This window comes from Globicatella sp. HMSC072A10, from assembly GCF_001811625.1.
GTDB lineage: Bacteria > Bacillota > Bacilli > Lactobacillales > Aerococcaceae > Globicatella > Globicatella sanguinis.
In genome coordinates, this window is record NZ_KV805698.1 from 1 (window position 1) to 50,408 (window position 50,408).

At 36.2% G+C, this 50,408-nt stretch carries 38 protein-coding genes, 1 pseudogene and 1 riboswitch; of the genes and pseudogenes, 32 read left to right on the plus strand and 7 right to left on the minus strand.

Translation table 11 applies throughout. The annotated features are described in order from the left end of the window. The first annotated feature begins 67 nt into the window (after positions 1 to 67). Complete coding sequence (locus HMPREF2811_RS04325) at positions 68 to 937, plus strand: PPK2 family polyphosphate kinase (RefSeq protein ID WP_071408250.1); 870 nt, start codon at positions 68 to 70, stop codon at positions 935 to 937. 231 nt (positions 938 to 1,168) lie between these two features. On the opposite strand, the gene HMPREF2811_RS04330 is transcribed toward HMPREF2811_RS04325, so the two are convergent. Beyond that, positions 1,169 to 2,368, minus strand: a complete 1,200-nt coding sequence (locus tag HMPREF2811_RS04330; protein ID WP_071408251.1) for a cation:proton antiporter — start codon at positions 2,366 to 2,368, stop codon at positions 1,169 to 1,171. A 114-nt stretch (positions 2,369 to 2,482) separates the two neighbouring features. Next, positions 2,483 to 2,559: riboswitch (Fluoride riboswitch) on the minus strand. 298 nt (positions 2,560 to 2,857) lie between these two features. Here HMPREF2811_RS04330 and HMPREF2811_RS04335 point away from each other — a divergent pair. Beyond that, on the plus strand, positions 2,858 to 3,841 hold the full coding sequence (locus HMPREF2811_RS04335; RefSeq protein WP_071408252.1) for a YhdH/YhfP family quinone oxidoreductase: 984 nt from the start codon (positions 2,858 to 2,860) through the stop codon (positions 3,839 to 3,841). A 406-nt stretch (positions 3,842 to 4,247) separates the two neighbouring features. After that, a complete protein-coding gene (locus tag HMPREF2811_RS04340) occupies positions 4,248 to 4,769 on the plus strand; it encodes a methylated-DNA--[protein]-cysteine S-methyltransferase (RefSeq protein ID WP_071408253.1) in 522 nt (173 codons plus the stop codon). Between the two features lie 70 nt (positions 4,770 to 4,839). Here HMPREF2811_RS04340 and HMPREF2811_RS11055 read toward each other — a convergent pair. The 3 genes and pseudogenes from HMPREF2811_RS11055 to HMPREF2811_RS04350 all read right to left on the minus strand — a co-directional run. Then, positions 4,840 to 4,989, minus strand: a pseudogene (locus tag HMPREF2811_RS11055) (substrate-binding domain-containing protein); the annotation flags it as partial. A 53-nt stretch (positions 4,990 to 5,042) separates the two neighbouring features. Next, positions 5,043 to 6,017, minus strand: a complete 975-nt coding sequence (gene guaC / locus HMPREF2811_RS04345; protein ID WP_066123565.1) for a GMP reductase — start codon at positions 6,015 to 6,017, stop codon at positions 5,043 to 5,045. Positions 6,018 to 6,053: 36 nt separating this feature from the next. Beyond that, the gene (locus tag HMPREF2811_RS04350; protein WP_071408254.1) at positions 6,054 to 7,685 is read right to left on the minus strand and encodes an ABC-F family ATP-binding cassette domain-containing protein; all 1,632 of its coding nucleotides are present in this window, start codon (positions 7,683 to 7,685) and stop codon (positions 6,054 to 6,056) included. Between the two features lie 185 nt (positions 7,686 to 7,870). Here HMPREF2811_RS04350 and HMPREF2811_RS04355 point away from each other — a divergent pair, with 185 nt between their 5' ends. Next, complete coding sequence (locus HMPREF2811_RS04355; RefSeq protein ID WP_071408255.1) at positions 7,871 to 9,610, plus strand: LPXTG cell wall anchor domain-containing protein; 1,740 nt, start codon at positions 7,871 to 7,873, stop codon at positions 9,608 to 9,610. Between the two features lie 395 nt (positions 9,611 to 10,005). Beyond that, positions 10,006 to 11,028, plus strand: a complete 1,023-nt coding sequence (locus tag HMPREF2811_RS04360; protein WP_210386543.1) for a glycosyltransferase family 4 protein — start codon at positions 10,006 to 10,008, stop codon at positions 11,026 to 11,028. Positions 11,029 to 11,209: 181 nt separating this feature from the next. Here HMPREF2811_RS04360 and HMPREF2811_RS04365 read toward each other — a convergent pair whose 3' ends face one another. The 3 genes from HMPREF2811_RS04365 to HMPREF2811_RS04375 are packed head-to-tail and all read right to left on the minus strand — an operon-like array spanning position 11,210 to position 14,400. Next, positions 11,210 to 13,699, minus strand: coding sequence for a heavy metal translocating P-type ATPase (locus HMPREF2811_RS04365; RefSeq protein WP_071408257.1), 2,490 nt, complete (start codon positions 13,697 to 13,699; stop codon positions 11,210 to 11,212). Between the two features lie 32 nt (positions 13,700 to 13,731). After that, positions 13,732 to 13,938, minus strand: coding sequence for a heavy-metal-associated domain-containing protein (locus HMPREF2811_RS04370; protein WP_071408258.1), 207 nt, complete (start codon positions 13,936 to 13,938; stop codon positions 13,732 to 13,734). Positions 13,939 to 13,956: 18 nt separating this feature from the next. Beyond that, positions 13,957 to 14,400: a BlaI/MecI/CopY family transcriptional regulator gene (locus HMPREF2811_RS04375; RefSeq protein WP_071408259.1), complete on the minus strand. Its 444-nt coding sequence runs from the start codon at positions 14,398 to 14,400 to the stop codon at positions 13,957 to 13,959. 162 nt (positions 14,401 to 14,562) lie between these two features. Here HMPREF2811_RS04375 and HMPREF2811_RS04380 point away from each other — a divergent pair, with 162 nt between their 5' ends. The 27 genes from HMPREF2811_RS04380 to eno all read left to right on the plus strand — a co-directional run bounded on the left by HMPREF2811_RS04380 (position 14,563) and on the right by eno (position 50,267). Further along, on the plus strand, positions 14,563 to 15,024 hold the full coding sequence (locus HMPREF2811_RS04380) for an NUDIX domain-containing protein (protein WP_071408260.1): 462 nt from the start codon (positions 14,563 to 14,565) through the stop codon (positions 15,022 to 15,024). Between the two features lie 98 nt (positions 15,025 to 15,122). Next, positions 15,123 to 15,506: a class Ib ribonucleoside-diphosphate reductase assembly flavoprotein NrdI gene (gene nrdI / locus HMPREF2811_RS04385; RefSeq protein WP_071408261.1), complete on the plus strand. Its 384-nt coding sequence runs from the start codon at positions 15,123 to 15,125 to the stop codon at positions 15,504 to 15,506. Continuing rightward, entirely contained in the window at positions 15,466 to 17,658 is a 2,193-nt protein-coding gene (nrdE, locus tag HMPREF2811_RS04390) for a class 1b ribonucleoside-diphosphate reductase subunit alpha (RefSeq protein ID WP_071408262.1), read from the plus strand. Before nrdI ends, nrdE begins: the two co-directional genes overlap by 41 nt. A 100-nt stretch (positions 17,659 to 17,758) precedes the next feature. Next, positions 17,759 to 18,730, plus strand: coding sequence for a class 1b ribonucleoside-diphosphate reductase subunit beta (gene nrdF / locus HMPREF2811_RS04395; RefSeq protein WP_071408263.1), 972 nt, complete (start codon positions 17,759 to 17,761; stop codon positions 18,728 to 18,730). A 409-nt stretch (positions 18,731 to 19,139) separates the two neighbouring features. Further along, a complete protein-coding gene (locus tag HMPREF2811_RS04400; protein ID WP_071408264.1) occupies positions 19,140 to 20,288 on the plus strand; it encodes a glycosyltransferase family 4 protein in 1,149 nt (382 codons plus the stop codon). A gap of 234 nt (positions 20,289 to 20,522) precedes the next feature. Then, positions 20,523 to 21,218 carry an alpha/beta hydrolase gene (locus HMPREF2811_RS04405; RefSeq protein ID WP_071408265.1) on the plus strand — a complete coding sequence of 232 codons (696 nt, stop codon included), beginning with the start codon at positions 20,523 to 20,525 and terminating at the stop codon, positions 21,216 to 21,218. 934 nt (positions 21,219 to 22,152) lie between these two features. Beyond that, positions 22,153 to 23,136: a LysM peptidoglycan-binding domain-containing protein gene (locus tag HMPREF2811_RS04410; protein ID WP_071408266.1), complete on the plus strand. Its 984-nt coding sequence runs from the start codon at positions 22,153 to 22,155 to the stop codon at positions 23,134 to 23,136. 155 nt (positions 23,137 to 23,291) lie between these two features. Next, a complete protein-coding gene (locus tag HMPREF2811_RS04415; RefSeq protein ID WP_071408267.1) occupies positions 23,292 to 26,183 on the plus strand; it encodes an insulinase family protein in 2,892 nt (963 codons plus the stop codon). A gap of 236 nt (positions 26,184 to 26,419) precedes the next feature. Continuing rightward, complete coding sequence (locus tag HMPREF2811_RS04420; protein WP_071408268.1) at positions 26,420 to 27,550, plus strand: AI-2E family transporter; 1,131 nt, start codon at positions 26,420 to 26,422, stop codon at positions 27,548 to 27,550. A 159-nt stretch (positions 27,551 to 27,709) separates the two neighbouring features. Further along, the gene (locus HMPREF2811_RS04425; RefSeq protein ID WP_071408269.1) at positions 27,710 to 29,017 is read left to right on the plus strand and encodes an HdeD family acid-resistance protein; all 1,308 of its coding nucleotides are present in this window, start codon (positions 27,710 to 27,712) and stop codon (positions 29,015 to 29,017) included. Between the two features lie 526 nt (positions 29,018 to 29,543). After that, complete coding sequence (locus HMPREF2811_RS04430) at positions 29,544 to 30,269, plus strand: hypothetical protein (protein ID WP_071408270.1); 726 nt, start codon at positions 29,544 to 29,546, stop codon at positions 30,267 to 30,269. Between the two features lie 614 nt (positions 30,270 to 30,883). Next, positions 30,884 to 31,372, plus strand: a complete 489-nt coding sequence (locus tag HMPREF2811_RS04435; protein ID WP_246829810.1) for an Lrp/AsnC family transcriptional regulator — start codon at positions 30,884 to 30,886, stop codon at positions 31,370 to 31,372. Continuing rightward, positions 31,369 to 32,547: a pyridoxal phosphate-dependent aminotransferase gene (locus tag HMPREF2811_RS04440; RefSeq protein ID WP_071408272.1), complete on the plus strand. Its 1,179-nt coding sequence runs from the start codon at positions 31,369 to 31,371 to the stop codon at positions 32,545 to 32,547. The genes HMPREF2811_RS04435 and HMPREF2811_RS04440 overlap by 4 nt, the downstream gene beginning before the upstream one ends. Further along, on the plus strand, positions 32,544 to 34,349 hold the full coding sequence (pepF, locus tag HMPREF2811_RS04445) for an oligoendopeptidase F (RefSeq protein WP_066126957.1): 1,806 nt from the start codon (positions 32,544 to 32,546) through the stop codon (positions 34,347 to 34,349). The genes HMPREF2811_RS04440 and pepF overlap by 4 nt, the downstream gene beginning before the upstream one ends. Positions 34,350 to 34,925: 576 nt before the next feature. Next, complete coding sequence (locus tag HMPREF2811_RS04450) at positions 34,926 to 36,269, plus strand: MBL fold metallo-hydrolase (RefSeq protein ID WP_071408273.1); 1,344 nt, start codon at positions 34,926 to 34,928, stop codon at positions 36,267 to 36,269. Beyond that, positions 36,256 to 37,836, plus strand: coding sequence for a bifunctional metallophosphatase/5'-nucleotidase (locus HMPREF2811_RS04455; protein ID WP_071408274.1), 1,581 nt, complete (start codon positions 36,256 to 36,258; stop codon positions 37,834 to 37,836). Before HMPREF2811_RS04450 ends, HMPREF2811_RS04455 begins: the two co-directional genes overlap by 14 nt. Before the next feature lie 2 nt (positions 37,837 to 37,838). Further along, positions 37,839 to 38,873 (plus strand): ABC transporter ATP-binding protein, encoded by a 1,035-nt coding sequence (locus tag HMPREF2811_RS04460; protein WP_071408275.1) that lies wholly within the window; start codon positions 37,839 to 37,841, stop codon positions 38,871 to 38,873. Then, on the plus strand, positions 38,863 to 39,762 hold the full coding sequence (locus HMPREF2811_RS04465) for a carbohydrate ABC transporter permease (RefSeq protein ID WP_071408276.1): 900 nt from the start codon (positions 38,863 to 38,865) through the stop codon (positions 39,760 to 39,762). The genes HMPREF2811_RS04460 and HMPREF2811_RS04465 overlap by 11 nt, the downstream gene beginning before the upstream one ends. 2 nt (positions 39,763 to 39,764) lie before the next feature. After that, entirely contained in the window at positions 39,765 to 40,586 is an 822-nt protein-coding gene (locus tag HMPREF2811_RS04470; protein WP_071408277.1) for a carbohydrate ABC transporter permease, read from the plus strand. A gap of 36 nt (positions 40,587 to 40,622) precedes the next feature. Beyond that, positions 40,623 to 41,888: an ABC transporter substrate-binding protein gene (locus tag HMPREF2811_RS04475; RefSeq protein ID WP_071408278.1), complete on the plus strand. Its 1,266-nt coding sequence runs from the start codon at positions 40,623 to 40,625 to the stop codon at positions 41,886 to 41,888. Positions 41,889 to 42,198: 310 nt separating this feature from the next. Then, the gene (clpP, locus tag HMPREF2811_RS04480; protein WP_071408284.1) at positions 42,199 to 42,792 is read left to right on the plus strand and encodes an ATP-dependent Clp endopeptidase proteolytic subunit ClpP; all 594 of its coding nucleotides are present in this window, start codon (positions 42,199 to 42,201) and stop codon (positions 42,790 to 42,792) included. Between the two features lie 326 nt (positions 42,793 to 43,118). After that, positions 43,119 to 44,159 (plus strand): sugar-binding transcriptional regulator, encoded by a 1,041-nt coding sequence (locus HMPREF2811_RS04485; protein WP_071408279.1) that lies wholly within the window; start codon positions 43,119 to 43,121, stop codon positions 44,157 to 44,159. Between the two features lie 30 nt (positions 44,160 to 44,189). Beyond that, positions 44,190 to 45,191 (plus strand): type I glyceraldehyde-3-phosphate dehydrogenase, encoded by a 1,002-nt coding sequence (gene gap / locus HMPREF2811_RS04490; RefSeq protein WP_071408280.1) that lies wholly within the window; start codon positions 44,190 to 44,192, stop codon positions 45,189 to 45,191. 103 nt (positions 45,192 to 45,294) lie between these two features. Next, a complete protein-coding gene (gene pgk / locus HMPREF2811_RS04495; RefSeq protein WP_071408281.1) occupies positions 45,295 to 46,485 on the plus strand; it encodes a phosphoglycerate kinase in 1,191 nt (396 codons plus the stop codon). Between the two features lie 77 nt (positions 46,486 to 46,562). Further along, positions 46,563 to 47,321 carry a triose-phosphate isomerase gene (tpiA, locus tag HMPREF2811_RS04500; protein ID WP_071408282.1) on the plus strand — a complete coding sequence of 253 codons (759 nt, stop codon included), beginning with the start codon at positions 46,563 to 46,565 and terminating at the stop codon, positions 47,319 to 47,321. Further along, positions 47,321 to 48,850, plus strand: a complete 1,530-nt coding sequence (gene gpmI, locus HMPREF2811_RS04505; RefSeq protein WP_071408283.1) for a 2,3-bisphosphoglycerate-independent phosphoglycerate mutase — start codon at positions 47,321 to 47,323, stop codon at positions 48,848 to 48,850. Before tpiA ends, gpmI begins: the two co-directional genes overlap by 1 nt. Positions 48,851 to 48,962: 112 nt before the next feature. Next, positions 48,963 to 50,267, plus strand: coding sequence for a phosphopyruvate hydratase (eno, locus tag HMPREF2811_RS04510; RefSeq protein WP_066125952.1), 1,305 nt, complete (start codon positions 48,963 to 48,965; stop codon positions 50,265 to 50,267). Positions 50,268 to 50,408: the final 141 nt, after the last annotated feature.

Below are 50,408 nucleotides of genomic sequence, written 5' to 3' on the forward strand. Positions count from 1 at the left end.
TTTTTGTTAATAGTCTCAAATATATTTATAATAAAAGGTAGTACATTAATACAGAGGAGAATCTAAGATGCTAAAACAATATAAGTTTGACGGAAGCGAAAAATTAAATATAAAAAAGATTCCAACCAATGCGAAAGAGGATAAAGTAGAACGCGAAGAAATTGAGACGAAATTTTCCGAAAATTTATTGAAAATGGAAGAACTTCAAGAGAAATTGTATGCGGATGGCCGTGAAGGCGTCATTGTGGTGATCCAGGCTTTAGACGCTGCCGGTAAAGATTCAACCATTAAACATGTGATGACGGGGTTTAACCCACAAGGCGTTTACGTGGAAAGTTTTAAAGTTCCGAGTGAAGAAGAAGCAGCTCATGATTTCTTATGGCGTATTCACCGACATGTACCGGAGCGTGGCGATATTGTAATCTTCAATCGAAGCCATTATGAAGAGGTCTTAACCGTTCAAATTAATGATATTCATAAAGGCTATCGTTTAGCTGAACGGGTGAAAAATGATAGTGATCAGGAATTCTTCAAAAAACGTTATCGTCAAATTCGAGATTTTGAAGAATATTTATATGAAAATAGCTATCGCATCGTCAAAATTTACTTAAATGTGTCAAAAGCAGAGCAAAAAGAACGCTTTTTAGAACGGATTGAACGACAAGAGAAGAACTGGAAGTTTAATGCAGGGGATTTAGATGTGCGTGATCAATTTGATACTTATTTAGAAACTTATGAAAAGGTGATAAATGAAACGGCTACGAAACATAGCCCATGGTATGTTATTCCTGCAGATCAAAAGTGGTATACGCGTTACCTAGTGTCTGAAATTATGCTTGATTTATTAAAAGAAATCGATCCACAATTTCCAGAGGTGTCAAAAGAACAAATTGAAGCCATGGAAGAAAGTAAAAAACGTTTATTAGAAGAAAAATAAAGAGAATAATTTTTACCCAAAATATAAGAGGGGTAGGTATAGGAAGTGAAAATCATGGGTTTTCTTCTTCTTACCTATCCCTCTTATTTTTCGTATCAAAAATCGTACTGGTGGGAGTTTTGCTAATAAGATTAATCATTATACCATTAGGATGAACGAGCTATAATGTGGATGAATGGATCAATTTTTAACCCACTCGCCAATTATTTGAGAAAGCATTGATTAACCCAATTAAAAATCAGTTTTTTCTAATAATGAATGTTGCGTACGATCAATTAATAAAGCCCCAAGAGGTGCGGTAATGGTGATACCGATGACCGCCACTGATAAGATAAGTGGCCCTGTATTTAAGCCAACGGCTAAAGGAATAGCACCAATTGCTGCTTGCACCGTTGCTTTTGGTAAATAGGCAAAAATACAAAACAGTTTTTCTTTAGCTGACAGTTTAGTACCGAGTAAACTAAGGTAAACGCCTAAACTTCTAAAGATTAAGGCTAATAAAATAGTGAGTACAGCTTTAAAACCAGCAATACTTAAATAGCGAATATCAACGGCTGCTCCCACTAACACAAATAACAATAATTCTGAAGCAATCCATATATTACCAAATTGTTTAGATAACTTTGTTGATTGAGGTATCGGACCACGCATTTTTATTACGCTCGCCATACTCATGACGGCTAGAAGACCCGAAATCGCAATGGTATTAGCTAGCCATTTTTCAATCGCTACGAGTATAAATGAAATAGCAAGCATTATAATGACTTTTTGAATCTCAGTTAAGCCAATGTGTGCATGAGCCCATTTGAAGAAAAGAAGTAACAGCCAACCCGTTAAAACACCTAAGCCAACGCCGGCAATAATTGAGATAGGAATATTAAAGAAATCTTGATAATGGATAGCACCGCCTTGTGCCATGCTTAAAAAAGCAGTAAATAATATAATCACTACAATGTCATCGCATGAAGCCCCCGCTAAAATTAGTTGAGGAATTTTATGATTTGTACCGATTTTCTGTTCAATCAGATGAATCATTCTAGGTACGACCACAGCAGGGGATACAGCCGCCATGACAGCACCCATGACAGCAGCATTAATAAGAGAAATACCTAATAGCCAAGGTGCTATCAGTAAATAGCCAATAATTTCAATTGTTGCAGGCAAGAAACTCATCAGAACGGCAGGACGTCCGACTTGTTTTAAATCCGATAAATCTAAAGTGAGCCCAGCTTTCAGTAAAATAATGATTAACGCCATCTTTCTTAAATCTGCTGAATTATCGAGCAAAGCGGGTTCAAAGGCGTTCAATAGATGGGGGCCGAGTAAAACTCCAGCAAGCAACATACCAATAATACGTGGCAAACCAATTTTTTCAGCGATCGTTGCCATTAATAAGCCACCTAGAAAGACAAACGCTAAAGATGTTAACATAAATTTCTCTCCTCGTAATATATATATTTAGAAGGATATTTCACACCCTTCATTTATTAATTTGTTTCACGAAGGTATCCATAAAAAAGATGACCCCCGTGACATGCCAAATAAAGCGTCACAGAAGTCATCAGCAAATAACTGCGGTTTAGGTAAACTTACCTAGGGAGAACCTCATTCCCTTTCGTTAATTAAGTATAGCAAAATCACGGTGGATGTCAATATCAGGTATTGTATAAACATTAACCGAGTTATTGTCAACCAATAGTCATGAAATGTAATTATAAAAGTTAGGCGTTGATAGTGGAAAAACAAGCTTTAAGCGAACTGAAGTATATCAGGTAGCTTTTTGAAAGGAGGAATAGGTAACATTTCTTAAAAATAGAAAGCTAAATATTATAACACTATTTATTGTAAGGGATTACACTTGCTATTATATTAGGGATTTGATATCTTTTTCTTGAATGGAAAACTATAGGGAGGTTTATCATGGAAAAGTTTAAAGCATATGTGGTTAGAGAAACAAATGGCGAGGTTACCTATAAAGTAGAGGAAGTGAACCGTCAGTTTTTATATAAAGGCAATACCTTAATTAAGGCAGAATATTCTTCATTAAATTATAAGGATATGTTGGGGTTTAAAACTAAGGGTGGCGTTATTCGGCATTATCCAATGATTCCTGGGATAGATGTAGCGGGTGAAATAGTCGAAGATCAATCGGGGAAATATCAAAAAGGTGATAAAGTCATCGTGATGGGCAGTAATATGGGAGTATCGACGACCGGTGGTTATTCAGAATATGTATCAGTTGATAGTGATTGGGCGGTGAAAGTGCCAGAGGGCATGACGACTAAAGAGGCCATGATTTATGGAACAGCTGGCTTTACTGCTGCTTATGCCTTGTTGTCACTGATTAACCATGGGATGGATGTGAATAAACAACCCCATATTTTAGTCACGGGAGCGACAGGCGGAGTGGGCTCCGTTTCTTTAGCAATCTTGAGAAAATTAGGTTTTGACAAGATAACAGCTCTAGTAAGGAAAGATTATCAAGAAGAAATCGCCTTAAAATTAGGAGCCACTGAAGTAATTTGGCCAGAAGATTTAGGAACTGTTAAACCTTTAGCTTCAGCAAAATGGCATTATGTTGTAGATAATGTAGGGGGTGAACCGGCAGCAATTGCTTTAACTCAAATTGCCAATAATGGTGCGATGTCGATGTGTGGCAATGCGGCAGGTATTCAATTTAACACATCTGTTTTACCGATGATTTTAAGAGGAATAACGATATTTGGAATTGATTCACTAGCAAGACCGTTGGCATTACGTAATCAAATTTGGGAGTTGTTAGCGAATGAATGGAATGTCATTGACTCATTATTAGTAAATGAAGTGCCGTTTGATAAGTTAGACGAACCTTTATCGAAAATACGTGAGGGACAGCATTTAGGACGAACCTTAATTGCGTTTTAAAACTTAGGAAAAGGACTCATAGCTTTCGCTTTCCATAACGATACGTACTTAAAAGGTAGGTTAAAGTATAGGTCATAGAAAAATTTTGTTGTCGAAGCTATAGGTTTCAAAGGGTGTTTGATAAAATTCCATATAGCCTCTACTTTTTAGATAGACAATATACGGAGCAATGGGAGTGGGCAAGAAGTGAAAATTGAATAATTTTCGCTTCGTCTGCCCACCCCCGCACAGTTGAGTAGGCCTTAAACAAGTCTTTAAGACGCAGGTTGAGACCACTCAACCACTGCGCTTAAGACGCAGATTGAGACCACTCAACCACTGCGCTATTGATTAAGAAACAATAATCTTAATTAAATTTATCAAGTTTATGCCCAACGTCTCATTATTTTAGACAGGATGATCGTAAATGTGTTATTTATATAAAAATACCTTTGAGACGCCCATTGGTACCATGACCAGTTTGGTGGCAGAGGAGGGAATTTATCTTTTGCAGTTCGATGATAGCCTGACAACAAAACAAATTGAACGAGTTCGAAAGCTGTATCAACGGAAGATTATTGAAAAAGAACATGCGATGAATTTGAAAGTGAAAAAAGAGTTATGCGAATACCTAGAAGGAACAAGAACTGAGTTTACAATTCCGACAATTATGAACGGTACTACTTTTCAAGCAAAGGTATGGCAAGCGTTAAAAAATATTCCTTACGGTACAACCATAGATTATCAAGGGTTAGGTAAGGAAATTGGCTATCCAAATGCTAGCAGAGCCATTGGTAATGCCAATAGTAGTAACCTAATTATGATTCTCATTCCTTGCCATCGTGTCATTAGATCTGATGGCACAATAGGCGGCTATGCCGGTGGAGTGAGTAGGAAACAATATTTATTAACTTTAGAAGGAAACGATATCGTATCAAAGAATCATTAAATATTATAGGGTAGATATAATAAAGAGGACAATAGTAACACCTGCTGGTGATTGACTATTGTTCTTTTAACTATGTTTTTGGGACAAAACTTTTGCGAATGATTAATTCAGAGTTGAGTAAAACGGTTTTAGTTGTTTTACGGTTATAAACAATTTGATCAACTAACATATCAATGGTAGTCTTTGCTATCTCTTCAGCATCAATTCTGATAGTAGTAAAAAGTGGGCGCGTAGCATCTCAAATGATTTACTACTCGCCCACCTGTTAATATATTATCTGTCTCCGTTATATACAGTATTACGAACAATCACATAATCCACTTTACGGATAGAATCTAAATCTTTACCACCAGCGTAAGAGATAGAAGATTGTAAGTCTTGTTGCATTTCAATTAAGGTGTCAGATAAGTGTCCACGCGTTGGGATTAATTCAATTTTTCCTTCGACGTTTTTACGTTCACCTTTTTGGAATTCAGAAGCACTTCCAAAATATTCTTTAAAGATTTTACCATCGATTTTACGAGTTAAACCAGGACTTTCTTCGTGAGCGGCTAATAACGAGCCAATCATTACCATGCTTGCACCGAAACGTACTGATTTAGCAATATCACCATTATGACGAATGCCACCATCAGCAATAATAGGTTTGCGCGCTGCTTTAGCACATAAACGAATTGCTGCTAATTGCCAACCACCAGTTCCAAATCCTGTTTTTAATTTAGTAATACATACGCGTCCAGGACCTACACCAACTTTAGTAGCATCGGCACCTGCTAATTCTAATTCACGAACACCTTCTGGCGTTGCGACATTACCTGCAATTAAGAATGTATCAGGCATTTCTTTTTTGATGAATTGAATCATTTTAATGACATCGTCAGAATGCCCATGAGCAACGTCGATAGTAGTATATTCTGGAATTAAGTTTTCAGCAACTAATTCGCGTACGAAATCATACTCATATGGTTTAATACCAACACTGATAGAAGCAAATAAGCCCTTATCTTGCATCATTTTGATAAAAGGTTTACGACCTTCTTCATCAAAACGGTGCATGATGTAGAAATAATCATTTTCAGCAAACCAAATCGCTAATTCTTCATTGATTACGGTTTGCATATTAGCAGGAACTACAGGGATTTTGAATGTGCGCGGTCCAAATTTTATGGAGGTATCACATTCTGAACGGCTACTTACAATACATCTATTAGGGATTAACTGAATATCTTCGTAGTCAAAAACTTCCATTTTATCTAAATAACTCCTTTTAATTTAATCTTACGATTATTTTGTTGGGTACATTGCTGCGACACGTTGTTGTAAATCTTTATCTTCAACGTATTCTTCGTATTTTGTATTAATACGGTCAAAGGCACCAGTTGGTGTTAATTCAATTACTCGGTTACAAGTCGTATTCAATACTTCATAGTCATGAGAGGCAATTAAAATTGCGCCTTTAAATTTAATTAGACCTTCGTTTAATGCGGTAATAGATTCTAAGTCTAAGTGATTCGTCGGTTGGTCCATAACTAAAACATTTGCTTTAGATAACATCATTTTCGATAATAAACAACGAACTTTCTCACCACCAGAAAGCACATTAACAGGTTTCATTACGTCTTCCCCTGAGAAAAGCATACGGCCTAAGAAACTACGTAAGAAGGTATTATCTTGTTCTTCTTTAGCAGCATACTGTCTTAACCAGTCTACAATATTTAGATTGACTCCGTCAAATTCATCTCCAGAATTACGAGGTAAATATGTTTGAGAAGTGGTGACACCCCATTCAAATGTACCGGAATCGGGTTCATCAACCCCCATAAGAATATTGAAGAATGCAGTGACAGCATTATCATTACGACTTACAAAGGCTACTTTATCATCACGTTGAAGTGTAAAAGTGACGTTATCTAATACTTTCTCACCATCAATTGTTTTTGTTAATCCTTCGACACGTAGTAAATCATTACCAATTTCACGTTCAGGGGTAAATCCAACAAAAGGATAGCGACGTGAAGAAGGTTGAATATCATCTAAGGTAATTTTATCTAATAATTTTTTACGCGATGTGGCTTGTTTTGATTTAGAGGCGTTCGCAGAGAAGCGCGCTATAAATGCTTGTAATTCTTTGATTTGTTCTTCTTTTTTCGCGTTTTGGTCTGCAGCCATTTTTGCAGCTAATTGACTTGATTGTAACCAGAAATCATAGTTACCCACATAAATTTTAATCTTACCAAAGTCCACATCAGCCATATGGGTACAAACTGTATTTAAGAAATGGCGGTCGTGAGAAACGACAATCACGGTATTCGGGAAATCAAGGATAAAATTACTCAACCAATCAATAGCTTGAGCATCTAAACCGTTGGTCGGCTCGTCTAAAAGTAAATTATCAGGTTTGCCGAATAAAGCTTGAGCTAGTAAGACTTTAATTTTATCTGCTTCAATTAACTCACTCATTTTTGAGTAATGCATTTCAGTGGGGATACCTAGACCTTGAAGCATATTGCTAGCTTCAGATTCAGCTTCCCATCCACCCATTTCAGCAAATAAACCCTCTAGTTCACCTGCTCTAATACCATCTTCATCAGAAAAATCTTCTTTCATATAGATAGCATCTTTTTCTTTCATTACATCATAGAGCTCTTTGTGTCCCATCATCACTGTTTCAATGACATTATATTCTTCGAAACCATAGTGGTTTTGGCTTAAGACCGCTAAACGCTCATTAGGATCCATCGTAACAGAACCTGTCGTCGGTGTAACCTCACCAGATAAAATTTTTAAAAAAGTTGATTTTCCAGCACCATTTGCACCGATAACACCATAGCAGTTGCCAGGGTTAAATGTAATGTTTACTTCATCAAACAATTTACGATCTGGAAATTGTAAGCTGACATTAGAAACATTGATCATTCAGATATTTCCTCCTTTATGGTTCATGTGTTTTGAGCAAACCCAAAACATCCAAAGATATCATACCATAAATTATTCATAAAGCGAGTAAAAGAAACTAAAACTTTATACAATTTAGCTTGATTTTTTCTCAGAAACTTCACAAATATTTTTTATACTTAAAATACTAAGAGGAGGGATTTTAAATGAAACTGAAAAAAATGGTAATAGTATCATTAAGTACAATGGTTTTTGGTAGTTTTTTTCCTAGTTTTGTAAATGTCATTGGCCATACCGACAATGTGTATAGTGTATTCGCACAAGAGGATAAATTAGCCCTATTAGCTAAGATAAAAACAAGCCTCTTAACACAAGAACCCATCGTAGAGACACAGTTAGCAAAAGTAGATAATGAAGATCTTTTAAAATTTTATGAATCGGCGTCTAATGCAACTCCATGTCAAGATATTTATCATTCCATTGCAAGTCACTATTCGCAATTAGGATTGATTTCAGATTCAGCAGAAATAGCAAAATTTAAGAGCATATTAGCGGAAATTATCAGTACGACTGGAAAGTCAGCAGAGGAGTTAAAAAATGTTGATCCAAAAGCATTAATTTCTGAGTATGATAGTGCGAAACAAGCCTATTCAGATGATGCGACAAAAGCCATACAAGAGGTTTTGGCAAATGTGGATCTTAATTATGGAAAATTATCAGAGGGTGAACGCGCTGCAGTCAAATCGGCTGAAAATGCCTTGGTAGAAACCACGACGGTTGCACCAGAAACAACAGTAACTGAAGCTGAAACAACACCAACAACCGAAGTCGAAAACATAGCGGATACAAACATGGAAGATCCAGAGACAACCTTATCCGAGGATATATCCGACGAATCATCTGAAACGACCACCGTGGAAAATTCTTCAATTGAAGCAACAGAAGAAACGGTAACGGAACCAACTACTGTCGAAATGAGTCAAGAAAGTACAACAGAAGAGACAGAAGGCACAACCGTTGAAGAGACTATTAGCGATATGAGTTCCGTCGAAACATCTGAAGAAAGTGTAGTGGATGAAACAACCGTCGAAGAAACGGTAGCTGAAGAAACAACTACAATTGAAACAACTTTAACATCAGAAACTACCTCAGATTCCCAAGAAATCGAAGAAGAACAGTTTAGACAAAAGCTACTTGAAAGAACCGATATTTCAGCCGAACAACTATCAAGTATTACGTCACAAGAATTAAGTAAGATTAGTGAAATTACAGGATTGCCACTCACTGCTACCGATGATAATTATCTAAAAGTATTCAGAAGAGCGTTAGTGACTTATTATCCTGAAAGATTCACTACCCAACAAATTTTCGATGTGGCGAATACATTACGTGAATTTGCGATTACCCATACACCGATGACCCAAGCTATTGCAAGTCAAATACCAGATGAAGACTACCTTCAATGGAGTCGAGAAGCTTATTTACAAGGTAATGATGTCACATACCCGTTTAAACAAGCGTATAAAAATTATCCTCGATTATTTGATCCATTGCTCGAGAGTACTATGAATAATTTAACCACTAAGACCTCTTTGACACTCGCCCAATTAAAAAATATTGATCCTTTACTGATGATGTTATTAAATTGGGAAGCAGCAGCCAATGTCACGACATATGAAGCAATTGAAAAAACACTATTGGAAAATTACCAAAGCAATCAAACGGATACCACGACCGTTCAGAGTGACACCACCACCAAAACAACGCATGAAATGTCAACAGCGTCAGAACCAACCACTACTCAAGCTTTACAAGTGAGTAAAACAAAACAAGTTCAAAAAGGATTATTACCACAAACGGGTGAACAAGGCTCTTTATGGATCGTTATCGTAGCGCTCATATTAGCCGGAGGAGGATTTATTCTATTAAAGAATAAGCGTAAATAGACATTAAACGATTTTGGTGTTTGAGATAGAGGTTTCCTCTGTTGAAAATTAAATCTATAAGCTTTTTGCTATCATATTACGTTAGTTTGAGATATAGACTTTCTCTGTAGCAAAGTAAATCTTTGTCGACTTGTTCGTTATAATATGGCTCATTTTTAATTAAAACCAAAATAATAAGATGGGACTCAAACGGCATTTAATGACTCAGTTAGGACCTAATAAAATTTTTGGAGTGGGCAGACGAAGCGGAAATCAATCGATTTTCTACTTCCTGCGCACTCCTTATTCATTTTTTAAGTTTAATCATAATTTAATATTAACTAACTCTACAAAACGGGAAAAATTTTGTATAATTGAATTTAGTAAAGAGAACTCAAGCAAAGGAGTCGTATAGATTGATAATAAACATGATCTCTAAAGGAGAGGAAGTCAAAGGGCAAGGTGTCGGAAGTGCCTACTTTGAGTTAATCAAACTAATTGAATTAAAATTATCCGATAAAATAAAGCTAACTTATAATAATGCGAAAGAGGCTGATTTTAATCATATTCATACGATTCATCCCAAATGTTTCTGGCAAATGAAAACATCGAAAAAGCCATCATGCATGCATGTCCATTTTTTACCTGAAACAGTAGAAGGTAGCATCAAATTGCCTAAAATTGTTCAATCTTTTTTTTATCATTACTTCATTCATTTTTACAAAACTGCAGAAGAATTAATCGTGGTGAATCCTATTTTTATCGAACCTTTAAAGCAATATGGTATCGATAAAGAGCGAATAACATATATCCCCAATGTAGTAGCGACGAAAGATTTCTATCCCAAACAGATTAATGAACCGAGTGAGCTCTTTAAAAAACACCATTTATCATTAGATAAATTTACGGTCATAAGTGTAGGGCAAGTACAAACCCGTAAAGGAGTACTTGACTTTATTGAAATAGCTAAACAGTTACCTGAAGTGCAGTTTATTTGGGCAGGTGGTTTTAGTTTTGGAAAGATTACCGACGGCTATGATCAATTAACGGCTGTTATTAAAAATCCGCCTTCCAATGTAAAATTTGTCGGGATTGTAGACCGTGAGCAAATGAATGAGTTATACAATGCATGTGATCTTTTACTAACGACATCTTATAATGAACTGTTTCCCGTCTCAATTTTAGAAGCGGTCAATAGCGGATTGCCGATTTTAGTAAGAGATTTAGATTTGTATGAAAAAATTTATTTTACTGATTATTTAAGAGCGAATAATAATGAAGCATTTGTTGACTATATTAAAGAATTGATGACCAGTCCTGAAACAATGGCTAAAGCGAAAGCATCATCAAATAAAATAGCTACTGATTATTCTGAAGAGAATGTAGCACAACTTTGGGATGACTATTACACTCGATTTTATCAACGTTGGGTAAAATAATTTAAAGCATAATAAAAGGAATCTGCAGGATTAAGTGTGTTAATCACGTCTTAAATGCAGATTCCTATTTTTATTTATGATTGAATGATGTTGGTCCACTTCAATGTGACTTGGTGTAGCAGACGAAGCGAAAAACTCTTATCTTCTACGGCTGGCCCAGACTCGTAAGTGCTGTCGTTTTTTATTTATCAGGCTGATAAAAGCGTAAACGTAAAGCATTTAATAGGACAGTAATCGAACTAAAACTCATTGCTAAAGCTGCGACCATTGGGTTGAGTAAAGGACCATTAAAGAGTCCAAAAATAATTCCCATTGCGATTGGAATGCCAATGACATTGTATGCGAATGCCCAGAAAAGATTTTGTTTAATATTACGGAGGGTTTTGTGACTTAAATCGATAGCGGTAATCACGTCACTTAATTCGTTGTTCATTAAGATAGTGTCGGCTGATTCAATAGCGATATCTGTTCCAGAACCAATCGCTATCCCAATATCAGCAATGGCTAAAGCAGGTGCATCATTGATTCCATCACCTACCATAATAACTTTATGATTTTTCGCTTGAATTTTCTTCACGACATTACTTTTATCTTCGGGAAGCACTTCGCTAAACACTTGTTCAATTCCGACTTGTTGCGCAATGGCATTAGCTGTATGCTGATTATCTCCGGTTACCATATAGACTTGTAAGTTCATATCTTGTAATTGTTTAATCGCTTGATGGCTATATTTTTTAATTGGGTCCGCGACAGCGATAATCCCAGCATATTGTTGATCGATAGCGACATACATCGGTGTACGACCTTGTGAAGCCATCTTTTGGGCTTGTTGTAAAGCTTCTTGAGGGATTTCAATCTTGCCCTCGAACAAACTTTGATTTCCAATTAACACTACTTGCTGATCAACGGTGGCTTTGACACCTTGTCCAGTGAAGCTATTGAAGTCAGAAACTTTTAGATTAGTATGGAGGTTATGATCTTTTGCATAACGAACAATTGCCTCTCCTAAGGGATGTTCTGAACTAGCTTCAACGGCTGAAACCAGTTGGATAAAGTGTTCTGCATTAATAGTATCGGTGGTTACAATATCGGTTACAGTTGGGATACCTTCAGTAATGGTTCCCGTTTTATCTAATAAAATGGCGTCTGCTTTGTGCAATGATTCTAAAGCCGCACCGTTTTTAAATAAAATGCCATTTTGAGCCGCTTTTCCTGTTCCTACCATAATGGCAGTTGGTGTTGCTAAACCAAGCGCACACGGACAAGCGATGATCAGCACGCTAATAAAAATTTTAAGAGCAAAATCAAGACTTGAACCTAAGGCGAAATACCACGTTAAGCCACTTAATATGGCAATTAAGATAACGGTTGGTACAAAATAAAGCGAGATGGTATCGGCTAAACGAGCAATTTCTGCTTTAGAACCTTGAGCTTCTTGTACGAGACGGACAATTTGTGAGATTAAGGTATCTTGTCCGATTTTAGTGACTTCATAGGTGAAGGAACCATTTTTGTTGATGCTTCCTCCTGTTACAGTATCACCAACCTTTTTATTGATGGGGATACTTTCTCCGGTAATCATCGATTCATCAACTGCTGATTCGCCTTTAATAATGTGACCGTCTACTCCTAAACTTTCACCTGGACGCACGAGTAAGTGATCACCGATTTTGACCATTGAAAGTGGGATGGTTTCGATTTGTCCATCTGATTTTATACGACGCGCTTCTTCTGGAGCTAAATCCATTAAGCTTTTAACTGCCGCACTCGTTTTTCCTTTGGCGATGTCTTCAAGATATTTTCCAAGTGTCATTAACGTTAGGATAACCGCGGCCGATTCGAAGTAAAGCTCTAAATGACCTTCGCTGTGAAGGCGGTTGGTTAATATAAGAAAAGTCATGACAACCCCTTGGATAAAAGCCGCACTCGTTCCGACGGCAATTAAGGAATCCATATTAGGGGCTAAATGCCATAATGCTTTGAAACCACGAATAAGGATATGACGTCCTAACCATAAAACCGGTGTAGTTAACAACAACTGAGTGATAACATTGGCATTAGGGTGTTGGTGAGCTTCTAAAAAAGCTGGAATAGGCATCCCAACCATCGGCGCCATTGTCAAATAAAAGAGTGGCAGGGTAAATAGCGACATCTGAATTAAGAGTCGTTTCTTCTGTTTCATTTCGGCTTCTTTTTTGGCTAAATTTTCTAAATATTGGTCTTCTGCGGATAAAATAGGTTCTGCTGAGTAGCCAAGATTATTTATTGTGTTTTTAATTAAGGATTCGTTAAACTGATCTTTCCAAATGACGGTCATTTGTTCAGTCGTTAAATTAACGCTGGCTTCTTGTACTTCATCCAATTGATTAATTTTTCTTTCAATCTTACTAGCACATGCCGCGCAAGTCATCCCGTTAATTTGATAGTTTTGAACGTTTGAATGGTTAGGGACTGTACCAGTGGTGTTTTGGTAGAGTTCATATCCTAAGTCCGCGACGCTTTTTTGCATGGTGTCAAAATCAATTTTTTGTTCGTCAAAGTCAACAGATGCTTTTTCGGTCACTAAATTGACAACAGCTTCATGCACACCATCTAACTTATTGAGTTTTCTTTCAATTTTACTAGCGCAAGCAGCACAAGTCATTCCATTTATACTATAAGTAGCTTTCATGTCTTCCTCCTTTTTCTTTGGCTGTTTAGTACTTAGAGAATTAAATCATATCCCGCTTCGTCAACAGTCCTTTGCAAATCTTTTTCAGTCAGTAAACTTTTATCGTATTCAATGATTGCATTGTTTTTTTCAAGTGATACATCTACATGATGAACCCCTTCTAATTCCGTTAAAGCTTTTTCAATAGAATGAACGCAATGTTGGCAACCCATTCCTTCGATAGCAAATTCTTTTTTCATAATACATTCCTCTTTCTTTTATTTAGTATTGATGTGATGTTGGCAAGTGCATTGTCCCGGAGGACACTGACATTTTACGGTTTTAGGTGCATTTTTCATTTTTTCTTCAATCAATTGGATGAGAATTTGACACTGGTCTTTAGATAATGTTTCGTGCTGAATGAGCTGTTCAATATGAAGTCCACGATCTTTGGTGCAACTGCGTGCCATTATCTCGTTTAAGTCAGCTTGTAGGGCTTGATCAGCGCTAATCGTTGTTTGATAAAGCATTGGTTTAACAGAAGTATCTTGTTTAAGGTAACCTTTTTGAACAAGGCGATTCAGTAAAGACTTTATCGTCCCTTCTTTCCAGTCCAAAATATTTGTTAAAGTATCAATAATTTCGCGACTGGTTAAAGCATCTTTAGCCCAAACGACGCGCATCACTTCCCATTCGGCCGATGTGATAGTTATGTGTTCCATTATTTCACCTCCTGGTTACATTTGTAATCTATAATTTAAGTTTACATTTGTAACCCTATTTTTGCAAGTATTATGCTTAAAAAGTTTAAAAATAAGCATAAAACTTAGTTTTGGAGTATGATAGTGGAGAAGTTAGTTGAGGTGGAAGGAGTAAACTAAAATATGAAGGAACGTTATTTAACTAAAAGTGCCGTTTTTTTATTAATCCAACGACCAGATGGTAAGTTTTTATTCCAGCGACGTCAAAATACCGGGTATCAAGATGGCATGTTGGATTTAGGCGCATCAGGTCATGTAGAGGCGGGGGAAACAGCCAAAGAGGCAGCACAGAGAGAATTGATGGAAGAAACAGGATTAAATATCGAATTAAAACGTCTAGAATTTAAATCGATCAATCATCGTAATACGGATGGTCAAGTTTATTATGATTTTTATTTTTTGGTCCAAGTAAATGATAAAGAAAGTACACAAGTGCAAATTATGGAGCCACATAAAAATAGCCAGATGTTGTGGTTAGCAAAAGAGGATTTTACCGACCAGATTATCGATTACAATCGCGTCGTTATTGATAATTTAGAACAAGGCATTTATTATCAAGAAATTGGCTGGAAACACAACATATAGTGTTGGATAATTCTTTTTAATACTAAATATGGTAATCTTATGTTTACTTTTACGAGACTAGGTGTTATCATGGGTAAGTACAAAAGGAGGAATCAAAGGTGCTTGTGGTGTATATGTCATTAACGGGACAGACTAGAAAGTTTATAAAAAAATTAGACTGGCCAAGTATCGAATTGACTCCTGATATGCCCATAGTCGAAGTAGACGAGCCTTATATTATTGTTGCACCCACTTATGAAAAAGAAGTGACGGACATATTATGGGAATTCGTTGAGACTGGAAATAATCAGTCCTATCTTCAAGGCGTGGCAGGTAGCGGTAATTTAAACTTTAATTCACTTTATTGTTTTACAGCGAAAGATCTCAGTCATGATTTTAATGTTCCGATATTATTGTTATTTGAGTTTCAAGGGCGTCCAAGTGATGTTCAAAAATTAAAAGATGAGGTGGAGAAACTTGGAAAAACCAGTATTAGCGACTAAGCCGAAAGAAATAACTTATTTTAAATTAAACAATGAGTTGAATCGTCCGGTTAATAATCAAATTCCATTACATAAAGATAGAGAAGCGGTTCGTGCTTATTTCTTAGAGCATGTTAATCCTAATACCGTTTTTTTCTATACTTTAGATGAAAAGTTAGAGTATTTAGTAGATAATGAGTATCTTGAAAGTGAATTTTTAGAAAAGTATTCGCGTGAGTTTGTTAAGCAAATGATGAAAGACACTTATGCGATGAAATTCCGTTTTAAATCGTTCATGTCTGCGTTTAAATTTTATACACAGTATGCCTTAAAAACCAATGATGGGCAGCGTTATTTAGAGCGTTATGAAGACCGTATTGTTTTTGCATCATTATATTTAGCAGATGGCGATGAAGATTTAGCCAAAACTTTACGTGATGAAATGATTGCGCAACGTTATCAACCTGCGACTCCAACTTTCTTAAATGCTGGGCGTAAACGTCGTGGAGAATTAGTTTCATGTTTCTTAATCCAACTGACTGACGATATGAATAGTATTGGTCGTGGTATTAACTCGGCTTTACAACTGTCACGTATTGGCGGTGGGGTTGGTGTTAACTTATCGAATTTACGTGCAGCAGGGGACCCAATTAAGAAAATTGAAAATGCTTCGAGTGGGGTTGTACCAGTCATGAAATTATTAGAAGATAGCTTTAGCTATTCTAATCAATTAGGCCAACGTAATGGTGCAGGTGCTGTCTACTTAAATGTTTTCCACCCAGATATTGTATCATTCTTATCAACTAAAAAAGAAAATGCGGATGAAAAAATTCGTGTTAAGACCTTATCATTAGGTTTAGTAGTGCCGGATAAATTTTATGAATTAGCAGCGAACGATGATCCGATGTATTTATTCAGTCCTTATGATATTGAACGTATTTATGGGAAACCCTTCTCATATGTTGATATCACAAAGGAATACGACAATATTGTTAATAATCCTGAAATTCGTAAATCGAAAATTTCGGCTCGTGAATTAGAAAATGAGATTAGTAAATTACAACAAGAATCAGGTTACCCATATATTATTAATATTGATACCGCTAACCGTAGTAATCCCATTGATGGGATGATTACGATGAGTAATTTATGTTCTGAAATTTTACAAGTCCAACAACCTTCTCTTATCAATGATAAGCAAGAGTACGAAATTTTAGGAACAGATATTAGTTGTAATCTTGGTTCAACCAATATTCCAAACATGGTAAATTCTCCTGATTTTGAAAAATCAGTCGATGCGGCAGTGCGTGCTTTAACATTTGTGACGGATAATTCAAGTATTGAAGCTGTTCCGACGATAAAAAATGGAAATGATAAGGCTCATACGATTGGTTTAGGTGGTATGGGATTACATACATTATTTGCCTTAAATCAAATGCATTATGGTTCTCCAGAATCGATTGAATTAACCGAAGCGTATTTTTATGCTTTGAACTACTTTACCTTGGTTGCAAGTAATAAAATTGCGACTGAGCGTGGCGAAGTATTCTATAATTTTGAAAAATCTCAATATGCTACTGGCGAATATTTCGATCGTTATATTGAAAATCCATTTACGATTCAAAATGAAAAAGTGGCTCAAATTATGAAACATGTCCCAATGCCAACAGCTGAAGATTGGGCTCAATTAAAAGCGAAGGTTCAAGATACTGGTTTATACCATCAAAATAGAATGGCGATTGCTCCAACTGGCTCTATCAGTTATGTCAATGAGACGAGTGCATCACTCCATCCTATCACTCGTTTAATCGAAGAGCGACAAGAGAAGAAAACGGGTAAAACCTATTATCCAGCTCCACAATTATCAAACGACACGCTACCATATTACAAATCGGCTTACGATATTGATATGCGTAAAGTCATTGATGTCTATGCCGCAGCACAAAAACACATTGACCAAGGAATGTCATTGACTTTATTTATGCGAAGTGAGATTCCAGAAGGATTGTATGAATGGAAAAATGGTCGAACGAATAAAATGACCACGCGTGATTTAAATATATTACGTCATTATGCATGGAATAAAGGCATTAAATCCATTTACTATATCCGTACCTTTACAGATGATGGCGAAGAGTTAGGAAGTAATGCATGTGAGTCTTGTTCAATTTAATCTTTTAAGGAATACTAACTGTTGCAGTAGAAATACTCTGACAGTTAGTAAGCTGAATTGAATTGAACGGAATTTTTGATAAAGCATTAAGGAGGACATTATGGCATTAGAAAATAATAACTATATCGCAATCAACTGGAATCAGATTGAAGATATGGTAGATAAATTAACATGGGAAAAGTTAACCGAACAATTCTGGTTAGACACACGCATCCCATTGTCTAACGATTTAGACGATTGGCGTACTCTTTCAGCCGCTGAAAAAGATATGATAGGCAAAGTTTTTGGCGGACTAACTTTACTTGATACTTTACAATCAGAAGATGCAATTGAGCGACTACGTCAATCAATTCGTACTCAACATGAGGAAGCAGTCTTAAATAATATTCAGTTTATGGAAAGTGTCCACGCAAAAAGTTATTCTTCAATCTTTAGTACCTTGAATACTAAAGCAGAAATTGAATCAATTTTTAATTGGACAAATTCCAATGAAGTATTGCAATACAAAGCTTCTAAAATTAATGATGCCTATAAAAATGGAACGGATTTACAAGCGAAAGCAGCCAGTGTATTATTAGAATCATTTTTATTCTATTCAGGATTTTTTGCACCACTGTATTATTTAGGCAACAATAAGTTAGCAAACGTAGCGGAAATCATTAAATTAATTATTCGTGATGAATCAGTTCATGGGACTTATATCGGCTATAAATTCCAATTAGGATTTGATAAATTATCCGAAGAAGAACAAGAAGAATTAAAAGCATGGGTTTATCAATTGACTTACGATTTATATCAAAACGAAGTGAAATTCACTCAAATGATTTATGATGCAATTGGATGGACAGAAAAAGTAAAAACATTTGTGCGATATAATGCGAACAAAGCGTTACAGAATTTAGGCTTTGATCCATTATTCCCGGATACAGCAGAAGATGTGGACCCAATTGTAATGAACGGTATTTCTACAGGAACCAGTAATCATGACTTCTTCTCTCAAGTTGGGAATGGTTATTTATTAGGAACCGTTGAAGCGATGGAAGACGATGACTATCGTCAATGGATGAAGTAAAAATTTAATATAATAACAAACGCTATTAGTGACTCGGATACATTTGAGTACTAATGGCGTTTTTTTTTGATAAAGAGCATATTGATATACGGTTGCTGTTTTCATACAGAAAAACTTTTTTAAGTTGGAGGGGCAGACGAAGAGGAAATCTATTTCTGACCCACTTCCAACTGTGCGAGGTGTGGTCAGATGAAGTAGAAATCATTCAGTTTTTGACTATGTGTTCACTCCACTGATATTGGCGTGCAATTTTATTTCTTACAAGCGAATTATGTAAAGTAAATGGGAATTCCAAAAATATTATGGAAAAAATACTATCTTTACTTAAATTTTACGGATTTTTTTCTTAGTTTAAATAGAGGGAATGTAAACTGAGAGTATAGATCAAAGTATTCAAGGAGTGTGAAGTATGCGTATTGCTTTAGTCACTGAGACTTTTTTTCCAGCAACTGATGGGATTTGTACCCGATTGGGACAAATGGTTCGGATAATGAAACAATTAGGCCATGAAATATTAATTGTATCCCCAGATTTGGGAGTAGATCATTATGATGGAATCTCCATCACTAAAATAGAAAGTGTGACGGTACCTTTTTACCCTTCTAGACCATGGGCGCTACCTTCTAGAAAAATACGAGAAGTTCTTTTACAGTTTAATCCGGATATCGTTCATGCGGTGAATCCATTTTTGATGGTAACATCTGCGGTGTATTATGCTAAAAAATTACAAATTCCACTACTGACTTCTTACCATACGCATATTCCTCAGTACCTGGATCATTACAATTTACCATTATTAAAGCCTGCTGTATGGGAATATATTAAATTATGGCATACTGGCTCTGATATCAATTTGACTGTCTCAACATCACTACAAGTCGAATTACGAGAGCAAGGTATTCCCGTTGATGGCACGATGCCGAGTGGTGTGGACCTTTCAATGCGTAGTCCCAAATATTTTGATGAAGCATTATATCAAAAGTTAACTTTTGGTTTGGAAAACCAAAAATTATTGGTCTATGTCGGTCGCTTAGCTGCAGAGAAAAGTCTCCATCAATTAAGGGGAATATTTAATTATCGAGATGATGTTTGCTTATCTATCGTTGGTGATGGTCCTGAACGCGAAAATTTAGAAAAACTATTTGCAGGGACTAAGACGACATTTAACGGTTTTAAACAAGGTGAAGAACTGGCGACATATTTTGCAACGGGAGATGCCTTTATATTCCCATCGACTTCGGAAACATTTGGTTTAGTTATCTCAGAAGCGATGGCTAGTGGCTTACCAGTCATCGCAGCTTGTAGTGGTCCAACTTTAGAGCAAATAGAAGATAATATTTCAGGTTTGGTTTATGAACCAGGAAATATTCAGAGCCTTATTGAAAAAATAAATGTATTAGATTTACCATTACAAGTTAGAAGAATCAAAGTAACGGCATTAAGAGTGGCTGAAGAAAAGACATGGCTTAAAGCAAGTCATCTATTATTAGATTACTATCGTCAGGCGATTGAATTCTCAGATACTAAGTATGGCCGTATGCAGAAATCATCAAATTAGATCGAGATATTAAGTGAATTAAAAGCGATTGAACAGAGTATTATGCAAAACTATACCGCTGTCAGATACATATAAATTAAATCGAAAATGGCTGGTTGTTAAACGATTACTACATTTTATTTTGCGATGTAAAAATATCTGTCTTGTGACTAGCTAGTGCTTAATCGCAAATTCTATCGGTTAAAACGCTATGAGTGTTATAATGATAGAAATAAATAAAAGTAGGTTTGAACAATGAAAAAATTTTTAAAAATTTTAGGTATAATCTTTTTGGGATTAATACTCACCATTATTTTGGGATATTACAATTTAAGATATACTGCGGAAGATGTAGTTGTCGAAAATAATATGATACAGGACGAATATGGTTGGTTCGTTGATGTACCCAATGAACAAGCCACTATCATCATGTATCAAGGAGCTTTAGTTGATGCAAAAGCTTATTTGCCATTAGCAGCCTCAATCGCGGAAAAAGGGTTTGATATTTATATAATGGATAGTTGGTTTGATTTACCTATTTTTGGTATCAATCAGGCACAAAACATCATAGATCGCGAACAATTACAAAATGTTATCTTAATGGGACACTCTTTGGGTGGTGTCGTCGGGAGTCAAGTGGCATTGTCTAACTCCAATATTGAAGGCGTAGTCTTATTAGCCAGTTATCCAGCAGAAGGGACAGACTTATCTAATAGCACCATGAAGGTCTTGTCTATCGTAGGCAATCAGGATCAGGTGATTAATCGAGAAAATTATGATAATGCAGATTTAAACCTCCCAGCTTTGACGCAAAAGGTGGTCATTGATGGGGGAAATCATAGTCAATTTGGAGATTATGGCTTTCAAAAAGGAGACGGTGTCGCAACAATTACTAAAGAAGCTCAATGGCATCAAGTTGCGGACGAAGTTTGTCAAATGTTTTCTAAATAAAAATGAGTGAAGTAAATGATGGCAGAAGTTAAACAATATTTTGAACCATAAACGGATGAAGCGAGACAAAAATTATTGCAGTATCGTGAAAGGATACTAGCAGCTGTGCCAGATTGTGAAGGACACGCCGCTTAAGAAATGTCAATATACAAGAAAGGAAAGAACTTGATTCATTTGGCTGCATTTAATCATCATTTAGGATTTTATCCAGGGAGAAAAGCGATAGGTCAATTTGAAGAAGATCCGAAAAAGTTTAAAACTTCTAAGGGCACCATATAAGTACCAAAGGATTAATTAGATTTGATGTTGAAAGAATTGTTACCAGCCATTGTCTTGTAGGAAGTCGCTTAATTTTAAACGAGCAAAAGAAGAGAAGTTTATATTTCACTCATAATGTTAAAATGTTGTAAATAGCTAATCATGGATATTAGAAAGTCTCGTTAAGCTGTTTATTTTGAACGGGTTTTTTTCGATTTTCAAAAAATAAAATTTTTTGGACTGATTTTCGGCAAAATTTTCAAAAAATAGTAAAAAAAGTATCCGTTTTGAACAGGTATCCGAGAGATGACAATTCAAATACAAAAAAACACAGTAGAAATTTAGGATGTTACCGAACACATTGTGTGCATCCTACTCAAACTTATGAATAAAAATATGACAACAAAAACATGGCTTTTGTAAAATTGAGGCTATTTTAAGGACATATTTCAAGAAGTTTGTAAATTTTAAGTGGATTTAATGTTACAGAATGATTACAAAACGGCAAAACGAGCTGTTTTATATTACACTTCAATAACAATAACAGACAGAAACGTTAAAGATGGCTTACAGTTTGCCTTATTTCCTGATATTCTCCTAATCTTATTGTAGAATAATACTGTGATAAGATTTTTGGGATTTTAATGCCCAATTTCTATAAAAGGAGAATTTATATATGAAGAAATCATTACGAATAGCTGCGGCGACGATGTTAGCATCGACCTTGGCGTTTAACTTAAATACAGTAGGAGCACAAACTTGGACACATCGTTCAGTTAATCAAGTAAAAGAAACACTAGCGAGTAATGAAGATGGATTATATGTAATCCAATGGGGTGACACTTTAAGTACAATTGCTGAAGCAACAGGGCATTCAGTTGATCAATTAGCAAACTTTAATGCAATTGCGGATGCAGACTTTATTGCAGCAGGTTCAGTGTTATATTTTGATGATGCAAACCACACAGTAACCTATGTCGATAATGCAACAGATCAAGCTTATACTTATGATTTAGTAGAAGAAACACAAGTTGTAGCTGAAGTGACTGAAGCACCCGTTGTGGAAGAAACTGTAGTAACAGAACCTACTTATTATGTTGATGAAACCCCTGAATGGGTTGAAACACCGGCAGTTGAAACAACAGAAGCAGTTGTAGAAGAAACAACCGCAGCGCCAGTTGTAGAAGAAACAGAAGCGTTAGTAGAAGAAACAACTGTAGCACCAGTTGTGGAAGAAACAGAGGCAGTTGTAGAAGAAACGACCGCAGCACCAGTTGTCGAAGAAACAACAACAGCGCCAGTCGTGGAAGAGACAGAAACAGTTGTGGAAGAAACGACCGCAGCACCAGTTGTGGAAGAGACAGAAGCAGTAGTTGAAGAAACAACCACAGCACCTGTAACAAGTGGGGGCCAATACAACGAATATGGTGGTATTATCTCTGATGCCAAAGAGTGGATTGCCATGCGTGAATCAGGTGGTCAATATGAAATCTGGAACCCAACGCAAACTTATTATGGACGTTACCAATTAACAGCATCATACTTAAATGGTGATTTTTCACGTGAAAATCAAGAGCGTGTAGCAGATGAATATGTTATTAATCGTTATGGGTCATGGGAAGCAGCATTAGTATTCTGGCAAGCAAATGGTTGGTACTAAGCGTATTTACCTAAAAATTTAATTTTAATAAAATCTGGTAGGATGATTGAGTTTTTATACTGATTATCCTACCTTTTTTGCTAGCTAAATTAGTTTACTAAAGATTTAGAAAAGGCTACAATAGACTGTAAGTATAAAAGGAGCGAAAAGAGTATATGACATTTAAATTAATAGAAACCAGATCATTAACTGATATACAATCAACCGGTAAATTGTATCAACATGAAGAAACTGGAGCGCAAGTATTACGTATTGAAAATGATGACCCCAACCGTGCTTTTACTATTGGGTTTAAGACACCACCCTATAATGACAATGGGATTGCCCATATTTTAGAGCATTCCGTTTTAAATGGCTCAAAAAAATATCCATCCAAAGAACCTTTTGTAGAACTAATTAAAGGTTCTTTGAACACCTTTGTTAATGCAATGACCTTCTCAGATAAAACCATCTATCCTATTGCTTCGACGAATCAACAAGATTTTGAAAATTTAATGAGTGTTTATTTAGACGCTGTTTTTCAACCGAAATTATATACAGATAATCAAATATTACAACAAGAAGGTTGGCATTATCATTTAGAAAAACCTGAAGATGATTTAATCTATAAAGGGGTTGTCTACAATGAAATGAAAGGTGCAACGGCTTCAGCCGAACAACGTCTTTACTTTGAAATTGTGAAAGCTTTATATCCCAATACTTTGTACGCATACGAGTCGGGTGGTTTGCCAAGTGCCATCCCTTCATTAACGCAAGAAGAGTTTATTGAATTCCATCAAAAATACTATCATCCAAGTCAATCAATGACGGTTTTATATGGAGATTTAGATGATGACAAAGTGTTTAGTATGTTAGAAGAATATTTCGAAGGAGCAGGTAGCGAAGCAGAACAAGTTGACCTAGCCATTGATGTACCTTTTGTCAAAAATGCTAATATTGAAACAACGTATTCGATTACTGATGGTGAAGATCCGACTGATAAAGATTATTTAGCTCTTGCTTGGCATTCGAATGTAGCGGAAGATATTTTAGAAGGCTTCGCTTTAGATGTCGTGATGGATGTGTTATTTGGAAATAATCAGGCGCCTGTAAAAAAAGCTTTATTAGAAGCGGGAATTGCTGGCGATATTAGTGCTGATCGTGATCAAATTGGCTATTTTAGCATGATTAATATTGTCGCTAAATATACCTCTGTTGATAAACTAAAAGAATTTGAAAACATCGTGATGAATGCTTTACAAAAGGTAGTAGACGAAGGTGTAGAAAAAGAATTAATTGAAGCTGCTTTAAATCAAATCGCATTTCGTCAAAAAGAGTTAGTTATCTCAGAAAGTAATCCGCGTGGTGTTTTATATGCGATGACAGCATTCCAAACATGGTTATATGATTTTAATCCGATGGATAATTTAGAATTTGATCGTTACTTGAGTGTATTACGTGAAAAATTTGAAAATGGTTATTTTGAAGAGCTGGTTCAAATCTATTTATTAGAAAATGATCACCGTGCGACCGTTTCATTAAAAGCCGATCCAGGATTAAATGATAGACAAGAACAAGCTTTACATGAATCCTTACAAGCGTATAAAGCGAGTTTATCTGAAGCTGAAATTAGTAAATTAGTAGCGACTACGCAAGCTTTAATTGAACGTCAAAGTACGCCCGATACCGCAGAAGATTTAGCGAAGATACCGGCTCTAGCTAAAGAGGATTTAACGACTGAAACGGAAGAATATCCTTTAGAAGTAGCGACTTTATCTAATGGCAATCAGTTTTATCATGCACCACAATTTACCGCTGGTATTGACTATTTAGATATATTGTTCAATATTGAAGATTTTACTGCAGATGATTTTATTTGGTTAAACCTTTTATCACGTTTATTAGGCAAATTACCAACTAAACACTATTCAAGTAAAGAATTATTAACTAAAATTGATTTATACACCGGTGGTGTGGGTGGTGCTGTGCAAGTTTATGAACAAGAGGGCGACAATAAAGCCTATTTTGTTGTACGTGGTAAAGCTTTAGAAGAGATGGATCATCATTTGATTGAGTTAATGCATGAATTGGCCCTTCATACACAATTTGATGATGTTGAAGAAATTATTAAAATTGTACAACGAGCGATTTCAGGTTTTGAGAATAAAATCGATTATCAAGCCCACGCTTTAGCTTCGCAGCGCGCCTTAAGTCAAGTGAATGCAACAGCAAAATTAGCGGAAATAATAGGCGGTATTGATCAATACCGCTTCTTGAAAGATATTTTGAAACAACTTAAATCTGAAAATGCTCATCAAGTAGTAGAAAAATTAGTATCTTTATATCGTCGCATTGGCAACCAAACACGTCTAAATGTCTTTTATATTGGGGATGAAGAACGTAAAGTTCATTTAGCTAATAGAATTGAAACAACATTCGCTGACCTGCCAACTGAAGCCATAGGAGCTAAACAAACGTATCAACCTGGTATTCAACAAAAAGAAGCCTTTGTGACAGCTCAAGATGTGAATTATGTTGGATTAGCAGCGGTCTTACCGGAAGCGTTCAAATTATCAGGAGAATACCATGTATTAGGCAAAGCCTTGCGTTATGATTATTTATGGAATAATATTCGTGTAAAAGGTGGCGCTTATGGAGCGATGTATAATTTAAGACGTAATGGTTCGTTGACATTAGCAAGTTATCGTGATCCTAATATTACTCAAACGCTTAATGTTTACCATGATATTCCGCAGTTCATTGAACAGTTGGAAATTAATGAGATGGATTTATTGAAATATATGATTGGTACGATGAGTGATTTAAATCAACCGATGTCAGCAGCTGACAAAGGGAACATGGCATTTGTTTATTATCATATTGGTGTCGATCAAGCGGAGCGTAAACAAATTAAAGAAGAGGTATTAGCGACTACTGTAGATAAACTTCATCGTTTACGAGCAACTTATCAAACCTTATTACAAAATCCTGCGATAGCGGTGATTGGTAATAAAGCACAAATTGAAGCAGTGAAAGATCAGTTTGATGTTATTCACGAATTATATTGATGATTAAATAAATTGAATAGTCAACAACTTGCTTTATATTAAGCTGGAAGGATTTGTGGCTGTTTAGCACATCAAGAAGATTAAGTAAGTTAATAGAGAGTCCTTTGGGAGTGGCAAGTGGATTTTCCCTTGCCAACTCTTTTTTTATTAGGGTATTGTAAAATTAAATGAAACATACTTGCTTACTATTTACATCTTTAGCTATAATAAAATAGAAGACAAGTAAAGGAGTTATTATGAAAATCAATCGACAAAAAGTTTTAGTTTGGGGCTTAATTTTAGCTTCTATTTATGTTGTATATCGTTATTGGGGAGCAGCTGAAGAAATATTAATGACGGTATTTGATGCTTCCAAACCATTTTTTGTGGGTGCGATGATTGCTTATATTGTCAATATCCTAATGGATGGTTATGAAAATTTGATAACACGATTTGTATCATTTCAACCAATCTTAAAAATGAAACGGAATTTAAGTCTGTTTTTAGCTTATTTGACATTTGCGATTGCCATTATCGTTATTTTGGGGATTGTAATTCCAGAATTAATTCGAGCGGTTCAGTCATTACTTTCAATTGATCCAAAAACGATTCAACAAATTTTTAAATCAATGGAAGATAATGGAATCATTAAGCAAATCATTGGTTTAATCCAAGGTGATACGAGTGGGAATGTTGATATTGCTTCAACGATTACCGGGTATGTGCAACAAATTCTAAACTCTATTGGGAATTTACTGTTAGGTATCTTAACATCAGCAACGGGTATTTTCTCGACAGTTATTAATGTGTTTATGAGTATTGTTTTCTCTATTTATGTGTTAATTAGTAAAGATAAACTATCAGTTCAATTTACCAATGTATTAAAAGCGTATGTACCGGATTGGTATCAAACGATAGAAGCGACTATCGATGTGTTTAATCAATCTTTTAGAGGGTTCATCGTTAGTCAAACAATCGAAGCGGTAATATTAGGTAGTTTGAGTTTCGTTGGCATGTTAGTTTTAAGATTACCGTATGCGTCAACAGTGAGTATTATGATAGGAAGCACCTCTTTGATTCCTTTGGTTGGGGCATTTATTGGTGCCATCATTGGGATAGTTTTAATTTTAACTCAGTCGGTTTCACAAGCCTTTATCTTTGTTATTTTCATTATTGTCTTACAACAGGTTGAATCGAATTTGATTTATCCTCGTGTAGTGGGCGGTTCGGTTGGTTTACCACCGATGTGGGTATTGGTTGTTATTTCAATTGGGGGTGCTATTGCGAATATCTTTGGAATGTTTGTAGCGGTCCCAATAGCAGCAGCGCTTTATAAATTGTTCCGTGATGATTTACGTAAGCGACTAGCAAACCAAACATTAACTTAATCTATATAGAATAAAAAGGACTTTCATCAAAGTGATAAGAAAGCTGAAAAGCAAATACCGGCAAAAGTTACTACAGCAGTATTGTCGATTCAAAAAGCATCTTACCAATGGTGAAAGTCTTTTTTGTAATTTTGGGAAAATTTAAGGGAGGGGATTAAAGTGAAACAAGTTGAGAAATATAGTTATCTTATATCCGGTTTATTATGGATTATTGTGGGACTTTTTCTAATTATCGAAAAGCAATTATTTGTGGTGAACATCTCAATTTTATTTTCTAGTGTGTTGCTTATTATCGGAATCGGCCGATTGGTCAAAGTGGTTGTGCCTAAGCGCGAACGCAATTTTGAACAAAGGCTTGTTTTATTAATTACTGGCGTGAGTGATTGGGTGCTTGCCTTTTTGATGTATTTTTTTCGATTAAGTTGGCCAGCATTTTTATCCAAAGCTATCGGTTATTATCAACTTTTCATAGGGGTTTCGCTATTTATTAGTTGGTTATTATTGAGGCGTGATCGCGTATCGGGACGCGTTGGCATTCTTTTATCCAGTGTGATTAATATAATTTGGGGAGTGGCCAGTATTGCGATAAAAAGTAGTGAGACAGTCGACGGTGTCGTAGCTAGATTAGGTTTTTATTTAGTTTTCATTGGTTTGACAATCTTGATGGATGCTCGGGACTATTATCTTTCGCAACGAACAAAAACAAGAGTAAAACGGCGAATTCGTGTTCCGCTACCGGTTATTTTTACAATCCTTTTACCTAAAAAAATGTTGGATAAGATTAATCATTTTATTCAAGAAGAATTATCAATGAGTGAGTGGACCAGCCCAGAATTGAAGGAAACTGATAGACATCCTGTTTTGAAAGTATTTATTCATGTGGGGGAAGACGGTTTTGATCAGATGGGACATGTTGATTTAAGTTATAAAGGGCGCGTCTATGCCTATGGCAATTATGATATCGACTCTGAGAGATTATTAGGTGCAATTGGTGAGGGTGTATTATTTAGCTTAGACGACCAAGATTATATCGACTATTGTTTACAGGATAATAAAACACTATTTGAATATCGAGTCGTATTAACTGCTGCTCAAGAAGTTGAGTTTGAAAAGAATTTAAATGATATTTTAAAGAATACTCAAGCCTGGGTACCTACTTCATCCACACAATTAGCGAGTTATCTGGGTAAAATGACCCAAAAATATAAAGTAGAAACTTTTAAATTTAAAAGCTCTCGCTATAAAACGTATTTTGTTTTAGGGACGAATTGTGTGTTGTTGGCCGACCAATTGATTGGGGCCAGCGGTTTGGATTTATTAGCCATGGTGGGGATTTTAGCCCCAGGAACCTATTATGATTATTTTGAAAAAGAATTTCAAAAACCTAATTCTATTGTAGTTGGGAAAACCGTTCACAACCCGGTTTTAAAAGACTCAATGTTGCCATTATCAAATGAAATACTTTAATCATATTTTAAGAAGGCATTTTTTAAAAACCTTAATATAACAGTGCATATAAGAGGTAAATGAAAAAATACATCATGAATACACCAAGAAAACGGATCGATTAATTTTGTTAAATTGTCAAATTCAGCTAGAAATTTTTACCTAACACATAATACGATTGCTTTTTGTTTTATTGATATTTAAATTGGTTGTTCGAAAGTTATAAACAAGGCTGGCCTAAGTTAGAAAGTGACTATCAATAGTGAAGTCCATAATATTGTGTAAAAAGAAAAATAAAGTAAAAATTTTAAGTATATTTTAAGTTCAGTTTATATACTTTCAGTAGATTATTGAGTAAGGCTTTTATTCTCTCCCAACTAGTAATCGCCACTCAATAATCAAAATGGATTAACTCCCAAATATAGATGCCCAGTAGACCCCATACTATTGGGCTTTTTTATTGTGTAAAGGAGCCTTTCGGTTTGTAATTATGGCACAAATTCGGTAAAATTTTAAGGGTACATAAAGTAGCAATATGGAGGATATTATGAAAAGCCAAGTAGAACACTATTTACCTTTTGATGAAATATTATTACCTGAACCTTATCGAGTAATTGAAATTCCGTCTTGGGAAGCGATCATTAATCCGGTAGTTCAAGGCGTCATTACATTTTATAATCATCAACATCAAACGAAAGAAACAGAATTAACCGATGAGATGGTTAAAGCTTTGGATAATCCTGAATTAAAAACAGTTCACCAAGTTAAACAATATGCGATGACTGCATTTCAAGAGAGAGAAAAAGAACGTAAGTTTCAATTTGATATATTTCCTTATTTATTAGTGTTTTTTGCGAATACAACTCAGACTGTGATTAATTCGGATGAGGAAGAAGCTTATTTCATCGCGATGACCGATAATTATAAGGAAGATGCAGAGAAAGCGGGAATTTCTTACGATGAATTTTTACAAAATAGTTTTGGTTTAACCTCAAAACAAGAAGAAGAATTGCGCGAGCGAATCCATGAATATTTTGTGTATAAATTGATTGCGATTGATCGCTTTGGTGAAGAGCATGGAGAGTTAGATATAGACAGCTATGACGCTTACATCCAAGAACAGGTATTGCTTCAGGGCGTGGATGAAATTGATTTGCGTGAACGCCTGCCATTTAATGTGTTTCAAGATATCTATCCTGAAATAGTATTAACAGAAGAATTGAAAAATTATTTTAAAGAGCAAATTATTTTCAAAATTGTTTCAGAAGCATAATGAAGTCATCATTGACGAGATGATAAGCGTTAAATATTTTCTAGACGTTTAAATTTGCTGAGCGGACTGATATTTTAGTAAATTTGCCATTAGAGAACGAGGTCGAGTAGGAAGTGAGTTTCTTGCTTGGCCTCGTTTTTGTGTCAAACAAAGTCATTTTGACATTATGGCTGTTAAAATCGGTCTCATAAAATTGTTCCAGTTCATTGAAAATTCATTATCAAACGAGAGATAAAGAGCATAGCTATAAAACCACGATAACAACCAATCCCGTTTTCCTGATCAATTAGTGTTATAACTTAAAATTCGTCAAGAAAATAAAGGTTTGGATGGTTTGATAAAATGAGAACTTAATGAGGGAGTGGGCAAGAAGTAGAAAATCGGATGATTTTCGCTTCGTCTGTCCACCCCCGCACAGTTGAGTAGGCCTTAAACAAGTCTTTAAGACGCAGGTTGAGACCACTCAACCACTGCGCTTAAGACGCAGATTGAGACCACTCAACCACTGCGCTTTGAATTAAATAGATATGCCTGAACAGAATTTAAAAAGTTTTTGCCCAGCCTCACTATATTCTGATATAATTATTGTCAACATAATAAGAAAGAAGGAATTAATGATGGATATCAACGAAAAAATCCTGAAACTCCTAGAACGTGATAGTCGTTTAACTCACCATGAAATTGCGGTGTTATTGGGCGAAGACGAAGCGTTCATTACCAAAACGATTAAAGAATTAGAAGAGAAGAATATTATTTGTGGTTATACTACTTTAGTGAACTGGGAAAAGACGAACAGTGATATGGTTTCGGCGATTATTGAACTGCGAGTAAATCCGCAAAGAGGGCAAGGTTTTGATCGGATTGCTGAAAAAATTTATAATTTCCCAGAAGTCAAAGCCATGTATTTAACTTCCGGAGGCTATGATTTCTTAATTGAAATGCAAAAAGCACCGATTCGTGAAATTGCGAATTTTGTTTCTTCTCGTTTATCCATCATTGAAGAGGTACAATCGACGGCTACTCATGTTATTTTGAAAAAATATAAAGATCATGACACCCTATTTATTGAAAAAGAACATGATAAAAGGGAGTTTATTTCATGAGAAGTTTTCTAAATCAAAAAGTACAAGCTATTAAACCGTCCGGGATTCGTCGTTTTTTTAATTTAGCTAATGAAATGGAAAATGTTATTTCATTAGGTGTAGGAGAACCCGATTTTGATACACCATGGCATGTACGTGATGAAGGAATATATACCGTTCAGAAAGGACGTACCTTCTATACAGCCAATGCAGGTTTATTAGAATTAAGAACCGCAATAGCTGAAAATATTTTTCGTTTACAAGGTGTAAAATATAACCCTGACACACAGGTATTAGTGACCGTTGGTGGCAGTGAAGCGATAGATTTGGTTTTTCGGGCAACGATTGAACCGGGAGATGAAATCATCTTTACAGAGCCTTGTTATGTGTCCTACTTGCCAACGATTGAATTAGCGGGCGGCGTTCCGGTGGCTATTCCATTAAAAGAACAGAATCAATTTCGTTTAACTCGAGAAGAATTAGCGGCGGCTATCACTGATAAGACCAAAGCACTCGTTTTATCCTTTCCTAATAATCCGACTGGGGCAGTCATGGCAAAAGAAGACTTAGAAGCAATTGCCGATTTAATAATTGAGCATGATCTTTTAGTGATTACGGATGAAATCTACGATCGCCTTACCTATAACGAAGATGAAGAACATGTCAGTATCATTCGCTTACCTGGAATGGCTGAACGTACGGTTTACATCAATGGTTTTTCTAAAGCTTATGCTATGACGGGCTGGCGTTTAGGTTACTGTGCTGGTCCTGAAGAAATTCTCCAACAAATGACCAAAATCCATCAATTTACCATTATGGCAGCTCCTACCATGAGTCAGTATGCCGGTTTAGAAGCTTTGCGTTCAGGTGAACAGGATGTTCTAGAGATGCGCGAAAGCTATAAACAACGTCGCCGTTATTTATTATCTGAGTTCGAACGTCTTGGTATTCCCTGCTTTGAACCTTTGGGTGCTTTCTATGTTTTCCCCAATATTTCGCAATTTGGTATGACTTCAGAGGAATTTGCGATGGATTTACTCCATAAGAAACAGATTGCGGTCGTACCAGGTACCGCCTTTGGGGATAGTGGAGAAGGCTTTGTTCGTATCTCTTATGCTTATTCCATTGCCGAATTAAAAATTGCATTACAACGTATCGAAGAATATATTATTGAAATGAAAGGAAATCTAAATTGAGTAAATTACCATTAAGAACAGAATTACCTGTCGCAGAGACATGGGACTTAAGCTTATTATTTAAAAATCAAGCTGAATATCAAGCAGCAGTTGCAGAAGTGAAAGAGTACGTGACTAACTTTCAAGAACAATATCAAGGGAAATTAACGGACGAGGCAATCATTATTGAGTCATTAGCCAATTTGGAACAAATTAAACGCCAATTGTCCAAAATTTATGGTTATGGGTCCTTAGGATATGAAGCGGATAAGCTGAACGCTGATAATGAAGAAAACTATCAAAAATTGCCTGCGTTAAGTGAATTTTTTGGTGCCACTTTATCGTTTTTCGAATCAGAACTGTTAAGTTTAGACGATAATATCCTTCAAACGGTGATGAAGTCCGATGAGGGAGCGCCGTATCAATACTATTTACAAGCATTGTTACGTGAAAAACCACATCGTTTATCAGGTGAAGTAGAAACGGTGTTAAGTAGCTTAGAAGGGACCTTATCTAGTCAATACCCACTTTATTTAACCTTAAAATTCCAAGATTTAACTTTTGATGATTTTAAAGCTGATGGCAAGACGTATCACAATAGTTTTGTTTCATTTGAAAATGATTATGAAAGTCATCCTAATCAAGCGGTTCGTCATGCAGCGTGGGCTTCTTTCCATAAGGGATTAGCGACCTTCCAACATACCGCTGCCGCAAACTATATTTATCATGTTAAAACTGAGAAAAAAATGGCAACGCTACGTGGTTTTGATTCCGTGATTGATTATTTATTATTTAGTCAACAAGTCACTCGTGAAGCGTATAATCGACAAATTGATGTGATTATGTCAGAATTTGCACCGGTGATGCGTCGTTATGCACGCTTATTACAAAAGGAACAAGGCTTAGCTTCAATTAGCTTAGCTGATATTAAAATGCCATTTACCCAGGAAGAGCCACAACATATTTCGATTGCTGAGGTGCGTAAAATGATGGAAGAAGTCTTCGCGGTATTTGGTGAAGAGTACTTATCGATTGTAAAACGTAGTTTTGATGAACGTTGGATCGATTTTCCAATGAATCAAACGAAATCAACCGGTGGTTTCTGTTCGCCAGTTTATGATGGTCCAGGCTATATTTTATTAAATTGGAATGGGTTATTAAGCGAAGCATTAGTCTTGGCGCATGAATTAGGCCATGCGGCTCATTTTGGCTTAACTTATGATCGTCAATTAATGATGACGCCAGAAGCAAGTTTATATTTTATCGAAGCACCTTCAACAGCTAATGAAGTGATTACTTGTCAATACTTATTAAATCAGCCTCTAGAAGCTGCTCAAAAACGGGTCTTAATTACAGAGTTTATTGCACGTACTTACTTCCACAATATGGTAACTCACCTATTAGAAGCCGATTTCCAACGGAAGGTTTATCTAGCGGTTGATCAAGAAGAAGTGTTGAATGCCGAAAAATTAAATGGTTTCTTTAAAGAGACCTTAGAACAATTCTGGGGTGAAGAGGTCATGATTAATCCTGGTGCAGAGTTAACGTGGTTGCGTCAACCTCACTATTTCATGGGGATGTATCCTTATACGTATTCAGCTGGATTAACAGTCGGAACGCAAATTGGGCAACGAATTGCTAATGGGGAAAGAGATGCCATCGAAAGTTGGTTAGCTGTTTTAGCAGCTGGTGGTACATTAGGACCATTAGAATTGACGGCAAAAGCAGGTGTTTCAATGGAAAATGCGGATGCATTGTGCAGTGCGATTCAATACGTCGATGGTTTATTGGATCAAGTGGAAGCGTTAGAAACACAAAATTAGCTTGAAAAGTTACCACAACTCTTTATCTAAGATCGAATCATCATCACAAAAAGATGTTTTTGATAATCTATAAGAAAAGTGAAAATACGATCTAAAGACAGATAAACAACTGGGGAAAGTCTCATAAATAAACAATGAGTATTTCAAAAATTATCTTGCTCCCATAATTTAGGTCTTTTGATTTGATTTTTTTAGCGGCTTTTCGCCTGTATTGTACAGGTGATCGGCCGCTTAATTTTAGGGGATTTCTGTCTTAAAGGCTCGTTTGATAGTTACCAAACTGTGTGAGGCGATCAAACGACGCGAAAATCCATCATTTTTTATCACTTGCCACTCTTAAGATAAATGAATTCACATTATTTAGCCTGAACAAAAGACGAACAAATATTCAATTTACATTATTTTCACAATAATTAAATAGTAATCAATAATCATTTGTTTTATAATGAAGAGCTAGGGTGAATATCAAAGCGAAATTTGTTTGTGAAAAACACGTAAATTCTAGCATTAATTACTGTTAATTTGCTACAAATATAGTATTCTATAGTTGTATGCAGATAGAAGGAGTGAATTTAATTGACCGAAACAGCAATCCAGTTTTGGAGTGGACTCAACACGATAGGTGGCAACATTATTAGTTTACAATATGAGAACTATCGTATCATTACAGACTTTGGTGCAATGGTAGGGGCTAATGTGGATGATTTGCTCAATCATAGCTTGACCTCACAATTATTAAAAGAAGAAAAATTACCTAAAATACCAGGACTTTATTCAAAACAAGCATTAAAAGATGTCGAATTGGAATCATTTGAGGATAGTGATGTGGAGACGATTATTTGCTTGTCTCATTTACATCTCGATCATTTAGGGTCATTTGGTCAACTAAGTTCTACCATACCTATCTATGCTTTAAAAGACTCGGTCGAGTTTTATGGGCATTTAAAAGAAAACGAATTATTACCTTCGTATGATGTCGATTGGCACCCGGTTGAAGACTTTGGTACGATTCAACATGGTCCTTTTACGATTCAATTTATTCCGGTTGATCATGATACTTTAGGTGCGGCGAGTATTTTTATTACAGCTCCTGATGTTAAGGTGATTTACTCGGGTGATTTTCGCTTATCAGGCTTCCATCCGGAAAAAGTACTGACCTGGGCACAAAAAGCACGAGCATTTGATGCAGACATTTTATTAATCGAGGGTACGACTTTCAGTCATGTGGGGGCAGAGCCGAGCGAAGCGGATTTAAGAATCGAACAAATGACGCGTAATTTAATGGCTAAAAATGAACAACACTTACTCACGAGTCTCAAAAATGAAATGGCTAAAGCGACGGATAAATTAGTGGCTTTTAATGGCTATCCTCAAAATATTACGAGATTAATCCGTTTTGCGAGAATCGTCAATGGCCACGGCCGTCAATTAGTCTTAGATAAACGTTATTATCAGTTAATGAAAGCTTATTTAATTCAACCGTTAGCTATGACGTATATTGGTGAAGGTGGTATCACCATTGAACAGATTAATGAAGCCCCTCATCAATACGCTTTGCAAGTCGATATTGAAGATTTAACAGCACTATTCGCAGTGAAACCGGGCCTTTATTTCCATTCAAATGGCATGCCATTAGGTAGTTACGATCCGACTTATGAACCGTTTGTCCGTCGTGTGGTGGATTATGGATGGGAATTCGTGTTAGCGAATGCGGGAGGACATGCATCCCCGAACGATTTATTATTAGTCAATCGGGTAATTAAACCGAAACTAGTAGTGCCGTGGCATACTTACCAACCTAAACTTTATGGCGAAGCTATTGCATCCCAAGGACAAAATGTTTGGTGGCCTTCATATAATAAAACTTATTATTGGTCGCAACTTTCGGAGAAATTAGGAGCAAAAAATGAAAAAAATTAGTTTTTTGATGACAAGTGATACTCATGCTTTTTGGTTAAATCGCTTGACACATCCAACAGCAAATTTATTTAATACAGCAGGTACCATAGAAGCTGTTCGTCAACAACGTCAACATCCAGTAGTCACCATCGATTTAGGAGATTTTATTCAAGGCTCTTCCTTTGCTACTTATTGTAGCCAAGAAGTAAAAGATGGCAGTTGTTTTGCGCGCGCCATGAATGCCTTGAACTATGATTTCCAAATCATTGGGAATCACGAATTTAATTATGGACCAGACTATCGAGATAGTATCTTAACGAAACTTGATTCACAAATCTTATTAAGTAATATTGTTCGTGAAGATGATAGTCAACCGTTTATTGGCCAACCCTATCAAATCATTGAACGAGAGGGGATTAAAATTGGTGTGATTGGGGTCACAACCCATTACATCCCCCATTGGGAATTACCGAAACACTATGAAGGATTAATCTTTTTAGATGCATTTGAAACAACCAAAAAGTATGTGGCTGAATTACGTCCATTAGTGGATGTTGTAGTGGTTGCTTATCATGGAGGATTTGAAAGTGACCTCGAAACATTCTCACCTTTAGAAGAATGGACGGGTGAAAACCAAGGGGCTAAAATGTTACAAGAAATTGAGGGCATTGATGTACTGCTAACTGGTCATCAACATCGGTTTATTAACCAACAAGTGAAGAATACCTGGACCGTGCAACCTGGTCATGCTGGTGAATTTGTCGCGGAAGTGATTTTAGAATTAGATGAGCAACATCAAATTATCCATCGTGAAGGCTATTTACATGAGGCAGCGCAATATCAAGCTTTAGATAAGTTACGGCCACAATTGGAGCCGCAATTATCAAATGGCAAAGCGTGGTTGGAGACGGTTTTAGGCCATGCACCTATTGTGCAACCCACGCATGATATCTTTTTAGCGCGGTTATATGGGCATCCGTTTTTAGAATTATTGAACCAAGTTCAATTACAAGTAACAGGTGCTGATTTTAGTGGTATTGCTTTAGTTAATGAGCATTTTGCTGAATTTCAAGGCGATATAACAAATGAAATTCTATTAAAAGCTTATCCTTATTATAATTTAATTACTAAAATACAATTAACAGGTCAAGAAATATACGAGGTCATGGAATATAATCTAGAATATTTTGAGTTGGATGCGACAGGGCAAATGATAGTCAATCCTGAATACATTTCTCCTAAACCACGCCATTATAATTATGATATTTATTCAGGTTTTAAAACAATCGTTGATGTCTCCAAACCCAAAGGACAACGAGTTATTGAGTTGATTGATGAAAGAACCAATCAACCTTTAGAAAAAGAGCGGATTTATCAGTTGGCCGTCACTCAATACCGTGCGGTTGGTGGGGGCGATTATACCATGTTGACACAAGATAAAATAGTTGAAATAACGCAATATGATATTGCGTCTGAATTGGTAAAAGCGTTAAATACCTTTGATGAAAAGAAATGGGATACGATTAATCAACATTTTCAACATATCGAATGGTTAAATCAGACAATAAAGAATACAGATGAGGTGTAATTGTGCAAGTTAGATTTGAAAATGTCACCATGCAGTTTGAAGATAAAAAGGTCCTCGATAATATTAGTTTTACCTTGCCTAGTCATGAATTGATTTCTTTTTTAGGCCCTTCAGGTTGTGGAAAATCAACCACTTTATATTTGATTTCAGGATTATTAACTCCTACTTCAGGGAAGATTTATTTTGATGATCGCGACGTCACTAAATTGGATCCAGTAAAACGTCAAGTCGGGTTAGTTTTTCAAAATTATGCCTTATACCCTCATTTGACAGTATTAGAAAATATTATGTTTCCTTTAAAAATGAGCAAGATGCCGAAACCTAAGAGAATAGAAATTGGAAAAAAAATGGCAGCTTTAACACAAATTGACGATCAATTGGATAAGTACCCACGTCAATTATCAGGTGGGCAGCAACAAAGGGTAGCCATTAGTCGGGCTTTGGCGAAATCTCCGTCGGTCTTATTGATGGATGAACCATTGTCCAATTTAGATGCGCGTTTGCGAATTGAGATGCGTGAGGAAATTCGTCGTATTCAACAAGAAACGGGTGTGACGACCGTGTTTGTAACCCACGATCAAGAAGAAGCATTAAGTATTGCGGATAATGTGATGGTCTTAAACCAAGGTGAAATTCAACAAAAAACGGATCCGGTTACTTTATATAAAGAACCTAATAATCTTTTTGTAGCGAAATTCATCGGTTCACCCGTTATTAATACCTTTACTAAAAATTCACCTTCTTTAAATCATGAGGCATGGGTATTTGATCATGAATGGGAAACGATAGGGATTCGTTCTGAGCATTTTACATTAGGAAACGCAGAAGATTACTTACTACAAGCAACGGTTGAGAGAATTGAACATGTGGGGAAAGATATTACGATGCATATGATATTCGAGGGTGAATCCTTTACGGTTACCGATTTAGATTTAGATGTAACAGAAGGTAGCTTGGTTTACTTAAAAGTTGCACCAGAAAAAATAATGTTTTTTGATAAGACAGCTGCCAGAGTTGAGGTAGTGAATCATGAATAAAAAACCGACGCTAAAAAGCACCTTACAAGCATTGCTTTATTTGGCACCGATGTTAACATTTATTGGTATTTTTACCATTTATCCTATTTTTAAATCAGTGGCGATGAGTTTTTATACTAATTTTAATTTGTTTACGGGTGAAGTTAAATCGCGAGGATTGGAAAACTATCAAGTCGTCCTCAGTGATCCTAAATTTCATCAAGCTCTAAAAAACACTTTTATTTATGTTATTGGTGTCGTGCCAACGAGTATTTTTATCTCATTGATGATCGCGTTAATGTTAAATAGTATTCCGTTTTTAAAAGGTTTCTTTAGAACCGTTTATTTCTTGCCTTATGTGACCAGTACCGTAGCTGTTTCGGTGGTGTGGAGTTGGTTGTATCATTCACGCTATGGTTTCTTTAATTATATTCTTAGCTTATTTGGAGCAGATGCCGTCAACTGGTTAAATTCACCTGATAATGCGTTGCCGGCCGTGATGATTATGGCGGTATGGAAGAGTTTAGGTTTTAATATTTTACTATTATTAGTAGGTTTAGGTAATATCAATGAGAATTACTATAAAGCCGCTAAAATTGATGGAGCGAATGCTTTTAATCGCTTTACGAATATTACGATTCCCTTATTAAGACCGACTTTATTTTTATTGTCGACCTTAGGGGTAATCAGTGGTTTTAAGGTGTTCGACGAAGTCTTTGCTTTATTTAGTGGTAGACCTGGACCCGCAGGTTCGGCAACCACTTTGGTTTACTATTTATTTGAAAAATTCTATGTGAAATTCAAATATGGTCAAGCAGCAGCGACCGGTATTATTTTGTTCTTGATTGTTTTGGTCATTACTATGGTTCAAAATGCCGGTAACCGCTACTTTGAAAAGAGAGGTGGCTAATTATGAAGGGGTTTTTTAAAAACATTTTATTATATATGCTATTGTTTTTAGGTGGCCTGTTTATGGTGTTGCCTTTTTATTGGATGTTAGTAACAAGTTTAAAATCAGCAGGGGAAGCTATTGCGATTCCTCCTACTTGGTTACCTCGGAATTGGTTGTTTTCAAATTATGAAAAAGCGCTGAAGGTAGCCCCATTCGCTCGCTATTTTTTAAATAGTTTATTGGTCACCTTTGCGACCACAACGGGCGAGTTAATTACGAGCATTTTGGCAGCTTTTGCCTTTGCTAAACTAAAGTTTTGGGGTAAAGATGTATTGTTCATTATTTTATTAGCCACCATGATGGTGCCGGGTGAATTAATGACCATACCTAACTTTGTAACGTTAGCAAGTTGGGATATGATTAACACCTATTGGGCTTTGATTATACCATGGCTTGCAAGTGTTTTTTCAGTCTTTACTTTAAAACAATCATTCCAATCGATACCGGATCAGCTTTATTATGCCGCTAAAACCGATGGTGCGAGTGACTGGCGTTTCCTTTGGGAAATGATGGTACCTTTATCTAAATCATCGATTATTGCGGTCATGATATTGAAAGTGATTGGTAGTTGGAATTCGTTTATGTGGCCATTAATTGTCACAAACGATAAGGCATTACGTACATTGCCTGTGGGATTACAAGCTTTTACGACCGAAGCCGGAACTCAATTTGAGTTATTAATGGCGGCGTCAACCTTAGTAGTAGTTCCAATGGTTGTCATTTATCTGTTCTTGCAAAAATATATTATGCAAGGTATTGCAAGTTCTGGTCTTAAAGGCTAGATGACTTAGGATTTATTTTCTGGGAGGAAAACATTAATGAAAAAATTACGCACATTAGCGGCAACTTTATTAGCAGCAACAACTTTAGGCTCTTTTGTTCCATCAGCAAATGCGCAAGAGAAAGTACAAGTAACTTTTTGGCATGCGATGAATGGTCCACACCAAGAAATGTTAACTAAATTAGTTGAAGAATTTAATGCTTCACAAGAAGGGATTGAAGTCGTTGAACAAAACCAAGGTGACTATTCTACTTTACAACAAAGTATTATGGCTTCTGGTGTATCAGGCGATTTACCGACAATTGCTCAATTAACAGCTTCGAACACCCCGGATTTCATGGATCAAGGTTTATTATTACCTTTAAATGACTTATTAACACCTGAAAACGGCTATACTGATGAGTTAAAAGAAGGGGTTTATGAAACTTTCTTAAAAGGTGCTACTTTTGATGATCAAATTTATGCTTTACCATTCTCAAAATCAGTACGCTTAATGTTTGTCAATAAAACAATGTTGGATGAAGTGAATGCTGAAGTTCCAAAAACTTGGGATGAAGTATTGGCATTAGGTGAAAAATTAGATGAAGCTGGAATTGAAAAACCAGCAATGGGACTTGAAAACGAGTTAACCATGGAATATGAAACAATGGCTCGTCAAAATGGTGCAACTTGGATTGCAGATGATTTATCGCAAGTTGATATGTCTTCTGAAAAAGCAATTGAGCCACTTCAATTCATTAAAGATTTATTAGCGAATGAACATGCACGTACAGCAGGTGAAGATGGCTATATGTCTGGTCCATTTGCTGCTGGTGAAAGTGCGTTATATATTGGTTCTTCTGCTGGTTTACAATATGTCTTACCGGGTGTAGAAGAAAGTGGTATCGAATTAGAAACTGCACATATTCCGGTCTTTGGTGATGGTGAAGAATTAACCTTATTTGCAGGTAATGATTTAGGTGTTTTCTCTTCTGCATCTGAAGAACAACAAAAAGCGGCAGTGCAATTCATGTCATTCTTATTAGAAAATACTGACCGTTGGGCGATTGCGACAGGTTATTTACCTGTTACAAAACAAGGTGCAGAATCTGAAGAATGGACTCAATACTTAGAAGAAAATCCACTTGTTAAAGCTGCCTCTGAAGAATTAGAATTTGGTAAGGCACAAGCTGCCTATGTTGGAGCTAGTGAAGTTTACTCTGAGTTAAAAACAGCATTAGAAAATATTATTATTAATGATGCTGATGCAGCAACTGAAATGGCAAATATCGAAACATTAGTAAAAGGATTTTTAGGTCTATAATTAACAAGACGATTGATAAATGACAACAGTACGGAAAATGAAGGCTTTAACAGAGGCCTTCATTTTGTTTTATAGGCTCTTTGTCAAATGGTGTGAATGGACAGAGGCATTTTTGTTGACCTACAACAAAAAGTATAGAGCCGTTTTATAAAGGATAAACAAAAATAAATTTTTCCTAGAATGCTTTTGATTGAAACTTGTAACAGTGTTCGATAAAATGACGAAGGAAATATTCAAGTCAATAAGATTGACCTTATTTGACTAATGGAGTATAATGAATCCAGATAAAGTGAGAAAAGGAGCGATAAATTTGAATTTAATACCTACAGTAATTGAACAATCTTCACGTGGAGAACGTGCCTATGATATTTATTCTCGTTTATTAAAAGATAGAATTATTATGCTAAGTGGACCTATTGATGATAATGTGGCTAACAGTGTCATTGCCCAATTATTATTTTTAGAAGCCCAAGACTCAGAAAAGGATATTTATTTATATATTAATTCACCTGGGGGGAGCGTTTCTGCTGGATTAGCTATTTTTGATACGATGAACTTTATTAAATCCGATGTACAAACGATTGTTATCGGAATGGCTGCGTCAATGGGGGCTTTCTTATTAGCAGCAGGACAAAAAGGCAAACGCTACGCTTTACCTAATTCTGAAGTGATGATTCACCAACCATTAGGTGGAGCGCAAGGTCAAGCGACTGAAATCGAAATAGCTGCCCGTCATATTTTACATACGCGTGAGCGCCTTAATACGATTTTAGCTGATCGTACAGGGCAACCAATCGATATTATTGCCCGCGATACGGACCGTGATAATTATATGACTGCGGAACAGGCAAAAGAATATGGTTTAATTGATTATATTATGGAGAATAACAAATCGTTAAAATAATTGAACGAAAAGAATTTAATATTTTAAATTTTAAGAAAATCTTAATTCTGGGCGAAAGTCCAGAATTTTTTTATGAAAATATATGTAATATTAAACTCTTTCAAAGAAAGCACTTAACCATTTGTTAATATTGAAATATTTAATCTTATTGGCCAATAATCGCCCATGCAATAGGGGCGGATATCGGCTATTATTATTTGATTTTGATTGCAAACAATATTGAATAATGGTATAGTATTAATATGGAAAACGATGAACTGATTATTTAGAAGAGTTTTTTAAAAACTTAATTGGTTGGTCATTTGTTGCCCAAGAGGAGGAACACCATGAAGGATGTTTTTTCTATGATTCAAGCAATAGCACCTGATTTAAGTGCAACCTTGCGAACGCGCTATGAAATCCTCTATCACTTAAGACAAGTTGGTGAACCATTAGGTCGAAAAAATTTAGCTGATCGGATTAACAGTTCTGAACGTTCAGTACGAACGATTATTGATCTAATGCGTGAACAAGATTTAGTTGAAGTGACAAGAGTGGGGATTCGCTTAACGGAACATGGACATATTGTTTCAGACATGATTTCTGAGACAGTAAAAAACTCAAGTCGTTTACACGATATTGAAGAATCATTAAAAAGTCATTTAGGTATCTCCAATTGTTGGGTTGTACCAGGTGATTTAGATCATGATTCGGTCGTCTATCGGGAATTGAGTTACGCTACTCAACAAGTATTAGAACGCTACTTGAAGTTTGGTCGTAGTATTATTGCGGTGACAGGTGGTGAGACCTTAGCTCATGTCGGCGAAGGTTTAACTGATGATTTGTCCCAAAATCGTGAATTAGTATTTGTTCCAGCCCGTGGCGGTGTTGGGGGGGGATTTAATATCCAATCCAATATTGTTGGCGGTGTGATGGCTCAAAAAACGAATTCAAAATATGTTCCTTTATTTCTACCGGATGCAATGGAAGAAGATGCGTCGAAAATATTGATGACAGACCCTTCGATTAGTCAGGCAGTGGCATTGAGTAAGAAAGCAGATTGTTTATTAGTCAGTGTTGGATCCGCCGAAGTGATGGCAGAGCGTCGGGAGCTTACTGCACAACAACAACAATTATTAAAAGAAAAAAAGGCGATTGGTGAAGCGTTTGGCGTGTTCTTTGATGAACAAGGCCAAGAAGTATTACGATTACCACGGATTGGTATTCAAATAGAAGACGTGAGCCACATTCCTTTAGTTCTGACAATAGTTGGTGGTGCTACAAAAGCACATGCCGTAGAAGGCTATTGTAAATTAGTCCAACATCATGGATGGTTAATCTGTGATGAGGGCGTCGCAAATATGATTTTAAATGAGGAAACTCATTAAAATAAAAAATCCTTAAGGAGGAAGTCAATTATGACAGTAAAAGTAGGTATTAATGGTTTTGGACGTATCGGTCGTTTAGCATTCCGTCGTATCCAAGAAGTAGAAGGAATCGAAGTAGTAGCAATCAACGACTTAACAGATGCTAATCAATTAGCTCACTTATTAAAATATGATACAACTCAAGGTCGCTTCAATGGTGAAGTTGAGGTATTAGACGGAGCTTTCCGTGTTAACGGTAAAGAAGTGAAAGTTTTAGCTAACCCAAATCCAAATGAATTACCTTGGGGCGAATTAGGAGTTGAAATCGTATTAGAATGTACTGGTTTCTTCACTTCTAAAGAAAAAGCTGAATTACACTTACAAGGTGGTGCCAAACGTGTTGTTATTTCTGCACCTGGTGGTAATGATGTTCCAACAATCGTTTACAATACTAACCATGATATCTTAACTGGTGACGAAACAGTTATCTCTGGTGCTTCATGTACTACTAACTGTTTAGCTCCTATGGCAAAAGTATTAAATGACAGCTTTGGAGTTGTTGAAGGTTTAATGACAACTATCCATGCTTATACTGGTGACCAAAATACTTTAGATGCACCACATCGTAAAGGTGACTTACGTCGTGCTCGTGCTGCAGCTGAAAACATTATTCCTAACACAACAGGTGCTGCTAAAGCTATCGGTTTAGTTATTCCAGAATTAAACGGTAAATTAGACGGAGCTGCACAACGTGTTCCTGTAGCAACTGGTTCATTAACTGAATTAGTAACTGTATTAGAAAAACCAGTTACAGCTGAAGAAGTGAACGCAGCAATGAAAGCAGCAGCTAACGAATCATACGGATATAACGAAGACGAAATCGTTTCTTCTGATATCGTAGGTATTACTTATGGTTCATTATTCGATGCAACTCAAACAAAAGTTATGACTGTTGGCGACAAACAATTAGTTAAAACTGTTGCTTGGTATGACAATGAAATGTCATATACTGCACAATTAGTTCGTACTTTAGAATACTTCGCTAAAGCTTAATTTATCAAATAGCGTTTCAAAAGCGTCTATCCAAAAGTGCGGGGAGGCAAAGACGCTTCCCTGCACTTTTTATATATAAAAAACTCTTTAGGAGGAGAAAAGTATGGCAAAAAAAACAGTTGAAGATTTACAAGTTCAAGGCAAAACAGTATTAGTGCGTGTGGATTTTAACGTTCCAATGAAAGATGGCGTTATTACCGACGACAATCGTATTGTTGCGGCTTTAGATACCATCAAATATTTAATCAACAACCAAGCTAAAGTTGTTTTATTCTCTCACTTAGGTAAAGTGAAAACAGAAGAGGATAAAGCTGGTAAATCATTAAAACCAGCTGCTGACCGTTTAGCTGAATTATTAGAACAAGAGGTTAAATTCTCACCAGTTACTCGTGGTGCAGAATTAGAAGAAGCTGTTAAATCTTTAAAAGAAGGCGAAGTATTAGTTGTTGAAAATACTCGTTTTGAAGATATCGATGGCAAAAAAGAATCTGGTAATGATGCTGAATTAGGTAAATATTGGGCTTCATTAGGTGACTTATTCGTCAATGATGCTTTCGGTACAGCTCACCGTGCCCATGCTTCTAACGTAGGCATTGCTTCTCATTTAGAATCTGCTGCAGGTTATTTAATGGAGAAAGAAGTAAAATTCTTAGGTGAAGCAGTGGATAACCCTGTTCGACCATTCGTGGCTATTTTAGGTGGAGCGAAAGTTTCGGATAAAATTAAAGTAATTGAAAACTTATTAGACAAAGCTGATAAAGTTATTATCGGTGGCGGTATGGCTTATACATTCTTAAAAGCTCAAGGTAAAGAAGTTGGTAATTCATTATTAGAATTAGACCGCGTTGAGTTAGCTAAAGAATTATTAGCTAAAGCGGGTGATAAAATTGCTTTACCGGTAGATGTCGTTGTAGCGGATGACTTCTCAAATGATGCGAATACTCAAGTAGTATCTATCGACGACATTCCTGCTGATTGGGAAGGTTTAGACTGTGGACCTAAATCAGTAGAGTTTTACACTGAGATCTTAAAAGATGCGAAAACAGTGGTGTGGAATGGCCCAATGGGTGTATTCGAAATGCCTAATTTTGCTAAAGGGACTATTGGTGTTTGTGAAGCTATTGCTAACTTAGAAGATGCCACAACAATCGTTGGTGGAGGAGACTCTGCGGCAGCAGTTTTACAATTAGGATATGAAGATAAATTCTCACATATCTCTACCGGTGGTGGTGCGTCATTAACTTACTTAGAAGGCGCAGTTTTACCAGGTGTTGAAGCAATTAACGACAAGTAATTAAAAAAGCTCAATGCCAGGGTGGGGGAATGACTCTACCCTGTCATTAGTTAAGAAATATAAAAGGAGAAGATAGAATGTCACGTAAACCAATTATCGCTGGTAACTGGAAAATGAATAAAACGGCCGCTGAAGCCCGTGAATTTGTGGATGCTGTCAAAAACAATGTTCCATCAAATGATTTAGTTGATACAGTTATCGGTTCACCTGCATTATTCCTTGAAGGAATGACAAAAGGGGTTAAAGATACAGAAGTTAAAGTAGCAGCTCAAAACTGTTACTTTGAAGATGAAGGTGCATTTACTGGGGAAATTAGTCCTAAAGCTTTAGGTGCCTTAGGAGTAGAATATGTCATTATTGGTCACTCTGAACGTCGTGAATACTTCCACGAAAAAGATGAAGACATTAATAAGAAAGCACATGCTATTTTCCGTAACGGCATGACACCAATCATCTGCTGTGGTGAAACTTTAGAAACTTATGAAGCTGGTAAAGCAGAAGAGTTTGTTGGTGCTCAAATTAAAGCAGCCTTAAAAGACTTAACGGCAGAACAAGTAGCTTCATTAGTTATTGCCTATGAGCCAATCTGGGCAATCGGTACTGGTAAATCAGCAACTCAAGATGATGCTCAAAAAATGTGTAAAGCTGTTCGTGACGTGGTAGCAGCTGACTTCGGTCAAGATATTGCAGATAAAGTTCGCGTACAATATGGTGGTTCAGTTAAACCTGAAAACATTAAAGACTACATGGCTTGTCCGGATGTTGACGGTGCATTAGTAGGTGGCGCTTCTTTACAACCAGATTCTTTCTTAGCATTATTGGAGGCAGTAAAATAATGAGTAAATCTCCCGTAGCGATTATCATCTTAGACGGATTTGGATGGAGAGCTGATAGCAACGGTAATGCAGTTGCTTTAGCTAAAAAACCAAATTTTGATCGATATTATGATGAATTTCCACATTCAACAATGAAAGCTTCAGGATTAGATGTTGGTCTTCCTGATGGTCAAATGGGTAACTCTGAAGTTGGTCACACCAATATTGGTGCTGGACGTATTGTTTATCAAAGTTTAACCCGTATCGATAAAGCCATTGCTGATGGTGAATTCGCAACGAATGAGGCTTTGAATCATGCTTTCCAACAAGTATTAGATAATCAATCAGCTTTACATTTATTTGGTCTATTATCCGATGGTGGTGTTCACAGTCATTTAAACCATTTATTAGCCTTAGTCGATACAGCAAAAGCAAAAGGAATCGAAAAAGTTTACATCCATGCCTTTATGGATGGACGTGACGTGGATCCAAAAGCTGGACCAGGCTATGTTAAAACTTTAGAAGATCACTTAGCTGCAACTGGTGTAGGTAAAATTGCTACTGTATCTGGTCGTTATTATGCAATGGACCGTGATAAACGATGGGAACGTGTGAAATTAGCTTATGATGCTATTTTCCATAGCGAAGGACCAACATTTGACTCAGCACAAGCTGTTTTAGAACATAACTATGCTGAAGGCATAACAGATGAGTTCATCGTTCCAGCTGTGATTACAGAGAATGGTCATCCAATTGCTAAAGTTGAAGACAATGATTCCATCATCTTCTTTAACTTCCGTCCTGACCGTGCGATTCAATTATCCAATGCGATTACCGATAAAGAATGGGATAACTTTGATCGTGGAGTACAAGCAAAAAATGTTAAATTAACAACCATGACGCTTTATAATCCTAGTATTGATGCAGAAGTGGCATTCCCACCAATTCCAATGACAAATGTCATCGGTGAAGTATTATCAAATGCTGGATTAAAACAATTACGTATCGCTGAAACGGAAAAATATCCACATGTTACATTCTTTATGAATGGTGGACGTAATGAGGAATTCCCAGGCGAAAACCGTATTTTAATCCCCTCACCAAAAGTAGCTACTTATGACTTAAAACCTGAAATGTCAGCCTACGAAGTGGGTGATGCTTTATATAATAGCATTATGAATGATGAAAATGATGCGATTATCTTAAACTTCGCCAACCCAGATATGGTTGGACACTCCGGTATGTTAGAACCAACTATCAAAGCAATCGAAGCAGTTGACGAAAACTTAGGTAAAGTGGTTGATGCTATTTTAGAAAAAGGTGGCTATGCGATTATTTTTGCTGACCACGGAAACTCAGAGACTATGATAACACCTGAAGGAACGCCACATACTGCTCATACGACTGTTCCAGTTCCAGTGATTGTCACTAAACATGGAATTGAATTAAGAGAAGATGGACGTTTAGCAGACGTAGCGCCAACAATGTTAGATTTATTAGGGCTTGAAAAACCAGCAGAAATGACTGGTGAATCATTAATTAAAAAATAATGAAAAACCTCGAAATGCTTTGCATTTCACCCGATTTATAATTACAATAGAGATAGGTATTTTATACGATCTCAGTGTAAAAATTTATACCAAATTAAAGGAGAAATAAAAAATGCCATTTATTACAGATGTTTATGCACGCGAAGTTTTAGATTCACGTGGTAACCCAACAATCGAAGTTGAAGTTTATACAGAAAGCGGTGCTTTTGGTCGCGGTATGGTACCTTCAGGTGCTTCTACTGGTGAACACGAAGCGGTTGAATTACGTGACGGAGACAAAGAACGTTACTTAGGTAAAGGTGTTTCTAAAGCAGTTGATAATGTTAACAATATTATCGCTGAAGCCTTATTAGGATACGATGTTTTACAACAACAAGCAATCGATAAATTAATGATCGAATTAGACGGTACTCCTAACAAAGGTAAATTAGGTGCTAACGCAATCTTAGGTGTTTCTATCGCGGTTGCACGTGCAGCTGCAGATTACTTAAATATTCCTTTATACCAATATTTAGGTGGATTCAATACTAAAGTTTTACCTACACCAATGATGAACATTGTTAACGGTGGATCTCACTCTGATGCTCCAATCGCTTTCCAAGAGTTCATGATTTTACCTGTTGGTGCTCCTACTTTTAAAGAAGCTTTACGTTGGGGTACTGAAGTATTCCACGCATTAAAAGCAATCTTACATGACCGTGGTTTAGTAACTGCTGTAGGTGACGAAGGTGGATTTGCTCCTTCATTCGAAGGAACTGAAGATGGTGTTGAAACTATCTTAGAAGCTATTAAAAAAGCTGGTTTAGAACCAGGTAAAGATGTATTCTTAGGATTTGACTGTGCTTCTTCAGAATTCTATGAAAACGGTGTTTACGACTACACTAAATTCGAAGGTGAAAATGGTGTAAAACGTACAGCTGAAGAACAAGTTGATTACTTAGAAGAATTAGTAAACAAATACCCAATCATCTCTATCGAAGACGGTATGGATGAAAACGACTGGGAAGGTTGGAAATTATTAACTGAACGTATCGGTGATAAAGTTCAATTAGTAGGTGACGACTTATTCGTAACAAACACTGAAATCTTAGAACGTGGTATCGAAAACGGCGTTGGTAACTCAATCTTAATCAAAGTTAACCAAATTGGTACATTAACTGAAACATTCGATGCAATCGAAATGGCTAAAGAAGCAGGTTACACAGCAGTTGTATCACACCGTTCAGGTGAAACAGAAGATTCAACAATCGCTGACATCGCTGTTGCAACTAACGCTGGCCAAATCAAAACAGGTTCATTAAGCCGTACTGACCGTATCGCTAAATACAATCAATTATTACGTATTGAAGATGAATTAGGCGAAGTTGCTAAATACAACGGCTTAAAATCATTCTACAACTTAGACTTAAAAAAATAATTAGTTAATTGCTAATTAATGTGGCGCTCCCTCTTTGAGGGGGCGTTTTTGTGCTTACATGGATAAAAGTTGGAAGGGTGCTATTTATCAATTATAGGTTGCAAGCATGAAAGTAAGCGTCCTATATCAGAGTATCTTGAT

Bases quoted from the DNA above. Each gene is read 5' to 3' on its own strand.
- HMPREF2811_RS04375 (WP_071408259.1), bottom strand. From the start codon at position 14,400: ATGGAACACATAACTATCACATCGGCCGAATGGGAAGTGATGCGCGTC.
- HMPREF2811_RS04435 (WP_246829810.1), top strand. From the start codon at position 30,884: ATGATGGATATCAACGAAAAAATCCTGAAACTCCTAGAACGTGATAGT.
- HMPREF2811_RS04415 (WP_071408267.1), top strand. From the start codon at position 23,292: ATGACATTTAAATTAATAGAAACCAGATCATTAACTGATATACAATCA.
- HMPREF2811_RS04355 (WP_071408255.1), top strand. From the start codon at position 7,871: ATGAAACTGAAAAAAATGGTAATAGTATCATTAAGTACAATGGTTTTT.
- HMPREF2811_RS04440 (WP_071408272.1), top strand. From the start codon at position 31,369: ATGAGAAGTTTTCTAAATCAAAAAGTACAAGCTATTAAACCGTCCGGG.
- HMPREF2811_RS04325 (WP_071408250.1), top strand. From the start codon at position 68: ATGCTAAAACAATATAAGTTTGACGGAAGCGAAAAATTAAATATAAAA.
- gpmI (WP_071408283.1), top strand. From the start codon at position 47,321: ATGAGTAAATCTCCCGTAGCGATTATCATCTTAGACGGATTTGGATGG.
- HMPREF2811_RS04350 (WP_071408254.1), bottom strand. From the start codon at position 7,685: ATGATCAATGTTTCTAATGTCAGCTTACAATTTCCAGATCGTAAATTG.
- pgk (WP_071408281.1), top strand. From the start codon at position 45,295: ATGGCAAAAAAAACAGTTGAAGATTTACAAGTTCAAGGCAAAACAGTA.
- eno (WP_066125952.1), top strand. From the start codon at position 48,963: ATGCCATTTATTACAGATGTTTATGCACGCGAAGTTTTAGATTCACGT.
- HMPREF2811_RS04470 (WP_071408277.1), top strand. From the start codon at position 39,765: ATGAAGGGGTTTTTTAAAAACATTTTATTATATATGCTATTGTTTTTA.
- HMPREF2811_RS04330 (WP_071408251.1), bottom strand. From the start codon at position 2,368: ATGTTAACATCTTTAGCGTTTGTCTTTCTAGGTGGCTTATTAATGGCA.
- HMPREF2811_RS04340 (WP_071408253.1), top strand. From the start codon at position 4,248: ATGTGTTATTTATATAAAAATACCTTTGAGACGCCCATTGGTACCATG.
- HMPREF2811_RS04420 (WP_071408268.1), top strand. From the start codon at position 26,420: ATGAAAATCAATCGACAAAAAGTTTTAGTTTGGGGCTTAATTTTAGCT.
- HMPREF2811_RS04335 (WP_071408252.1), top strand. From the start codon at position 2,858: ATGGAAAAGTTTAAAGCATATGTGGTTAGAGAAACAAATGGCGAGGTT.
- HMPREF2811_RS04400 (WP_071408264.1), top strand. From the start codon at position 19,140: ATGCGTATTGCTTTAGTCACTGAGACTTTTTTTCCAGCAACTGATGGG.
- gap (WP_071408280.1), top strand. From the start codon at position 44,190: ATGACAGTAAAAGTAGGTATTAATGGTTTTGGACGTATCGGTCGTTTA.
- nrdE (WP_071408262.1), top strand. From the start codon at position 15,466: ATGAGGTGGAGAAACTTGGAAAAACCAGTATTAGCGACTAAGCCGAAA.
- HMPREF2811_RS04370 (WP_071408258.1), bottom strand. From the start codon at position 13,938: ATGAAAAAAGAATTTGCTATCGAAGGAATGGGTTGCCAACATTGCGTT.
- HMPREF2811_RS04380 (WP_071408260.1), top strand. From the start codon at position 14,563: ATGAAGGAACGTTATTTAACTAAAAGTGCCGTTTTTTTATTAATCCAA.
- HMPREF2811_RS04365 (WP_071408257.1), bottom strand. From the start codon at position 13,699: ATGAAAGCTACTTATAGTATAAATGGAATGACTTGTGCTGCTTGCGCT.
- HMPREF2811_RS04485 (WP_071408279.1), top strand. From the start codon at position 43,119: ATGAAGGATGTTTTTTCTATGATTCAAGCAATAGCACCTGATTTAAGT.
- tpiA (WP_071408282.1), top strand. From the start codon at position 46,563: ATGTCACGTAAACCAATTATCGCTGGTAACTGGAAAATGAATAAAACG.
- HMPREF2811_RS04475 (WP_071408278.1), top strand. From the start codon at position 40,623: ATGAAAAAATTACGCACATTAGCGGCAACTTTATTAGCAGCAACAACT.
- nrdF (WP_071408263.1), top strand. From the start codon at position 17,759: ATGGCATTAGAAAATAATAACTATATCGCAATCAACTGGAATCAGATT.
- HMPREF2811_RS04430 (WP_071408270.1), top strand. From the start codon at position 29,544: ATGAAAAGCCAAGTAGAACACTATTTACCTTTTGATGAAATATTATTA.
- HMPREF2811_RS04455 (WP_071408274.1), top strand. From the start codon at position 36,256: ATGAAAAAAATTAGTTTTTTGATGACAAGTGATACTCATGCTTTTTGG.
- guaC (WP_066123565.1), bottom strand. From the start codon at position 6,017: ATGGAAGTTTTTGACTACGAAGATATTCAGTTAATCCCTAATAGATGT.
- HMPREF2811_RS04405 (WP_071408265.1), top strand. From the start codon at position 20,523: ATGAAAAAATTTTTAAAAATTTTAGGTATAATCTTTTTGGGATTAATA.
- HMPREF2811_RS04410 (WP_071408266.1), top strand. From the start codon at position 22,153: ATGAAGAAATCATTACGAATAGCTGCGGCGACGATGTTAGCATCGACC.